Raw genomic sequence first — 42734 nt, 5'->3', positions numbered from 1 at the left:
GGGGCGTGAGCCGCATGGATGCGGCGACCGAGCTTACATGGACGTACTTGCAGCGGCCCCTGCGCAGTCCACCTGCCCGGCCACGGACAGGTTCCGTGCGCATCCATCCACGGAAGAGAAAAGAACATCAAAAGCAAAGGCAGCCTGGCAGGCCGCCTTTTGTAGAGCCGAGCCCACGCTCGGCTGCTTTGCGGTCAGTCCGCGATGCCGAGCATGGGCTCGGCTCTACACGAGCAAGCGCAGCGCGCGACCGGCTTTTGTTCTTCTTTTTCTTCTCCGTGGGTGGCAGGCCACCGAAATCTGTCAGAGGCCGGTCGGGTTGGGTTCGCGGGGGTGTCAGCCGCATGGATGCGGCTGCCAAGCCTCCAGGGATGGATTCACGGCGTCCCCCGTGCACCCAACCCGACCGGCCCACCACGGCTTTTGCTTTCCACGACCAACCAGACACCACCCACGAGGGGCCGCGCCGTTGGCTGGAAACTACCCGCGATGCCGGATCAACAACTGACTCATCAGCGCCCGCAGCGCCGGCGGCTTCACCGGCTTGGCCATCATTCCCCAGCCACGCTCGGCAGCCATCTCACGCAATCCCGCATCGCGCTCGGCAGTGACCAGCACCACCGGCGGGCGGGCCTGCCACAGCTCTGCCAATGTCTCGTACAGCACCGGGCCGTGGTGGTCACCCATGCGCACATCCAGCAGCACCAGCTCCGGCACGGTTGCCGTCGTGGCCAACTGCAGCGCTGCCTGCGGGCCATCGGCCAGCAGCACCTCGCAGCCCCACCGCTCCAGCAGCGCGCGGCTGGCCGCGCACACGTGCGGATCGTCATCGATTACCCACACACGGCGCCCTCGCAGCGGGTTGTCCGCCGCCGGTTCCTGCGCCAGCACCGGCGCGGGCGCGGTGGCGGGAATCGCGCTGGCGTCGCCGAACGGCACGCCCACAGCGAACACGCTGCCCTGGCCCAGCTGCGAGCGCAGTCGGATCGGGTGTCCGAGCAGGCGGCCGATGCGGTCGACGATGGCCAGGCCAAGCCCGGCACCGCGCTGCTGGCCGTCGTGCAGGCGGCGGAATTCCTCGAAGATCTCGCCCTGCAACGCATCGGGGATGCCGGGGCCCTGGTCGTGCACTTCGATCCACAGCAGGCCCTCGCGGCGGCGGCAGCCGAGCAGCACGCGGCCACGTTCGCTGTAGCGCAGTGCGTTGGACAGGAAATTCTGCAGGATGCGGCGCAGCAGCGCTTCATCGCTGACCACCACCGCATCGGTATCGACCCAGTCCACCACCAGGCCACGTGACTGCGCGGCGATGCCGAATTCGCGCGCCAGTGTCTGCAGCAGCGGCCCGAGCCGGAACGCCTGCACACGGGTCGGCAGGCTGCCCGATTCCAACCGCGCGATATCCAGCAGGCTGTTGAGGATCGCATCCTGCGCGGCCAATGCAGCGTCGATGTGATCGCTGGTCTGCTGCTGCGCCGGGTCGCTCAGCTTGCCGCGCAGCACCGAGACGAACATGCGTGCTGCGTTGAGCGGTTGCAGCAAGTCGTGCACGGCCGAGGCGACGAAGCGGGTCTTGTAGCGGTTGGCCTGTTCGGCCTCGCGGCGTGCTTCGTCCAGGTCGTGGGTACGTTCGGCGATGCGGTGTTCCAGTGCATCGGCCAGCGAGCGCAGTTCGCGTGCAGCATTCTTGTAGCTGGTGATGTCGGCGTAGCTGGTGACGAAACCGCCGTCGGGCAGCGGGTTGCCGCGGATTTCCAGCACCGTACCGTCGTCCTTCTCACTTTCGCGCATGTGCGGACGGCCGCTGCGCAGGTGGTTGAGGCGACGCTCGATGGCCTCGTCGACCGGGCCGGGACCGAGCAGGCCACGGCGTGCGTTGAAGCGGAACAGTTCCTCGATGGGCCGCCCCACGCGCACCAGGTCCAGCGGGAAACGGAACAGTTCCAGGTAGCGCGAATTCCATGCGACCAGACGCAGGTCCCGGTCGATCACCACCACGCCCTGCGGCAGGTGTTCAAGGCTGCGGCTTAGGCCGCTGTCGGCATCGGTGGCGGCCTGCAGCAGGCCATCCTGTGCGGTGCGCAGTTCCTGTGCATGCTGCTTGAGCAGGGTTTCCAGCTCGCGGCGGCTGCGCAGGCGATGCTTGGCCAGGCGCCGGCGCTGCTGCACGAACAGCACCAGGAAGCCCAGCGCCAGCCACGCAGCACCTCCGGTAAGCGCGGCCGCACGGCCGGCGGCTGTGGCGGCACTGGCGTCGTGCAGCAGGTGCAGGTTCCAGTCTTCGGCCGGCAGCGCAAGGCTCTGCCACAGCATCGGCTGCGGCAATGCCGGATCCAGCAGGCGCACCATGCGGCCGCCATCGGCCAGTACATCCTCGGTACGTGCGCGCAGTGGCTGCAGGGTGCGATCGGCGTACTGGCGGGCGTCCAGCATCTCGCGGCGCTCATCGGCGCCCAGTGGGCGCAGCAGGCGGTAGCGCCAGCTGTCACGGTTGGCCAGGAACACCACGTCGTGGTCGTCGCTGGCCAGCACCACGTCAGGGCTGCTCAGCCACTCCTGCTCCAGTGCCGACAGCTCGACCTTGATCACCACCACGCCGAGCCGCCTGCCGTCTTCCTCGATGGCCTGCGACAGGTAGTAGCCGGGCACGCCGGTGGTCATGCCGATGCCGTAGAAGCGGCCGCGGCCCTGGGCCAGCGCCTGGCGGTAATAGGGACGATAGCTGTAGTTCTCACCGACGTTGGTGGTCGGCTGGTCCCAGTTGCTCGCCGCCACCGCCACGCCATCGTGACCGACCAGGGTCAGGGTCGAGGCACGGGTGACTTCATTGGCGCGTTGCAGCTTGAGGTTCAGCCGCTGCCGTTCGGTGGGCGAGGGCGGTACGCGCAGCGCGTGCAGCAGATCCGGATCCAGTGCCAGTACCTGCGGCAAGGTGCCGAAGCGGTCGATGCGCTGCTGCAGGCCCTGGCCATACAACTGCAGCTGGCGTTGTACCTGGCTGCTTTCCTCACCGAGGGCGCGCCGCCAGGCGTAGTGGCCGGCGGCGACCGCACACAGCACGGTGCCGCCGACCATCACCGCGATGGTCAGCAACAGCATCCGGTGGCGGCTGAGCCAGTACATGGCGGCAGTCTACGCAGGGCCGGCGGGCGTGGCGTACACGCCCGCCGGGATCTGACGTGGAAGGGGTCAGAAGTGCATCTGCGCGCGCAGTTCGAAGATCTCCGGCGTGCTGTGCACGCCGCGACGGCTGGCGTCGACCTTGACGTAGTTGGCCTGGAACTTGAAGTGGCTGGTCAGGTACCAGTTCGCACCCAGAGTGAGGTCGTGCTGGCGGCCGCCGAGGATGCTGCCATCGTCGAGGTCCATGCGGCTGTAACGGGCCACCAGTTCCACCGCGCCGTAGTCGTGCGCCGGCTTGATGTTGGCCACCGCACCGGCGTTGTACGGGCGCGATTCGCCGGTCAATACCCAGCTGGCCATCGCGTACTGGCCGCTGCCGGTGTAGTCGGGCTTGCCGTCATGGCGGGTGACCGTGGCGCGCAGGGCTTCGGCCTGCACCGAGAACGGGCCGCGGATCCAGATGCCTTCCAGGCCGGTGCGGCGGATCTGGTCGGCGGTGACCAGCGCGCCGGAATCGACATAGCGGATGTCGGTCAGGCCGGCTTCCGGACGTGCGCGCAGGCGCGCGCTGGCCTCGTGGTGCACGTCGCGGCCATCGCTGTAACCGCGCGGATTTTCCTGCGAGTAGGCCAGGCCCAGGTGGATCACGTCACCCGGCGCCTTCACCGGGGTCCACACCGCACGCACGGCCTGGGTGGTGCCCGGGTTGTCACCCTGCAGGTCCTTGCCGCCATAGGCGCCGGCCTGCAGCAGGTACTGCGGGCGCTCAAGCACCCATTCCACACCCGTGCGGCGGCCAGCGTAGAAGGCCTGCACCGGCAGTGCGGTTTCCAGGAAGCTGCCGGCGCGCGAGGACGTGTTCGCGTCCAGGCCGACCGGGGTCTTCATGTAGCCGAAGCGGAAGCGGCCGATGTCGCGGCCGAAGAAGGCCTTGCTTTCGAAGCGCACGAACACGTCCAGCCAGGTATCGGACTGGAAGTCGTAATAGACCATCGCGTCGTAGACGCCCTTCTTCTTCAGCGTCGCACCGAACTCCTTGCGGCGCACGGCGTCGTCGTCCTCAAGGCCGCTGCCCGAGGAGAAATCGTTGTAGTCGTAGGCGATGTTGGCGGTAGCGGCCAGCTCGGTGCCGTCGCCGAAGGCGTACTTGGTCGGCCAGTTGTCGAAATCGGCAGCCGAAGCGAAGGCGGGAAGCGCGGCCAGCGACAGGGCCAGCAAGGTGGGAATCGGGCGCATGTTGGGTGCGGCTCTCTCAGATTGCGTGTGGACAGGACAACAACGGCCGCAAGGGCCGGAACTTTCGCAATGACGCGCCCGGCCGTTCAGCTCGGGCCACCGGCCTCCCCGTGATCGGGCGGTGCGGCGCCAGTGTAGGCATCGCGGCCGCCTGAACCGGGGGGCTAGTACCAATAGGTTATCTGCGCCAGCGTGCCCGGCGCGTACAAAGGCGTCCATTGGTCGCACCCCCTGCGCGTGCTGCACAGGGCCTGCGGTCAGTTTCCACGGTAACGGTTCCCGTGCAGTCCCGGGGCCGTACGTGCCTGAAAACGCCCCTTCCGGAGTCCGCCATGCACATCCCGACCGCAGCACCGGTGCCTGCAAAGCCGTTGCCGATCTATCGCCAGCTGTACTTCCAGGTGATCGTGGCGATCGTCCTGGGCGCCATCCTCGGCCACTACGAACCGTTGATCGGCGAGAAGATGAAGCCGCTCGGCGATGCCTTCATCAACCTGGTGAAGATGATCATCGCACCGGTGATCTTCCTGACCATCGTCACCGGCATCGCCGGCATGACCCACCTGCGCACGGTGGGCCGCGTATTCGCCAAGGCGATGGCGTACTTCCTGTTCTTCTCCACGCTGGCGCTGATCGTCGGCATGATCGTGGCGCACGTGGTGCAGCCAGGCGCCGGCATGAACATCAATCCGGCCGAGCTGGACCAGACCGCGGTGCACAGCTACGTCGAGAAGTCGCATGACCTGACCCTGGTCGGCTTCCTGATGGACATCATCCCGAAGACGCTGCTCAGCGCGTTCGTCGATGGCAACATCCTGCAGGTGCTGTTCGTGGCCGTGCTGTTCGGCATCGCGCTGGCATCGGTGGGCGAGAAGGGCAAGCCGATCGTGAACTTCCTGGAGGCGCTGGTCGCCCCGGTGTTCAAGCTGGTCCACATCCTGATGAAGGCCGCGCCGATCGGTGCCTTCGGCGCAATCGCCTTCACCATCGGCAAGTACGGTGTTGGCTCGCTGATCAACCTGGCCTGGCTGGTGGGTTCGTTCTACCTCACCGCCTTCCTGTTCGTGGCGGTCATCCTGGGCCTGGTCTGCCGCCTGTGCGGCTTCTCGGTGTTCAAGCTGGCGCGCTACCTGAAGGCCGAACTGCTGCTGGTGCTGGGCACCTCCTCGTCGGAGTCGGCGCTGCCGTCGCTGATGGAGAAGATGGAACGCGCCGGCTGCAGCAAGTCGGTGGTGGGCCTGGTGGTCCCGACCGGCTACTCGTTCAACCTGGACGGCACCAACATCTACATGACCCTGGCCGCGCTGTTCATCGCCCAGGCCACCAACACCGAACTGACCCTGGGCCATCAGATTGCCCTGCTGCTGGTCGCCATGCTCAGCTCCAAGGGCGCGGCCGGCGTCACCGGCGCCGGCTTCATCACCCTGGCCGCCACCCTGGCCGTGGTGCCGGAGGTGCCGGTGGCCGGCATGGCGCTGATCCTGGGCGTGGACCGCTTCATGAGCGAATGCCGCTCGCTGACCAACTTCATCGGCAATGCCGTGGCCACCGTGGTGGTCTCGCGCTGGGAGGGGGCGCTGGACCGCAACCGCCTGAAGCTGGCGCTGGATGGCCGCGAAAGCGAACTGCCGCCGCTGATCGATGCCGTGCCCGAGGCGCTGCCGGCCAGGGGCTGATCCAGGTGTGTGGTACCGCGGGGCCGATCACGACAGTGGTACGGCCCCGCGGCGTTTCAAGGCGTCCCATGGCTGTCATGGGACGCACCGAAGCTGGTGTCGCGGTACCGTCGCATACGGCACGGAATTGTGCGGTCGCAGCATGCCTGCGACAGGATAGCGACAGGTCCAGACGCTCCAACGGGGGTATCATCCCCTGTCCCTTCTGCCCATTCATGTAACCCACATCGATGTCCAACGAAGATTTCAAACAGGCCGCCCTCGATTACCACCGGATGTCCCCGCCGGGAAAGATCAAGGTTTCCGCTACCAAGCCCATGCTGACCCAGCGCGACCTGTCGCTGGCGTATTCGCCGGGCGTGGCGTACGCCTGTGAAGCGATCAAGGCCGACCCGCAGCAGGCCAGCGAGCTGACCGCCCGCGGCAACCTGGTGGCGGTGATCTCCAATGGCACCGCGGTGCTGGGCCTGGGCAACATCGGCGCGCTGGCCGGCAAGCCGGTGATGGAAGGCAAGGGTGTGCTGTTCCAGAAGTTCGCCGGCATCGATGTGTTCGACATCGAAGTGGATGAAACCGACCCGGACAAGCTGGTCGACATCATCGCCTCGCTGGAGCCGACCTTCGGCGGCATCAACCTGGAAGACATCAAGGCGCCGGAATGCTTCGTGGTCGAGCGCAAGCTGCGCGAGCGCATGAAGATCCCGGTGTTCCATGACGACCAGCACGGCACGGCGATCATCGTCGGCGCAGCGGTGCTCAACGCCATGGCGATCACCGGCAAGAAGATCGAGGAAGTGAAGCTGGCGACCACGGGCATGGGCGCGGCCGGCATTTCCTGCGTGAACATGCTGGTGCAGCTGGGCCTGAAGCCGGAGAACATCCTGGCCTTCGACCGCGAGGGCGTGATCCACACCGGTCGTACCGACCTGGACCCGGAAAAGCAGCGCTATGCGCGCGACACCGACAAGCGCACCCTGGCCGAGATCGTCGACGGCGCGGACATCTTCCTGGGCCTGTCGGCGCCGGGCATCCTGACTGCCGACATGGTCAAGACCATGGCGCCGGATCCGGTGATCTTCGCGCTGGCCAACCCGACCCCGGAAATCATGCCGGAACTGGCGCGCGCCGCCCGTCCGGACGCGATCATCGGCACCGGCCGTTCGGATTACCCGAACCAGGTCAACAACGTGCTGTGCTTCCCGTACCTGTTCCGTGGTGCGCTGGACGTGGGCGCGACCGCGATCAACGAGGAAATGAAGATCGCCTGCGTGCGCGCCATCGCGGCGCTGGCGCGTCGTGCGGCCACCGACATGGGTTCGGCCTATGGTGGCGAGACCCCGAGCTTCGGTCGTGAATACCTGATCCCGCGCCCGTTCGACCGCCGCCTGCTGGTGGAGCTGTCGGCCGCCGTGGCCCAGGCCGCGATGGACTCGGGCGTGGCCTCGCGCCCGATCGACGACATGGGCGCCTACCGCGACAAGCTGGCCCAGTTCGTCTACCGCACCAGCCTGATGATGAAGCCGGTCTACGACCGCGCGCGCAGCGACAAGCAGCGCGTTGTGTATGCCGAGGGCGAAGAGGAAGTGGTGCTGCAGGCGGTGCAGAACGTGGTCGATGACGGCCTGGCGCACCCGATCCTGATCGGCCGCCCGGAAGTGATCGAGTCGCGCATCGAGCGCCTCGGCCTGCGCCTGAAGATCGGCGAGAACGTTGAAGTCACCAACATCAACGACGACCCGCGCTTCAACGAGTACTGGCAGTACTACCACGGCCTGACCGGCCGTCGTGGCGTGACCGTGGCCGCGGCGAAGAACCTGATGCGTTCGCGCCCGACCCTGATCGCGGCGGTGATGGTGGCCCGTGGCGAAGCCGATGCGATGCTGACCGGCATCGTCGGCCGCTTCCACAAGAAGCTGGGTTACGTGCGCAGCGTGCTGCCGCTGGAGCCGAAGGTCACCTCGACCTCGGCGATGACCGGCGTGATCAACCAGCAGGGCGTGTTCTTCTTCGTCGATACCCACGTGCAGGAAGACCCGACCGCCGAGCAGCTGTGCGAAGCGACCCTGCAGGCGGCCTACCGCATGAAGCTGTTCGGCATCGAGCCGAAGGTGGCGCTGCTGTCGCACTCCAACTTCGGCAGCCACGATTCGAAGGACGCGCTGAAGATGCGCCAGGTGCGCGAGCTGCTGCTCAAGCGCAACCCGCGTCTGAACGTGGACGGCGAAATGCAGGGTGACACCGCATGGGACGAAGCGCTGCGCCAGAAGCTGCTGCCGGGCTCGACCCTGCAGGGCCGTGCCAACCTGTTCGTGCTGCCGAACCTGGAAGCGGCCAACATCGCCTACAACCTGGTGCGTGTGTTCACCGACGGCGTGGCGATCGGCCCGATCCTGATGGGCGTGAACAAGCCGGTGCACATCCTGACCACCAGCGCGACCTCGCGCAGGATCCTGAACATGACCGCCATTGCAGCGGTGGATGCGCAGATCCGCAAGCAGCTGGAAGCGGAAAAGAAGGCGTAAGCCTTCTTTCCAGCGTCAGCTGCAGAAGCGCGCCCCCCGGGGCGCGTTTCTGTTTCCGCAAAGCGGAAACGGGTAGTGCCGGCCGCTGGCCAGCAACCGCAATCATGTCCACCACCACCGCAGCCGGCCAGCGGCCGGCTCTACCGCCCGCCGGCCTGTGCCACACGCGCTACGCCGCCCGGTCATGTCCCTGCAACGCCGTTGCGGCCCAATACGCCCACGCGGCCCGGCCGTGGGAAGGGACCGGACCGGCCTTCCCACCCTGGGCCCGACCAACTTTTCATGGGCGAGGGTGTCATGCGCAATCGAGTGACGCGTCGTTATTTCCGGCAGCTGTTCGCGCTGTACGCCGGCTTCGTGCAGTCGCGCTGAGGCAGCGATGTGGTAGCGCCGGGCCATGCCCGGCGAGCGCGCAGCGCGGCGCTCTGCATTCCGCCGGGCATGGCCCGGCGCTACCCGTCAGCGCTTGCCGCGGCGTGCTGGCGCCGGCGGCGCATCCGAACGCGGCTTGGCGTACTGCGCCCAAAGTGCCGGCAACGCCTTGCCGGTCTGCTTCTGCCACAGCGCAGGCGTGTAGCGACCATCGCGCAGGGCCTTGTCCAGCGCCAGTACCAGGCCCGGATGCTCGGTCTCGGCCCAGTTCAGGAAGGCGCCGGTGACCCGGTAGCCGCTGTCGACGTTCTGCCCCTTCTCGACCTTGACCGGCAATGCCCAGCCGGCGGCGGCGTTATCCATGCCATAGCGGTCGCGGGCGTAGTCGGCGATGCCTTCCACCAGCCAGCCCGGTACCCGTGCATCGCCGTAGCCGGGATACCCCTGCACGATGTGCATCGCCTCATGGGTAACCAGGTCGATGTCGTTCGGGTGTTGCGCCAGCCAACCCGGATTGATGGTGATCGTCGCCGCCTGTTCCTTGTCGCCAACGAAGGCGATGCCGGTGTAGGCCGGATCGATCACGATGCGCACCATCGACGGCGCCGCCGGATGGAAGTCCGCGCGTTCGCGCAGATAGGCGAAGAAGAACGTATCGATCACCCGCTTGCGCTGCGGCGCGGCCAGGGCGCCACGGGCGTCCTGGTAGTTCAGCGTCACGCCATCGCGGGTCAGCTGCGTATCGAACGCCTGGGTCTGGCCGAAGCTGGAGAAGGACAGGGCAACAAGGGCCAGAGGCAGCAGACGGTAGCGCATTGGACTCATTGTACGGTGCTGGCTGCCAACAGTTCGATCTCCGCCAACGGCAGCCGACCCGGTGCCAGCAGGCGCAGCCGATACTCGCTGTAGCGGCCAGGTTTGGCGATGCGGAACGGACGGGTCTGGCGGGCGGACGCGAAGTCCTCACCACTACGCTGGTCGAGCACGGTCCAGCCGCCATTGCCGTTGCGTGCCTCCAGTGCCCATTCGCCGCCACGGATGCTGCCGTCGCCACTGGTCAACGTGTACATCGTCGGGGTGCCGTCGGTCAGGCCGCTCAGCGCGATGGTTGCGCCACCGCCCAGGCCCACCGTGGTGGTGGCATCGTCATCGACCAGTGCGGGCAGGGCGCGGCCATCGGCCAGCGTTGCTTTCGTACCGCTGCCGAGCAGGTCGTGCAGCAGCTGCGGGCGCTGGCCACGCGCGGTCAACGAGCGCGGCACATCGTCCACGCCACTGCCCCAGCGCGACGGCTGCGGGCCCATCACGAAGTCCAGGGTCGCGCCCTTGGCGATCAGGTCGTGCGGCACCCAGGTCTTCGTCCACGGCGTACCGTTGATCTTCAGCGACTGCACGTAGACGTTCTCACGCGAGTTGTTGGCCGCGTTCACGGTCAGCACCGCGCCACCCTGCAGCTCCACCCGTGCATGCTCGAATGCCGGCGAGCCGATCACGTACTCCGGGGCGCCCATGCGCAGCGGGTACAGGCCCAGCGAGGCCAGTACGTACCATGCCGAGGTTTCACCGTTGTCCTCATCGCCCGGGTAGCCCTGGCCGATCTCGCTGCCGACGTACAACCGCGACAGGATCTCGCGCACGTGCTGCTGGGTCTTCCACGGCTGCCCGGCGTACAGGTACATCCACGGGATGTGGTGCGCCGGCTGGTTGCTGTGCGCATACATGCCCATGCGCACGTCGCGCGCTTCGGTCATCTCGTGGATGGTGCCGCCGTACGAGCCGGCCAGTGCCGGGTCCGCGGTTTCAGGTGTGGCGAAGAAGGTATCCAGCTTCGCCGCCAGCTTTTCGCGGCCGCCATACAACGCGGCCAGGCCTTCGCCATCGTGGGCGGCGGTGAAGGCGAAGGTCCAGCCATTGGATTCGGTGTAGTCGTGGCCCCACACGCGCGGATCGTAGGCCTTTGCGTCCACGCGCCAGCGACCATCGGTCTTGCGGCCCTGGAAGAAGCCTGCCGCCGGATCGAACATCGTCGCGTAACTGGCGGCGCGATGGCGGAAGTAGTCGGCCTCGGTGCTGTAGCGCTCGCGTGCGGCGGGCGCGGTCGCGCGCTTGGCCAGGGCATCGGCCATGTTGGCGATGCCAAAGTCATTGAGTGCGCCTTCCATCGTCCACGACATGCCTTCGTGCACGTCGGCACTGGCATAGCCGCGGAAGGTCGAACGGTTCATGCCCTTGCGGCCGACATGGCGGTCCGGCGGCACCACGGTCGCGTTCTTCAGCGCGGCGGCATAGGCCTCGGCCGGATCGAAACCGCCGACGCCCTTCAGCCATGCATCGGCGAAGGCCACATCGGAGCTGGTGCCGACCATCAGATCGGCGTAGCCCGGCGACGACCAGCGTGCGATCCAGCCGCCGGCGCGGTACTGCTCGATGAAGCCCTGCACCAGCTGCCCGGCATCGTCGGGCGTGAACAGCGCATAGGCCGGCCAGGTGGTGCGGAAGGTGTCCCAGAAGCCGTTGTTGACGAATACCTTGCCGTCGCGCACGGCGGCATAGCTGCGGGTCGCGCTGCCCTCGGTGTTGTCATCGCTGGCACTGGCCTGGTTGGCGTAGCGCCACTCCGGTTCGGCGGCGCTGCCCACGTTCTCATGGCCGGAATTGGGGTACAGGAACAGCCGGTACAGGCTGGAATACAGCGTGGTCTTCTGGTCGTCGCTGGCATCGCCGATGTCGAAACGGGCCAGGCGCGCATCCCATGCATCCTGCGCACGGCCGGCCACGCTTTCCAGCGTATCGGCTGCGGAGATTTCCAGGGCCAGGTTGTGCCGTGCCTGCTCCACCGAGATCAGCGAGGTGGCGATGCGCATGGTCACCCGCCGGTCGCTGCCGGCATCGAGTTTGATGTAACCGGTCGGTCGGCCGGTGTTGAGGCGCCCACTGCTGCGCCACGGCCTGTCGAAGCTGGCCACCACGTACATGCGACTGGCGCCGTTGGACAGGCCGCTGCGCGTATCGGTGTAGCCGGACAGTGTCTGCGTGGCAGCGTCCAGGGTCAGGCCACCGCGTGCATCGACATTGTCGAACAGCAGGTTGGCGTCGCCGCCCTCGGGGAACTCGAAGCGGAACAGCGCGGAATGATCGGTCGGCGCGATGGCGGCCGCGATGCCGTTGTCGAAGCGCACGTCGTAGCGATACGGGCGCGCGCTTTCATGGCTGCGCTCGAATGACAGCGCGCGCTTGCGACGGTCGGCCTCCGGCACGCCACGGCTGGCCGAGGGCATCACCTGGAAGGTCTGGCGGTCGCCCATCCACGGGCTGGGCTGATGGCTCAGCGCAAGCGCCTGCAGCTGCGGACGGTTCTGTGCGTCGTTCTGTTCGTTCCAGCGGTACAGCCAGTTCAGTGCGCCAGCATCGGTCACCGGGGTCCAGAAGTTGAATCCGTGCGGTACCGCGGTGGCCGGGAAATTGTTGCCGCGCGAGAAGGTGCCGCTGGCCTGGGTGCCACGGGTGGTCAGCACCCAGTCGGAGACGCGCGCTGGCTGCTGACGTGGCACTGTGTCCAGGCGCACGTCATCGATCCAGCCCGAGACAGGTGCACCGTCGGCACTGGCCACGTCCAGTTCGATCGCCACCACGCGGCGGCCCTTCAGCGCGGGCACGTCGCCCAGCCGCACCGCCTTGCGCGCCCACTGCTGCGGATACAGCGTCTTCGAATCGCCCTGCGCGCGCGCACCGATGGCCACGCCATGCTGGTCGCGTGCAGCGCTGGCCGAAACGCGGCTGTCATCGTCCAGCAGCAGGTCCAGTGACACATAGGTCGAGGCCACGGTGTCCTTGCCGACGATCTCCGGCAGCACCAGCCACGACAGGGTGGTATCGGCCTCGATGGTCATGTCCGCCTTGAACAGCTCGCGTCGCGCGCTGCCGCCTTCGCTGCTGTAGCGCAGTGCATGCAGGCCGCTGTAGCCCGCATTGCGCTTGGCGGCGTAAGGCGCAGCAGGGCCGTTGCCGATCGTGACCTGCAGTGCGCCTGCGGCCGGTGCCGGCGTCGGCTGGCCCGGTTCGAACGAGGTCTGCAGTCCCTGTGCCAGCACCGGCATCGCGGTAGTCGCACAGGCCAGGGCCAGGGCGAGCGGAAGCAGGGCGCGGCGTGGATCGGACAGGGTCATGCAGGGGTCTCCCGGAAGGGCAGGCGGCGGGCAGAACCCGCATCGGCGGACACCACGGACAGCATCGCTCCGCCCGCCGGGATGGCAGTGGAAGAAGCGATGCCGGTCCGGTGGGGGCGGGCCATGCGATCGGGTCGGATTGGAGTGGGCCGGTTTACGACCTGGCCCGATCCTGCAACAGCCGTGGCAACCTGACAAGTGCCATTTAGTTCGATCCAAATGCGGGAAATATCGTTTTCGGCGGATTTTCGGCGTGAACCTGCAGGATCGATCGGGAATTTCCGCCGGCACCCCGTCCCGAGGTGGCATGCAAGGCCGCAGGGAATCGGCCCGGTACGCGCAAAGACCCGTTGCGGCGCAATGTCGGGGCGGCCCAGATGCTAGAATCACAGGCCTCGCAACCCGTTCATCGACATCCGCCATGAGCCATACCGCCACTGCGCCCGCCAACGCCGAGAAGCGCTACACCGTGCACCGCAGCGATCTGCCGCTGAGCTGCCCGACCCCGGAAATGGCGCTGTGGAACTCGCATCCGCGCGTGTACCTGCCGATCGAAGACGAGCCCAACGGCGAAGCGCAGTGCCCGTACTGCGGTTCCGTGTTCGTGCTGGCCGACTAAGCGGCCGCCCCTTCGATGCGCCGATTGACCGTGGTGCAGTTGCTGCCGGCGCTGCACTCCGGCGGTGTCGAGCGCTCGACCCTGGAAATTGCTGCGGCCCTGGTCGCTGCCGGCCATCGTGCGCTGGTGGTCTCCGCCGGTGGCCGCCTGGTGCAGCCGCTGCTCGATAGCGGTGCCGAGCACCTCACCCTTGATATCGGCCGCAAATCGCTGCTGACCCTGCGCCACCTGCCGACCCTGCGCCGCCTGTTCGCTGAAGTTGGCGCCGACATCGTGCATGCCCGTTCGCGGCTGCCGGCCTGGCTGGGCCTGTACGCGATCCGCGCGATGCCTGCCGCACAGCGCCCGCATTGGGTGACCACCGTGCACGGGTTGAACTCGCCCAGCCGCTACAGCGCGGTGATGACCAGCGGTGAACGCGTGATCTGCGTGTCCAATACCGTGCGCGACTATGTGCAGCGGCACTACCCCACGGTTCCCGGAGCGAGGCTGCAGGTGATTCCGCGCGGCGTCGATGTCGCACAGTTTCCCCGCGTGGCCCGCGCCGACCGTCGGCCACGACTGGCGCTCGCAGCCGATTACCCGTGGCTGGCGCAGGTTGAGGGCCCGCTGCTGCTGCTGCCGGGGCGGGGCACCCGGCTGAAGGGGCATGCTCATGCGCTGCAGTTGCTGGCGGATGTGCGCGCGGCCGGTGTGCCGGCACAGCTGTGGATGCTGGGCACCGATGAACCCGGCCGTGAAGCCTACGTGGCCGACCTGCGCCGGCAGGCGGCTGCTTTGGGCGTGACCGACGCCGTGCAGATCAGCACGCCGACCGCGCGCATCGCCCAGGCCTATGCGGCCAGCGATCTGGTGCTGCAGCTGTCGGACAAGCCCGAAGCGTTCGGCCGCACCGTGGTCGAAGCGTTGTCGGTCGGTCGCCCGGTACTGGGCTGGGACCATGGCGGCGTCGGCGAACTGCTGCAGCAGCTGCAGCCGGCCGGCGCCGTGCCGCTGGGCGATGCACGGGCGCTGGGTGAACGTGCGCTGGCCCTGCTGGCGCAGCCGCCGTCCTTGCCGACCCGCATCCCGTTTACCCTGCAGGCCATGCAGCGCGACACCCTCCGCCTCTATGCCGACCTCGCCGGCTGACCCCGCAACCCTCGTGCGCGAGGACCGCGCCGGGCGCTGGGCGCCCTGGTGGGTGCTGGCGTACGTGGCGCTGTGGCCGTTGCCGGGCATCGCTGAAACCGTGCTGGGTCTTGGTGCGCTCTATGCCGCGGTGCGCATGATCATGCGCCGCCTGCAGCGCCGCCCGCACCTGCTGACACCCGCCGCGTGGGCGCTGACCTCGATCCTGTTCCTCGGTTACTGGCTGCCGCAGGCGTTCTCCGCCTTCGATGCGATCGATCCGGCGGCGTCGTGGACCAAGGCGGCCGCCGGCCTGCGCTACCTGCCCTTCATGTGGCTGGTGGCGATCGCCGTGGCCACGCCGCAGCGGCGCCGCCTGATCTTCGGTGGCCTGGCGCTGATCACCGCGCTGTGGACGTTGGATGCGCTGGTGCAGTCGGTGGCGGGCACCAGCCCGTGGTTCTGGTCGCTGCAGCAACTGAAGCTCGCCGTCAGCGGCCATGCGCTGTGCCCGGCCGAGGAAGCCGCGCTGGCCGACCGCCTCAGTGGCGCGCTCGGGCCGTGCAACCTGAAATTCGGCCAGGTGCTGGCCAGCCTCTCGCCGTTCCTGCTGCTCCCCGCCGCACGCCGCTTCGGCACGCCGGGCTGGCTGCTCGCCGGTGCGGCGCTGGCCATCGTGCTGCTGCTGGCCGGTTCGCGCGCGTCCTGGATCACCTTCGCGGTGATCGTGGCCTACAGCGGCGTGCGCCAGCTCGGTTGGAAGCGCCTGGGCCTGCTGGCGGTGGTCGGCCTGCTGGCCGCGGCGGCACTGACCGCCAGCGTGCCGCAGCTGCGCGAGCGTGTGGCGCGCACCGCGATGGCCTGGGACGGCGGCACCGAGGGCGTCGACCAGGCGCTGTCCGGACGTGGGCGCATCTGGAGTGCGGCCGGTTGCATGATTGCCGGGCACCCGATCAACGGCGTGGGCGCACGCGGCTTCCGCGATGCGTACCCGCAGTGCGTCGGTGACGATGGGCCCGCGGTGTGGGGCGCCGAACCGGCGCTGCACGCACACCAGATCGTGCTGGAAATCCTTGCCGAAACCGGCGTGCTGGGCCTGCTGTTGTGGCTGGCCGCCGTCGCCCAGGCGTGGCGCGCCTGGCGTTTCGCACCGCCCGCGGCCCGTGACCGCGCGCGCCCTGCGATGCTGGCGCTGGCCGCCACCGTGTTCCCGCTCAACACCCACCTTGCGTTCTATTCCGCATTCTGGGGGGGGCTGACCGTGCTGCTGGCCGCGTTGTTCGCCGGCAGCCTGTTGGCCCGCGAAACGGACGACACGCCGACGGTGGTGTGATCGTCCATCCACGCATGGCGTGGCTCTACTCCACGTACCGAACAAACGTCCCCATGGTGGATCCACGCCATGGCGTGCATGGGGCGGTCACCGAACGAACGTCGCCGTAGTAGATCCACGCCATGCGTGGATGGGGCTTTACCGACGCAAACACGCGCCAACCTCCACTAGCCGTGCCTCCGTTTGTATCGCACGCTTAGGCCATGGCCAGCCCAAGACTCCGCTACGGTCGTTACTCCTGCACCGGTAACGTCTATTCACTGACTACGGTAACCCTCGATCGTGAACCCTTCTTTGCCGATGCTTCCAACGTAGCGATTCTGGTTGAAGCACTGCGCTTAGTAGAGCGCAAGGGCGTGAGCCACAGCTTCACCTGGGTGGTGATGCCCGACCACCTGCACTGGTTGATGGAATTGCGCGGGGGAACCCTGGCCGAGTGCATGGCCCTGCTCAAATCACGCAGCAGCCGGCTGCTGAATCGGCGATTGGAGCGGCGAGGGTCGCTGTGGCAGCACGGTTACCACGATCACGCCGTACGCAGCGATGAATCCCTTCACGAGAAGGCGATGTACATCCTGGCCAATCCGGTCCGTGCGGGCTTGGCGTGCGTGATGGGGGAGTACCCGTACGCCTGGTGCCGCTGGCCGTTGTGAATCCCGGCACGGAATCGAAGAGCATCCACGCATGGCGTGGATCTACTTCAGAATGCCCCACGTCATTGAATCCACGCCATACGCGGATGAAGCCGCACAAGGCAGTAGATCCACGCCATGCGTGGATGAAGCCATCCCTCCCACCGCTACTTGTAGAAATCGCTCCGGCCGCCGGGCTGGCGCTTGAACCGCCGATGGATCCACAGGTACTGGTCCGGGGCTTCGCGCACCATTTCTTCGATGGCCTGGTTGACCCGCGTGGTATCGGCTTCCACATCCTCGCTGGGGAAATTCTCCAGCGGTGCGCCGATCTTCAGGAAGTACTTCCCGCCCTCGCGGCGGTGGAAGTACGGAATCACCGCGCAGCCGGTCATCCGCGCCAGCTGGTGGGTGGCGGTAATGGTGGATGCGGTATGGCCGAAGAACGGCACGAACACGGTGTCCTTGCCACGCATGTCCTGATCCGGCGCATACCAGAGGAAGCCGCCCTTCTTCAGGTGGCGCACGGTCGCGCGGATGTCCTCGTTGGCGAACATCGCCTTGGCATAACGCAGGCGGCCAAGCTTCACCGCCCATTCGTACACCGGGTTCTTGTGCTTGCGGTACATGCCTGAAAGATCGACGTAGTCGCACAGCAGGCGGCCGCACATCTCCAGGGTCATGAAGTGGCCGGAGACCAGCAGCACGCCGCGGCCTTCGGCCTGCATCTGCCGCAGATGCTCGAGGCCTTCGATCTTCACCTGCGGGCGGATGCGGTCGATGCTGCCCCACCAGGCGCGGATGCACTCGAGCACGCCCACGCCCAGCGCGTCGAAGCTGTCGCGCACCAGGCGCTGGCGCCAGGCTTCGTCCTTCTCCGGGAAGCACAGCTGCAGGTTGACCTCGGCGGCGCGGCGGCGGCTGCCGAGCAGGCGCCAGCTGATCCAGCCGACGCCCCGGCCGAGCGCACGCTGCAGCATCCACGGCAGGCGGGCGATGGCGAAGGCGCCGAGCATGGCGGCGAACATCGGCCAGTTGCGGGGATCGCGCAGCGACGGGCGGACGGCGGTGGTGGCATCTGACATGGCGCCATTCTACCAACCCGGCTGCGTGTCTTTCCCGGGGGGCTCCCGTATCCTTGCCGCATGCGTAAAGACCCTGTCGAATGGATCCTGCGCGGCCTGTACTCGGCCGTGCTCTACATCCTGCTGCCGATCACCGTGTACCACCTGGTCTGGCGCGGTTTCCGGGTCCGTGAATACTTCCGGCGCTGGGACGAGCGTTATGCCTCGTATCCGCAGCCGACCGGCCAGCCGCGGGTCTGGCTGCACGCGGTCTCGGTGGGCGAGGTCAATGCCGCCGCGCCGCTGGTGAATGCCCTGCGCCAGCAGCGTCCGGACATCCGCTGGGTCATCACCACCATCACCCCGACCGGTTCGGAGCGCGTGCGCGCGCTGTGGGGAGACGCGCTGGATCACGTCTATCTGCCGTACGACGTACCGGGCAGTGTCAACCGCTTCCTCGGCCATTTCCAGCCCAGCCTGGCACTGATCCTGGAAACCGAGCTGTGGCCGAACATGCTGTTCGGCTGCCGCGACCGTCGCATCCCGGTCTACATCCTCAACGCCCGCCTGTCCGCGCGTTCGCTGCGCGGTTACCGGGTGCTGGCGGCGCTGATCCGCCGTGCGCTGCGCACGGTCACCTGCGTGGCCGCGCAGTCGCAGGACGACGCCGAGCGCTTCGTGCAGCTGGGTGCTGCGCGTGAACAGGTGCAGGCGCTGGGCAACCTCAAGTTCGATATCGCCACGCCGGATGTGCAGGGCTTCGTCGAGCAGTTCCACGCCTGCGTGCCCGCCGGGCGCCCGGTGTGGATCGCGGCCAGTACCCACGATGGTGAGGAGCAGGCGGTGATCGACCTGCATCGGCGCCTGCGCCAGCAGCACCCCGACCTGTTGTTGCTGTGGGCGCCGCGGCACCCCGAGCGCTTCCCGAAGGTGGAGGCGCTGGCGCGCGAGCAGGGCTGGAACGTGACGACCCGTCGCGCGAAGCAATGGCCGGAGGCCGGCACGGATGTATTCGTCATCGACACCCTGGGCGAGCTGATGCCGTTCTATGCCTGCGCGCAGGTCGCCTTCGTCGGCGGCAGCCTGCAGCCGATCGGTGGCCACAATCTGCTGGAACCGGCGGCGATGGGCACTGCCGCTGTGACCGGCCCGCACCTGCACAACTTCGCAGAGATCTCACGGCGCATGCGTGAGGCCGGTGCCTTGCTGATCGGCGAGGACGTGCAGGCGGTAGGTGACCTGCTGCAGCACCTGCTGGGCGACGCTGCGGCGCGCGAGGACATGGCCCGTGCTGGATGCACGCTGGTCAGCAATGGCCGCGGTGCCCTGCAGCGCACGTTGGCGCTGGTCGCGCCACATCTGCCGCCGCCGCGCAGCTGAGCCGGGCAGCAACACCGCCAGGGCGGACACTACGTGGACCGACTGACGTGATCGACTGCATCAATTCTGCTTAGCAACCGGATTCCTGTCGCAGCAGGACCGGATGCGTGGCTGCGAACGTGTTTGTGGTCACATCGCGATGCGCACGGTACGGATTCTGATACCGCCCTTTGGCGCAGGCTGCCAGCCTGCTGTCGACCGCGCATGGGCGGAATCAAGAGGGCTTGCGATGGACAGCGACAACCGCCGTGGCCGGCACGCGCTGCTGGGAATGGATCACTTCGCGTTGGTGGCGTTGACCTTGTTGCTGGGGGGCAGCGTGATCGCCCTGGTCGGCCAGTACACCGCCGCCCAGGCCGGCCCGGCCATCGTACTGAGTCTGCTGCTGGCCGCACTGGGCACAGCGCCGATGCTGTATTGCCTGCACGTGCTGAACCAGCAGCAGCCGGAAGCCGATGGCCTGCACGGCCCGCTGCGGGCCGCTTGGGGCACGGCAGTCGCGCGCCTGCTGGGTGCTGTGCTGCTGCTGGAGCTGGTGGTGACCAGCGCCGGCGTGGCGCAGTCCATGGCGGGCCACGCGCGTGCGGTGTTTGCCAGTCGCGGTATTGAAACCGGTAGCGCATTGCCGGATCCGGTGATGGCCGTCACCAGCCTGCTGGTGCTGGGTGCGTTCGTGTTGCTGCCTCCGCGTCGCATCGCGCTGATGGTCTGCGTGCTGTTGACGGCGAAGATCGGTGTAGGGCTGTTGCTGCTGGCGCTGGCGGTCCGCCATGTGCACTACGCGAACTGGATTCCGTGGCTGCCGGACGCCACCGCGCCCTATCGGTTCGGACCTGGCGGTGTGCTGGCGGCAAGCGTGCCCTTGCTGGCGGTGTTTGCCAGTGTGGGTCTGGCATTGGGGTTTCCTGGGCGTGGCCCGCAGGTGCGTGCGCAGTCACCAGGGCTGCTGGCGGCCGCGCTGCTGCTGGCAATGCTGCTGCTGATCGTGCTGGCGGCGTTGCAGGCCGGCCTGGTCGAGTTCCCGGCATTGGCCAGTACGCGGCCGTTGTCGGTGGCATTGCAGGGCCATCCGCAGTTGCAGTGGCTGCTGCCGTTGCTGCCGCTGGCGGGCATGGCCGGGTTGGCAGCACTGCTGCTGGTGCTGTTGTCGTTGGCCACACATCTGGCAGCGCAGCTCTGGCCTGTGGCCGCGGATGAAGCGCCCGGGTTCCGGACGCGGCTGATACCGGTCACCGTGGTGCTGGCGGCGCTGCTGGCGTTGGGAACACCCGTCGATGCATTGCCGGTGCTGCCGGGCCCGGCCACCCTGCTGGTGATGGCGGCTTTGTGCCTGGCAGCACTGCGTGTGCGCGCGCCTATGCCGGGGGCTGCGATGGTGCTTGCGCCCCTGGCCGCGGCGCTGTGCGTGCTGGCCGCAGTGGAGCGGGCAGGCGCGTGGCCGGGCTGACGGCCGGCGGATCTGCGCCATGCCTGGGTGGGGCCGTACGCGCTGCCCACAAAAAAGCCACCCTCCCGGGTGGCTTCTTCGTTGCCGGCAGGGCGACGACTCAGTGCGTGGTCGTCGACGGGTTGCCCGCGTCCTGGGTCAGCAGGCGGTTCACGTCCTGCAGCTCGGCCACGTCCAGCGCACCCAGCGACTGGCTCAGCAGCAAGCGGTTCTGCAGGAAGGTGTAGCGGGCCTGTGCATAATCCAGCTGCGCCGAGAACAGGATGCGCTGGTTCTGGATCACGTCCAGCACGGTACGGGTACCGACTTCCAGGCCGACCTGCGACGCGTCGTACGCGCTCTGCGCCGAGACCACCGCCAGGCGGCGGGCTTCCACTTCGCTGATGCCCTGCACCAGGGTCTGGTAGGCATTGCGGGTGTTGCGGTCCAGGGCACGCTTCTGCTGCTCGTAGCCGTCCTGGGCGATGTCGCGCTGGGCCAGTGCCTGGCGCACGCCGGACTGGGTGGCACCACCGGCGAAGATCGGCACGCTCAGGGTCAGCCCGATGCTGTTGGTGCGTGCATCCGGCGACAACGAGCCGGCACCGGTGCTGTCGCCCCAGGTGGCGGTCTTGCCCCAGCTGCCGCCCAGCGACAGGGTCGGGTAATGGCCGCCACGAGCGGCCTGCACGCCAGCCTCGGCGGCGCTGACCTTCAGTTCCTGGGCCTTCAGCGCCGGATTCTGGTTGGTGGCCTGGTGCACCAGCTCATCGATGTTGCCACGGTTGGCCGGCACTTCCGGGCGGAAGTCCGCCGGCAGGCCGCGCAGGTTGACCACCGGCTGGCCGGTCAGTTCGGTCAGGGCCTGGTAGTTATCGGCCAGGGTGTTCTGCGCAACGATGGTGTTGGCACGTGCCTGGTCGTACTGGGCGCGTGCTTCGTGCACGTCGGTGATCGGCGCCAGGCCCACTTCCAGGCGCTTGTCGGCGAAGTCGAACTGCTTCTTCGCGGCCGCTTCATTGGTCTGTGCGGCGTTCAGCGATTCGATCGCCACCAGCACGTTGAAGTAGGCCGCCGAGGTGCGCACGATCAGGCTGTCGTTGGCCGAATCGAGGGTGAAGTCCGCCGCCTTGCTCAGCTCGCGCTGCGAACGCAGGTTGTTGATCTGGGTCCAGTTGAACAGCGTCTGGCTCCCTTCGATCGTGTAGTTGCGGCGCTTGCTGGTCACGGTGCCGGAGTTGGCGTCATGGTCCGCCTCGCTGCGCGAGCGGTTCAGCGTGGCCTGGCCGTTGATCTGCGGCAGCAGGGCAGCGCGGGCCTGCACGGCGCCTTCCTTGTCGTACAGCCGGGTGGATTCGGCGGCGGACAGCTGCGGATCGCCATTGCGCGCCATTTCGTAGACCTGCAGCAGGTCGGCGGCATGGGCGGACAACGGCAGCAGGGCAGTGGCCAGCGCAACAGCGAGGGATCGGCGGATCATTGCGGCTTCCTTGGACTCAGAGGTGGAACTGGGGGGCCGGGGCGGCACCACGCAGGTAATCAATATCGGTCTCGAACAGGGACTCGGTGCTGCCGTCGGCCTTGACCAGCAGGGCCTCCATCGCCGGCGAACGGCCATGGATCACGAACAGGCGACCACCCGGACGCAGCCACGAGGCGAACTGTGACGGCACCACGTCGACCGCACCAGTGACACAGATCACGTCAAAGCGGCGTTCGGTCTGCCAGGACAGGGCGTCAGCCACTTCCACGCGGACGTTGGTGCCCAGGCCGGAAGCGTCCAGGCGGGCACGCGCGGCGGCGGCCAGTTCCGGGTCGATCTCCAGGCTCAGCACGTCGCGCGCCAGCGCGCCGATGCAGGCTGCCAGGAAGCCGCTGCCGGTGCCGATTTCCAGCACTTCGTCACCCGGCTGCAGATCCAGTGCCTGCAGGGTACGGCCCTCGATGACCGGCTTCATCATCTTCTGGCCATGGCCGATCGGGAGTTCAACATCGGCGTAGGCCAGCGCCCGGTGCGCGTCGGCGACGAAGGCCTCGCGCGGCAGGCGGGCCAGGACGTCGAGCACCTTGATGTCCAGCACGTCCCAGGGACGGATCTGCTGTTCCACCATCAGTTCGCGGGCGTGGGCGTAATCAATCGTCATGAGGTTCAAATCCAGCGCAGTGGGCCGGCCATTTTACCGGTGCCGGAGGCCGGCGGCGCGCCCAGAGCATCAGCTGCCGGGTGGCCGGGGTCGCAGTGCCGGAAGTCATCGCGACCTCCGGTTCGTTCAGTTTTGGTTATCCGGCCGTCCTGGCCCCTCGTGGCGCATAGGCGCGCAGGAAGAAGTCGATGCTGGCGGTCACGTGGGTGAGAGGGTCGCATTCCACTGGTGACAGTGGCATGCCGCACATCATATGCATGTGCACTTCGCCCTTGACCAGGGTCAGGAACTGCTGGCCGGCCAGGTAATAGTCGGGGATGTCCAGCTCGCCGCGTTCGCCGCGCGCGCGCAGGAAATCGGCCAGGGCCTCGCAGGTACGTTCCGGGCCGGCCTGCCAGAACAGCTCGCGCAGGCGTTCGTCGGTCTCCGGCGCCATCATCATGCGCTGGATCGAGATCGCTGCGTCGGAGGTGATCAGTTCGAAGAAGGCCAGGCCGATGCCGATCAGCTGGTCGCGCAGGGGGCCGTCCGCGTCCGCCACGAACAGCGCGTCAGGCAGCATTTCAATGCATTTTGACTGCACGGCCTCGGAGAACAGGGTTTCCTTGTCGCCGAAGTGGCTGTACACAGTCAGCTTCGAGACGCCGGCCTGAGCGGCGATGGTGTCCATGCTCACGCCGGTATAGCCCTGTTCGATGAACAGTGCCTTGGCTGCTTCAAGGATCGCCGCGCGCTTGCCGAGGTCCTTGGGACGCCCGGGTCCGGCGGCCTTGGCAGCGGGCTTGGCCGACGGCTTGCGGGAAGTGGGAGAACTCATCGCGACAATACTAGACCAAGCGGTTCGATATTTATACTATACCGGCCGGTTTATTAAATTGGGCCGGCAGTCGCGGCTCTCCCTTAGTTGCAACCCTGCGTTTTCAGGACGTTGACCGATGAAGATCGTGCGCTGGATGGGCGGTATGGTGTGGGTGGCTGCGCTGGCAGCCTGTTCGGGACAGGAACAGGCGCCACAGGCGGCCGTACCGGTGCTGGTGGTTCACCCCGGCGAACAGGCCGGGCAGGCCCCGGCGGCGTTCCCGGGCACGGTGCGTGCCCGGCAGGAAAGCCCGCTGTCGTTCCGCGTCGGTGGCAACCTGGTCAAGCGCCATGTCGATGCCGGGCAGCGGGTCAAGAAGGGCGATGTGCTGGCCGAGCTGGACGTGGCCGACTTCGCGCTGCAGGCCCGCGCCTCGCAGGCGCAGCTGGCTGCGGCCGAAGCCGATCTGGTACGTGCCCGCGATGACCTCAAGCGTTACCAGGTGCTGGCCGACCAGCAACTGGTCAGCCGCTCGCAGCTGGACCAGCAGTCCGCCGCCTTCAAGGCCGCACAGGGCCAGGCCAACGCCGCCCGCGCCAACCTCGATGTGCTGCGCAACCAGGCCGATTACGCCCAACTGCGCGCACCGGCCGACGGCGTGATCGCCAGCCGCGAGGCCGAGGCCGGGCAGGTGGTGTCGGCCGGCCAGACCATCTTCAACCTGGCCGCCGATGGCGGGCGCGAAGTGCTGATCGACCTGCCCGAGGCCACCATCCGCGACTATGCGGTGGGCCAGCCGGTCGAGGTGGAACTGTGGAACCGTCCTGGCCAGCGCCTGCCGGGCACGATCCGCGAGATCGCCGCCGCCGCCGATCCGCAGGCACGTACCTACGCGACCCGGGTCAGCCTGGCCGCCGATGCGCTGGCCGATGTCGAACTGGGCCAGAGCGCACGCGTCTACAGCAGCGCCGGCCGCCACGGCACCCTGCAGCTGCCGCTGGGCGCGCTGCAGCGCGGTGCCAACGGTACCGCCAGCGTGTGGCTGGTCGACCCGGCCAACAGCACGCTGAAGGCTGCAGCGGTCACCACCGGTGCGTTTGGCAGCGAGACCGTGCCGGTGCTGTCCGGCGTGAGCGCAGGTGACTGGGTGGTTGCTGCTGGTGGCCATCTGCTGCGTGCCGGTCAGCCGGTGATCGCCGTGGACCGGCAGAACCGTCCGGTGCTGAAGCCGGCCGCGCCGGCCGCTGCCGCCAAGGCCAAGGAGTAAGCCGGTGCGCCGCTTCAATCTCTCCGAGTGGGCGCTGGCCAACCGACCCCTGGTGCTGTTCGCGATGCTGGCGTTCGCGCTGATCGGTGCGTGGTCGTACAAGCATCTGGGCCAGTCCGAAGATCCGCCGTTCACCTTCAAGGCGATGGTGGTGCGCACGCTGTGGCCGGGCGCTACCGCCGAACAGGTCTCGCGGCAGGTGACCGAGCCGCTCGAGAAGGCGCTGATGAATACCGGCGAGTACGAGTTCATCCGCTCGTATTCGCGGCCGGGCGAGTCGCAGATCATCTTCATGGCGCGCGACAGCCTGCGGTCCAAGCAGATCCCCGACCTCTGGTACCAGGTGCGCAAGCGTGTGGGGGACATCCGCCCGACACTGCCGCGTGAAATCGTCGGTCCGTTCTTCAACGACGAGTTCGGCGATACCTACGGCAACATCTATGCGTTGACCGGCAAGGGCTTCGACTACGCGGTGATGCGTGATTACGCCGACCGCATCCAGCTGGAGCTGCAGCGCGTGCCCGACGTCGGCAAGATCGACTTGGTCGGACTGCAGGACGAGAAGGTGTGGATCGAGCTGTCCAACACCCGCCTGGCCACGCTGGGCGTGTCGATGCAGCAGGTGCAGCAGGCACTGGCCGACCAGAACGCGGTCACCGGCACCAGCTTCTTCGAGACCGCCACCGACCGCGTGCAGCTGCGCGTGACCGGCCAGTTCAACGACATCGACGCCATCCGCCAGTTCCCGATCCGTGCTGGCGACCGCACCGTGCACCTGGGCGACATCGCCGAGGTCAAGCGCGGCTTCGCCGACCCGGCGTCGCCGAAGATGCGCTTCATGGGCGAAGAGGCCATCGGCCTGGCGGTGGCGATGAAGGATGGCGGTGACATCCTCAAGCTCGGCGCCAACCTCGATGCAGAGTTCGAACGCCTGCAGAAGACCCTGCCGGCCGGCATGCAGCTGCGCAAGGTGTCCGATCAGCCGCAGTCGGTGGAGGAGTCGGTCGGCGAGTTCGTGCAGGTGCTGACCGAAGCCGTAGTGATCGTCTTGCTGGTCAGCTTCTTCTCGCTGGGCCTGCGCACCGGCCTGGTGGTAGGTGTGACCATCCCGCTGGTGCTGGCGATGACCTTCTTCGTCATGCACTACTTCGACATCGGCCTGCACAAGATCTCGCTGGGCGCGCTGGTGCTGGCGCTGGGCCTGCTGGTGGACGATGCGATCATCGCGGTGGAGATGATGGCCACCAAGATGGAGCAGGGCTACGACCGCCTGCGTGCGGCCAGTTTCGCCTGGGAGTCGACCGCGTTCCCGATGCTGACCGGTACGCTGATCACGGCGGCCGGCTTCCTGCCGATCGCCACGGCGGCATCGAGCACGGGTGAGTACACCCGCTCGCTGTTCCAGGTGGTGACCATTGCGCTGGTGGTGTCGTGGATCGCGGCGGTGCTGTTCATCCCGTACCTGGGCGACAAGATGCTGCCGGACCTGTTCAATCCGCAGCCGCCGAAGCCGGGCAGCCTGTCCGCGCGCTGGCTGGCCAAGCGCCAGCAGTGGGCCGACCGCTATCCGGCGCTGGCCAACCTGATCGCGCCGCCGCAGCACGGGCACGACCATGATCCGTACCAGCGCCCGTTCTATCGCAGCTTCCGTCGCTTCCTCGATGGCTGCCTGCGCCACCGCTGGTGGGTGATCGCCGCGACCATCGCCCTGTTCGTGTTCTCGCTGATGATGTTCCGCTTCGTGCCGCAGCAGTTCTTCCCGGATTCGACCCGGCCGGAACTGATGGTGGACATCGAGCTGGCCGAGGGCGCGTCGCTGCGCTCGACCCAGGCCCAGGCAGAGAAGCTGGAGAAGCTGCTGTCCAACCGCGATGGCATCGCCAACTACGTGTCCTACGTGGGCACCGGTTCGCCACGCTTCTACCTGCCGCTGGACCAGCAGCTTCCGGCCACCAACTTCGCCCAGTTCGTGGTGCTGGCCAAGGACATCAAGTCGCGCGAAAGCACCCGCGACTGGCTGCTGCATGAGGTGATCCCGAAGTTCCCGGACGTACAGATGCGCGTCACCCGCCTGGAGAATGGTCCGCCGGTCGGTTACCCAGTGCAGATGCGCATCTCCGGCGAGCACATCGAGAAGGTGCAGGCGATCGCACGGCAGGTCGAGGCCAAGGTGCGTGAAAACCCGCACGTGATGAACGTCAACCTGGACTGGAGCGAGCCGAGCAAGGTGGTGCGGTTGGTGATCGACCAGGAGCGTGCGCGCGCGCTGGGTGTGAGCAGTGCCCAGGTCAGCCAGTTCCTGTCCAGCTCGCTGGCCGGGCAGTCGGTGAGCGTGTATCGCGAAGGCAACCGCCAGATCGAGATGCTGCTGCGCGGGCCGGCCGATGAACGCAACCAGCTGGAGCTGCTGTCCAGCCTGTCGATGCCGACCGCCAACGGCGGCAGCATCACGCTGTCGCAGGTGGCGACGATGGAGTACGGCTTCGAGGATGGCATCATCTGGCACCGTAACCGTCTGCCGACGGTGACCGTGCGCGCCGACATCAGTGATGGCATGCAGCCACTGGACGTGGTGCATCAGATCCTGCCGACGCTGGATGGCATCCGTGCCGAACTGCCGAATGGCTACCTGCTGGAAACCGGCGGTACCGTGGAGGATTCGGCACGTGGCCAGAACTCGATCAAGGCCGGCATGCCGCTGTTCCTGGTGGTGGTGGCCACGCTGCTGATGCTGCAGCTGCGCAGCTTCTCGCGTGCGGCGATGGTGCTGGTGACCGCGCCGCTGGGCATCATCGGTGCGACCCTGTTCCTGCTGCTGTTCCGCGCCCCGTTCGGCTTCGTGGCGCTGCTGGGCACGATCGCGCTGGCCGGCATGATCATGCGCAACTCGGTGATCCTGATCGACCAGATCCAGCAGGACATCGATGCCGGGCATGACCGCTGGCATTCGATCATCGATGCCACGGTGCGCCGCTTCCGCCCGATCGTGCTGACCGCGCTGGCGGCGGTGCTGGCGATGATTCCGCTCTCGCGCAGTGCGTTCTATGGCTCGATGGCGATCTCGATCATGGGCGGCCTGATCGTGGGCACCGTGCTGACCCTGGTGTTCCTGCCGGCGCTGTACGCCGCGTGGTTCCGGGTCAAGCCGGACGAATCCGGGGCGTAACGCCCCGGGTTGGCGGCCACTGCCCTGGTAGGTGCCAACCTTGGTTGGCACTGATGCACGCATCCGCGCATGGCGCGGATTTACCGCAGCGGGTCTTGGCCCTGGTAGGTGCCAACCTTGGTTGGCACTGATGCGTGCATCCACGCATGGCGTGGATCTACTGCAGCTGCAGGCCGTTCCGCAGCACCGGCAGCAGCCATTCGATGAACACCCGCACGCGTTGCGCGCGGTGCTGCCGATGCGGCTGCAACAGGGTCACCGGCAGCGGTTGCGCCACGTGCTGTGGCATCACTTCCACCAAGGTTGGTAGTTTCTGCAGTAGAGCCACCCCATGGGTGGCTGCGGAGGACCAGGCTCAGTCATCCACGCATGGCGTGGATCTACTGATCTGCGTGGCGTGCATCTACGCATGGCGTGGATCTACTGCAGCTGCAGGCCGCTCCGCAGCACCGGCAGCAGCCATTCGATGAACACCCGCACGCGTTGCGCGCGGTGCTGCCGATGCGGTTGCAACAGGGTCACCGGCAGCGGTTGCGCCACGTGCTGTGGCATCACTTCCACCAGCGCACCGGATTGCAGTTCGACCTGCACGTCGTAGCGCGGAATCTGCAGCAGGCCGAGCCCCGCCACGCAGCACGCGATCGAGGCCTCGGCGCTGTTTACCCGTACCCAGCCGGGCATCGGCAGCGTGCGCAGCTGGCCACCGTCCTGCCATTCCCACGGTTCCACCCGCGCCGTGGTCGGCGATGCGTAGTTCACCGCGCGGTGCTGCTGCAGGTCGGCAGGATGCTGCGGTACGCCGTGTTCGCGCAGGTAGGCCGGCGCGGCGACGTTGACGAAGTCGAGCTGTCCCAGCATGCGGGCCACCAGGCTGGAGTCACCCAACTGACCGACCCGCAGGACCGCATCGCAACCGTCTTCGATCAGGTTCACCGCGCGATCGGTCATGCCCAGGTCCAGTTCCACCTGCGGGTAGCGCGCAAAGAAATCCGGCAGGGCAGGGGCGATGATGCGTCGGCCGATGCGGCTGGGCACGTCGATCTTCAGCAGGCCAATCGGTTGCGCGTCATCCTGGCGGAACAGCGATTCGGCGTCTTCAACCTCGGCGATCAGGCGCAGGCAGCGGGCATGGAACACGTCCCCATCATGGGTGGTGGACACCCGACGGGTCGAGCGCTGCAGCAGGCGGGTGCCGAGCCGCTGCTCCAGTTCGGCGATGGCCGCCGATACCGTGGAGCGGGGCAGGCCGAGCTGGTCGGCGGCGCGGGTGAAGCTGGCGCTCTCCACCACCCGGGTGAAGATACGGAAGCGGTCGATCCGGTCCATTGTTCGCTGACTCTGGAAAGTTAAGTCAATGTAGCGGGCTTTATCCGGATTTTCTGCACGATATCGTCATCAGGGCAGGTTGCCATCCCGGGCAGCCCCTCCCCGAGACCAAGCCATGACTGACCATTCCCTCAAGGGCAAGACCGTGCTGATCGCTGGCGGTGCCAAGAACCTGGGCGGCCTGCTGGCCCGCGACTTCGCCAGCCAGGGCGCCAAGGCCATCGTCATCCACTACAACAGCGCCGCCACCCAGGCCGATGCAGAAGCAACCGTTGCCGCCGTGCAGGCGGCCGGCAGCAAGGCGGTGGCCCTGCAGGGCGACCTGACGTCGGCGGTAGCGATGGAGCGCTTGTTCGCCGATGCCGTGGCCGCGGTCGGCCGTCCCGACATCGCCATCAATACCGTCGGCAAGGTGCTGAAGAAGCCGCTGCTGGAGATCAGCGAAGCGGAGTATGACGAGATGAGCGCGGTCAACGCCAAGGCTGCATTCTTCTTCCTCAAGGAGGCCGGCCGCCACGTCAACGACGGTGGCCGCATCTGCACCCTGGTCACCTCGTTGCTGGGCGCATTCACGCCGTTCTATTCCAGCTATGCCGGTACCAAGGCGCCGGTCGAGCACTTCACCCGTGCGGCGTCGAAGGAGTTCGGCGAACGCGGCATCTCGGTGACTGCGATCGGGCCTGGCCCGATGGACACGCCGTTCTTCTATCCGGCCGAGAGTGCCGATGCGCAGGCGTATCACAAGACCGCGGCGGCACTGTCGGCATTCACCCGCACTGGCCTGACCGACATCGCCGACATCGTGCCGTGGATCCGCTTCCTGGTCACCGATGGCTGGTGGATGACTGGGCAGACGATCCTGGTCAATGGTGGGTACACCACCAAGTAAAGCAGCCACGCATGGCGTGGCCCTACTGCGGTGGTGGGTGCCGACCTTGGCTGGTACGGATGGCTGCATCCACGCATGGCGTGGATCTACTGCGGTGGTGGGTGCCGACCTTGGTTGGCACGGATGGCTGCATCCACGCATGGCGTGGATCTACTGCACGGGGTTCGAACCATCCACGCATGGCGTGGATCTACAGTAGAGCCACCCCATGGGTGGCTGCGCACAATGTCCAAAGGGAGGGGCGCCACGCATGGCGTGGCGCTATCGGATCAGTTGAGCTTCGCCAGCACCGCATCTGTCGCAGCGACGGTACTCACCGCCTGGCCCTTGGCGGCGAGGTCGGCAGTGAACACACCATCATCCAGCACGGCGTGCACCGCCACTTCCACCGCAGCGGCTTCCGCTTCCAGCCCCAGCGAATGGCGCAGCAGCATCGCGGCGCTGAAGATCGTTGCGTAGGGATTGGCGATGCCCTTGCCGGCAATGTCCGGGGCCGAACCGTGGATCGGTTCGTAGATGCCGACCGCACCCGGCTCGCCCAGCGAGGCCGACGGCAGCAGGCCGAGCGAGCCGGCCAGCATCGAGGCCTCGTCGGTGAGGATGTCGCCGAACATGTTCTCGGTGACGATCACGTCGTACTCGCGCGGCTTGGCCAGCAGGTGCATCGCCATCGAATCAACCAGCTGGTGTTCCAGCGCCACGTCCGGGAACTCCTCGCGGCCGATGCGCGCGGCCACGTCACGCCACAGGCGCGAGGTTTCCAGCACGTTGGCCTTGTCCACCGAGGTGACCTTGCCGCGACGCTGTTGCGCCAGGCGGAAAGCGCTGCGCAGCACGCGCTCGATCTCGGCTACGGTGTAGCGGCACAGATCGCTGGCGCTGTCGGCGTCGCGGGCCTTGTCGCCGAAGTAGATGCCGCCGGTCAGCTCGCGCACGACCACGAAGTCCACGCCCTGCAGCAGCTCGGCCTTGATCGGCGAGGCGTGCAGCGCGGCTTCATGGGTGCGCACCGGGCGCAGGTTGGCATACAGGCCCAGCGCCTTGCGGATCGCCAGCAGGCCCTGCTCCGGGCGCACCTTGGCATTCGGGTCGGACCACTTCGGGCCGCCGACCGCACCCAGCAGTACGGCGTTGGCGGCCTGGCAGGCGGTCAACGTAGAGGCGGGCAATGGCTCGCCATGGCGATCGATGGCGACGCCACCGATGTCGTGCTCGCTGAAGGTGAAGGTGTGGTTGAAGCGTTCGGCGACGGCCTTCAGGACGGCGACTGCCGCGGCGGCCACTTCCGGGCCAATGCCATCACCGGGCAGGACAACAATTTCAGCGTGCATGCTCACTCTCGTAGCGTTCGATTTCAGGGACACGGCCCAACAGATACCCCAACTGGTCGACACCTTCCAGCAGGCAGGTCTGCGAGAAGCCATCCAGCGGGAAGGAATAGACGCGACCATCGGGCGTGCGCAGTTCGCGCGCGGCCACGTCGATGGTCAGCTCGTCGTCCGGGCGCTGCATCAGCGCCTGCACATCGGCCTCGTCCAGCACGATCGGCAGCAGGCCGTTCTTCAGCGAGTTGCCGCGGAAGATGTCGGCGATCTCGCTGCTGACGATGGCACGCAGGCCGAGGTCGGTCAGCGCCCATGGTGCATGCTCGCGCGAGGAACCGCAGCCGAAGTTGCGGCCCGCCAGCAGGATGCTGCGGCCGGCGTTGTGTGGCTGGTTGAAGGCGAAGTCGGCCACCGGGGAACCGTCGGCCTGCCAGCGCCAGTCATTGAACGCGTTGCGGCCGAGGCCGGCACGTTCGGTGGTGGACAGGAACCGCGCCGGAATGATCTGGTCGGTGTCGATGTTGGTCTGCGCCAGCACCACGCTGGACGAGGTCAGGGTACGGAAACCGGCCATCACGCCACCTCCTGTGCGAACAGTTCGCGGGTATCGGCGACGTGCCCGTTCACCGCGGCCCAGGCGGCGCTCATCGGCGAAGCCAGCAGCGTGCGCGAACCGGGCCCTTGGCGGCCTTCGAAGTTGCGGTTGCTGGTGCTCACGGCCAGCTGGCCGGGCGCGACCAGATCGCCGTTCATGGCGATGCACATCGAACAGCCCGGCTCGCGCCATTCGGCACCGGCCGCGCGCACGATCTCATGGATGCCTTCGGCCTCGGCCTCGCGCTTGACGATTTCCGAGCCCGGTACCACCAGCATGCGCACCCGGTCGGCGACGCGCCGACCGCGCAGGACCTGTGCGACCTCGCGCATGTCGCTCAGGCGGCCGTTTGTGCACGAGCCGACGAACACCACGTCCACCGGTGTTCCGGCCAGCGCCTTGCCGGCCTGGAAATGCATGTAGTCCAGGCCTTTCTGTGCGGCAGCATCGTTGGCCGCCGGAATCGGCGCATCCACCGCGATGGCGGTGCCCGGATGGGTGCCCCAGGTCAGGGTCGGGCGGATGTCAGCAGCGTCGATGTGCACTTCGCTGTCGAAATGCGCGCCGTCATCGCTGCGCAGCTGCTGCCAGCGCGCCACGGCAGCATCGAAATCGGCGCCCTTGGGCCCGCGCGGTGTAGCGGCGACGAAGTCGAAGGTGACCTGGTCCGGGGCCACCATACCGGCGCGTGCGCCGGCCTCGATCGACATGTTGCACAGGGTCATGCGCTGTTCCATGTCCATCGCTTCGATGGTGCTGCCACGGAACTCGATCACGTGGCCGGTGCCACCATTGACGCCGATCACGCCGATGATGTGCAGGACCACGTCCTTGGCGCCAACGCCGGGTGCCAGCGGCCCATCAACGGTGATCGCGAAGGTCTTCGCCTTGCGCTGCAGCAGGCATTGCGTGGCCAGCACGTGGCCGACCTCGCTGGTACCGATGCCGAACGCCAGCGAACCGAACGCACCATGGGTGGAGGTGTGGCTGTCGCCGCAGACGATGGTCATGCCGGGCTGGGTGAAGCCCTGCTCGGGCGCGATCACGTGGACGATGCCGCGGTTGTCCGAAGCCATGTCGAACAGTTCGATGCCGTGCTCTGCGCAGTTGCGTGCCAGCGTGGCGACCTGTGCCTCGGACGCCGCGCTGGCATAGGGCAGCGTGCCATCGGCGGCAGCCGGCAGGGTCGGCGTGGAGTGGTCCATCGTCGCCTTGGTGCGATCCGGGCGGCGCGGCGACAGGCCGCGCTCGCGCAGTTCGGTGAACGCCTGCGGCGAGGTCACCTCGTGGATCAGGTGCAGGTCGATGTACAGCACGGCGGGCGCGCTGTCGGATTCGGGAACCACCACGTGGGCGTCCCACAGTTTGTCGTACAGGGTGCGGGGTGCGGAAGTCATGCGTGTGCCTGGCAGAAGTACGAAGGTGCGGACATCAGGAAAGATAGCGAAAAGGTCGAGTCAGCGGCGACGGGCAAGCACCCGCAGCCGCACGTAGTCGGCCAGCGGCTGACCGCCGGCGTTGCGCGGCAGCTCGGCCAGCAGAACGGTGGCGGCCTCGCGCACGGTGGCGCGTGCCTCGGCTGGCAGGTCATCCAGCAGCGGTGTGGCGAATACCCGCAGCCAGCCGGCCACGCCGGTCGGCAGTGCGGTCGGTCGCGGCGTGCACTCGATCAGCTGCACCTGGAAGCCATGCTGGCGCAGGCGGTCGGCGTAGGCATCGGCAGTGGGGAAGTACCACTGGAATGCGCTGGCGCCGTGGCCATGGGCCACGCGTGCGGCCTGCACCGCGGCAATGATCGTGGCCACGTTGCCATGGCCGCCGAACTCGGCAACGAAGCGGCCACCGGGGCGCAGGGCGCGGCGCACACCTTCCATCACCCGGTCGGGGTTGCTCATCCAATGCAGCGCTGCGTTGCTGAATACCGCATCGAACTCACTGTCGAACGACAGCGCGTGGCCATCCATCACCTGCGCATCGACGCCGCGCGCACGCGCGGCGATCACCAGCTCCGGCGAGGCATCCACGCCGTGGATGTGTGCGCCGCTGAGCGCCAGCTCAGTGCTGAGCACGCCATCGCCACAGCCCAGGTCGAGGATGCGTTCACCGGCGCGCGGGTCGAGCAGGCGCGATACCGCGCCGCCGAGCAGCGGCACGAAGCCGGCGTCGATCGCATAATCCTGGGCGTTCCACTGCTGGCCAGCGGCGCTGGTGGGGGTGGGGGTGTCGAAGGCGCTCATGGCGGGGTCCTCAGGCGGTGGCGGGGGTGGCAACGTCGGTGTTGCTGTGGGCGGCAGCCTGGCGCTGGCGCAGCAGGCGGTTGGCCACATCCAGCCAGGCCAGCGCAGAGGCTTCGATGATGTCCTTGCTGGTGCCGGTGCCGTCGTACTCCACGCCCTCGTGGCGCACGCTCAGATTGGCTTCGCCGCGCGCATCGGCGCCGATGCCGACGCTGTGCACGTGGTAGCTGTCCAGCATCAGCTGCACGCCGGTAGCGGCCGACAGCGCGCCGAACAGCGCATCGACCGGGCCATCGCCCTGCGCGGTCTCGGCCACGCGGTTGCCGTCCGGGTCGGACAGTTCCACCAGCGCATTGGCGCGGCTGCCGACGTCGCTGATGGTCATCGACGCCAGGCGATAGCCCTGCGCGTTGGAGCCGCCCTGCATCAGCGTCTGCAGGTCGGCATCGGTGACTACGCGCTGCTGTTCGCACAGGCCCTTGAACTGCTCGAATACCAGCTTCAGTTCGTCTTCGTCCAGCCAGAAGCCCAGCGCACGCAGGCGTGCTTCGACGGCGGCGCGGCCACTGTGGCGGCCCAGCACCATCTGCGAATCCTCCCAGCCCACGTCTTCCGGACGCATGATTTCGTAGGTGCCGCGATGACGCAGCATGCCGTGCTGGTGGATGCCCGATTCGTGGGCGAAGGCATTGGCACCGACGATGGCCTTGTTGCGCTGTACCGGCATGCCGACCAGGCGCTGCAGCAGCTGTGAGGTGCCGACGATGCGCGGGGTGTTGATCGAGCTGTCCTGTTCGTAGAAGGCCTGGCGCACCTTCAGCACCATCGCGATCTCTTCCAGCGAGCAGTTGCCGGCGCGCTCGCCGATGCCGTTGATGGTGCACTCGACCTGGCGTGCACCGCCTTCGATGGCGGCCAGCGAGTTGGCCACGGCCAGGCCCAGGTCGTTGTGGCAGTGCGCGCTGAAGATCACATTGGCGGCATTCGGCACGTCGGCGACGCCGGCGATGACCTGCTGGAACATCGCGCGGATCTCTTCCGGCGTGGTGAAGCCGACGGTGTCGGGCAGGTTGATGGTGGTGGCGCCGGCAGCGATGGCCACGCGCGCGACTTCGATCAGGTAGTCCAGCTCGGTGCGGGTGGCATCCTCGGCCGAGAATTCGACATCGTCGATATAGGACCGGGCCAGCGATACGTGCTTGCGTACCGACTCCAGTACCTGCTCGCGGGTCATCCGCAGCTTGTGCTCGCGGTGCAGCGGGCTGGTCGACAGGAACACGTGCAGGCGCGGGTTGGCAGCGGCCTCCAGCGCACGTGCGGAGGTTTCGATGTCGGCCTGCAGGCAGCGCGACAGCACCGCCAGGGTCAGGCTCGGGCGGCGCAGTTCGCGGCCGATCAGTGCCATCGCCTCACGGTCGGACTGCGAGCTGGCCGGGAAGCCGGTCTCGATGATGTCCACGCCCAGTTCGTCCAGCGCACGCGCCATCACCAGCTTCTGCGGCGGGCTCATGCTGCAGCCGGGGGACTGCTCGCCGTCACGCAGGGTGGTGTCGAAGATGCGGATGCGCGGGGTGGTAATTCGTTCGATGGTGGTCACAGGGAAATCTCCTCGACAGCGGGTGCGACGGCTTGCAGGGGGGAAGGGGAAGAGGTGGGGGAAGCGATGGCGCTGGCCTTGGCGGGCGAGCGCGGTGTTTCGCTGCGCCGTCGCCGTGGTTTGCGTGGTGGGCGCGGGCGGATGTCGGTGAGCAGGCCGGCGAGGACGCCGGCATCGATGTTGCCGCCGGAGACCACCGCGCACTTGCGGCGGCCGGCGACGCGGCGGCCGGCGGCCAGCGCCAGCGCACCGGCACCCTCGGCGATGATGTGTTCTTCCAGTGCCAGGCGGACCAGGGTTTCGCGCAGTTCGGCTTCGCGCACGATCACCACGTCGTCCAGCAGCGAGGTGCACAGGCGGCGGGTCAGGAAGCCGGGAATCTTCACCCGCACGCCGTCGGCCAGCGAAGCAACGGGGGCGATCTCGCGCACGTCACCGCGGATCGCGCGGGCCATCGAATCGACGCCTTCCACCTGCGCGCCAACGACGCGGACGCCCTGCGATTTCAGTGCCAACGCAACGCCGGAGGCCAGCCCGCCGCCGCCGATCGGCACGATCACCACGTCCGGCGCGTGTGCGGCCAGCTCGATGCCGACCGTGCCCTGGCCGGCGATCACATCGGCATCGTCGAACGCGGACAGGAAGCGGTAGCCGTGGCGTTGTGCCAGTTCGACCGCGAAGGCGTAGGCCTCGTCATAGCTGGTGCCGTGCTGGCGCACGGTCGCGCCCCAGTGGGCGACGCCGGCGATCTTGGTGGCCGGTGCGCCGTGCGGCATCACGGTGATGGCCGGCACGTCCAGGCGGTAGGCCGCCCACGCCACGCCCTGGGCATGGTTGCCGGCCGAGGCGCAGATCACCGGCCGGGTGTCGCCGCGCTCGCGGCCGGCCAGCAGCGCGTTCAATGCACCGCGTACCTTGTAGGAGCCGGTGCGCTGCAGGTTTTCCAGTTTCAGCCAGGTGCCGAAGCGCTCGGCATGGTGCAGCGGGGTGGGCGGCAGGAAGCGGCGCAGACGAGCCTGCGCCGCCAGTACGTCGGCGACGCTTACGTCGCCGACATCGCTTTCCTGGCTGATGTCAGCGGCCGGCATGGGCCACCAGCGCAGTGCAGAAGACCGCCGCATGCGGGCGCGGGCGGCGAAGAAGACGCCTCCGTACCGGCACCGTGGTCGCTACGGTACGGGTGTTCATACGGATGCTCCTTCCACGGCGGTGACCTGCACGGACACGCAGTCGTAGATCTTCTCGATCTGCCGGCACAGCGTTTCCGCCGGACGCTGGCCATCCACCACCAGCTGCAGGTGCCAGCGGCCATCGTCGGCGGCCACCGGCGCACCACTGATCGCACGCGGCGCGAAGCCACGGCGTTCGGCCATGCCGATCACGCGCAGCAGCGCGCCTTCGGCCGGGTGCAGCACCAGGTCAAGCCGGTATTGCATTGGGGGTCTCCTGGCGGGCGTGGGCGGGATTGCTTTCCAGCATCGTGCTGTTGGCAGTGTTCGGCGGCACCAGCGGCCACACGTTGGCGCGTGCATCGATGGCCACGTGCAGCAGCGCCGGGCCTGGTTCGGCCAGCAGTGCGGCCAGGCCGCCCTCCACGTCGTCGCGGTTGTCGATGCGGGTGGCGGCGATGCCGAACACCTGCGCCAGTGCCACGAAGTCCGGGTTGTCGGACAGGTCGATCTCGCTGTAACGCTCGGCGAAGAACAGCTCCTGCCACTGCCGCACCATGCCCAGCGAACTGTTGTCCAGCAGCACGATCTTCACCGGCAGGCGGCAACGCGCGATGGTGGCCAGCTCCTGCACGTTCATCATGAAGCTGCCGTCGCCGGAGACCAGCACCACGGTGCGATCGGGGCAGGCGAACTGCGCACCCATCGCGGCCGGCAGGCCGAAGCCCATGGTGCCCAGCGCGCCACTGGTCAGATGATTGCGCGGGTGGTTGAAGCGGCAGTGCTGTGCCACCCACATCTGGTGCTGGCCGACATCGCAGGCGATCACCGCATCGGCCGGTGCCAGCTCGCTCAGGCGCTTCAGCATGGCCGGGGCGTAGATGTGCTGGCCCGGTGCGTCGTAGCGCGCTGCGAAACGATCGCGATGCTGTGCGCAGCGCTTGCGCCATGCGTCCTGGTGGGCCTTGGGGGAGGGGAAGGCCGCACGCAGGGCACGGATGGCATGGCTGACGTTGCCGGGCACGGCGACGTCGGCGCTGCGCAGCTTGGAGATCTCGTAGGCGTCGGCGTCGATGTGAACGACGCGGGCGAACGGTGCGAACTCGGCCAGCTTGCCGGTGGCACGGTCATCGAAGCGCGCACCCAGCACCAGCAGCAGGTCGCTTTCCTGCACCGCCATGTTGGCCGCGCGGGTACCGTGCATGCCCAGCATGCCCAGCGACTGCGGGTGGTTGGCCGGCAACGCGCCCAGCCCACGCAGGGTCATCACCGTGGGGATGGCACTGGCCTCGACGAAGTCGCGCAGGTCCTGCACCGCGTCGCCCAGCGCGATGCCACCACCGGCGTAGACCACCGGCTTTTCGGCGGCTGCCAGTGCGGCGATGGCCTCGGCGATGGCCGCTTCGGCCGGCGCAGGCGGCGGCTCGATGCTGCTCGGCACGTGCGCTGGCAGATGACTGGCATCGGCCAGCTGCACGTCCTTGGGCAGGTCGATCAGCACCGGGCCGGGCCGGCCTTCGCGGGCAATGCGGAATGCATCGGCGACCACGCGCGGCAGGTCATCGACGCTGCGCACCAGCCAGCTGTGCTTGACGATCGGCATCGTCAGGCCGAACACATCCAGTTCCTGGAAGGCGTCGGTGCCCAGCAGCGGCGTGCCGACCTGACCGGTGATGCAGACCATCGGTACCGAATCCAGCATCGCATCGGCAATGCCGGTCACCAGGTTGGAGGCGCCCGGGCCGGAGGTGGCCACGCAGACACCCACCTGGTTGCTGGCGCGGGCAAAACCGTTGGCGGCCAGCGCCGCGCCCTGCTCATGGCGTACCAGGATGTGCTTCAGCGACGAATCCACCAGCGCGTCGTAGAACGGCATGATGGTGCCACCGGGATAGCCGAACAGCGTGCGGACGCCTTCGGCCTCCAGCGCCTGGGTCAGCCAGCGCGCGCCGTTGGGCGGCGCGCTGCGATGTGTCGAAGAGTTCATGGGGGAACCTTGCAAAGCGGGTGGGGGAGGGCCGCGCGGTTACGCGGCCTGTCCTTGCAACCAGACCATCTTGGCGCGCAGTTCCTTGCCTACCTTCTCGATCGGGTGCTCCAGGTCGGCCTGCTTGAACCTGTTGTAGTTCGGCAGGCCCGCTTCGTACTCGGCCACCCAGTTCTTGGTGAAGGTGCCGTCCTGGATGTCCTTCAGCACTTCCTTCATGCGCGCCTTGGTGCCGGCGTCGATCACCCGCGGGCCGCTGACGTAGTCGCCGTACTGCGCGGTCTCGGAGATGAACTCCAGCATGCGCGAGATGCCGCCTTCGTAGAACAGGTCCACGATCAGCTTCAGTTCGTGCAGCACTTCGTAATAGGCGATCTCCGGCTGGTAACCGGCTTCGACCAGGGTTTCGAAACCGGCCTGCACCAGTGCCGAGGCACCGCCGCACAGCACCGCCTGCTCGCCGAACAGATCGGTCTCGGTCTCTTCCTTGAAGGTGGTCTGGATCAGGTTGGCGCGAGCGCCGCCGAGGCCGGCCGCATAGGCCTGCGCGTGCTGCGCAGCCTTGCCGCTGACATCCTGGTAGACCGCCCAGATGCACGGTACGCCGCGCCCGATCTCATACTCACGACGCACCAGCGCACCCGGGCCCTTCGGCGCAACCAGCACCACGTCCAGGTCGGCGCGCGGCTCGATCATGCCGTAGTGCACGTTCAGGCCATGCGCGAACAGCAGGCAGGCGCCCTGCTTCATGTTCGGCGCCAGCACGTCGTTGTAGAGCTTCTTCTGCACCATGTCCGGGGTCAGCACGGCGACCAGGTCGGCGTCTTTCACCGCTTCAGCGGGCGCGATCACGGTGAAGCCATCGGCCTGCGCCTTGGCTTCGGTCGGGCCGCCCGGACGCAGGCCTACCACCACATCGAAGCCGGATTCACGCAGGTTCAGCGCGTGGGCGCGGCCCTGGCTGCCGTAGCCGATGACGGCGATCTTGGTCTGGGGCAGGTCGTTGGTGCTCATGGGGGAGGTTCCTTGCGGTGGGAAGAAAAAAGAACGGCCGGTCGTCGAGGTGACGTGCCGGCCGGTCAGGGGAAAGCGGTGGAGGAGGCGCCGCGCGTTGCACAGGCACAGCCACCACGAGGCGTCGCGGTGGTGCAGGTCCGGGTTGTGCGATCGGCGTTGTGCATGGTGGTTGCGTCTGAAACCAGGTCCTGAAATGAAAAAACCCGCACCGGGGCGGGTGCGGGTTTTTGAAGAGTTCCGGTGTGTTTGTTGCTTACACGCTGGCTCGTCCCGCACCTGTTGGTTGGGTAATAAGTACGAGCACAAGAATCGAACGCAGCGAAGCGGCGCCGATATCGGCGGCTTCGATGTGGGTTCGCGGTGGCGTGTTGTGATGCAACATGTGATCGAGAGAAACACAGCCGTTTCGGCGCTGTCAACCCTCGCAACGGATTTTCCATCGGTTTCCGGTGCATCCAGCGCAATCGCTTGCGGCACAAGGATGGTTGCCGCTGAAAGTGTTTCAGTGAACCCCAATTCACTCCTTTCAGGCCGGCTTTTGCGCGGAATCCGGCGGATTTTCGCCTTGGCGGGTGCGGAGCTTCCGCACCCCATCCCAGGATCAACGTCCATGACCTCTGCCCGATACCGCGTGAAGGCCGCAGCGGCGAAGATCGGGAACCACCCTTCCATCGGAACCCGACCGTGTCCCGACGCCTTGCCCGTTCCCTGCTCGCTGCCGCCGTGCTGGCTGCCGTGCCCGCGCTGTCCTTTGCCGCAGACCGCATCACCGGCCAAACCTTCGCCACCCGCTCGGAGGTGATCGCCCCGCATGCCATGGCCGCCACTTCGCAGCCGCTGGCCACCCAGATCGCGCTGGACGTGATGAAGGGCGGTGGCTCGGCGGTGGACGCGGCGATCGCCGCCAACGCCGCACTCGGCCTGATGGAGCCGACCGGCAACGGCATCGGCGGCGATCTGTTTGCCATCGTCTGGGACCCGAAGACGCAGAAGCTCTACGGCTACAACGGCTCGGGCCGCTCGCCGAAGTCGCTGACTCTGGCCGAGTTCCAGCGCCGTGGCCTGAAGGAGATTCCCGCCACGGGCCCGCTGCCGGTGTCGGTGCCTGGTGCGGTCGACGGCTGGTTCGCCCTGCACGACCGTTTCGGCCGCAAGCCGATGGCCGACAACCTGGCCCCGGCCATCCGCTATGCCCGCGACGGTCACCCGGTGGCTGAAGTGATCGCCTACTACTGGGACCGCTCGGTGCCCAAGCTGTCGCAGTATCCGGGCTTCAAGGAGCAGTTCACGATCAATGGCCACGCCCCGCGCAAGGGTGAGATGTGGAAGAACCCGAATCTGGCCAGTACGCTGCAGAAGATCGCCGACGGCGGCCGTGATGCCTTCTACAAGGGCGATATCGCCCGCACCATCGGCGACTATTTCAAGGCCAACGGTGGCTACCTGAGCTACCAGGACATGGCTGACCACCACGGTGAGTGGGTCGAACCGGTCAGCAGCAACTACCGTGGCTACGACGTGTGGGAGCTGCCGCCGAACAGCCAGGGCATCGCCGCGCTGCAGATCCTCAACGTGCTGGAAGGCTACGACTTCTCGAAGATCCCGTTCGGTTCACCGGAGCATGTGCACCTGTTCGTTGAAGCGAAGAAGCTGGCCTTCGCCGACCGTGCGCGCTTCTATGCCGACATGGCGTTCCAGCCGGCGCCGGTGCAGAAGCTGATCTCCAAGGAGTACGCCGCACAGCGCCGCGCACTGATCTCGATGGACAAGGCGCTGAAGGAAGTGCAACCGGGCACGCCGAAGCAGCTGGAGGAGGGCGACACCATCTACATGACCGTGGCTGACGCCGACGGCATGATGGTGTCGCTGATCCAGTCCAACTACCGTGGCATGGGCAGCGGCATGGCACCGCCCGGTCTGGGTTTCATCCTGCAGGACCGTGGCGAGATGTTCGTGCTGCAGAAGAACCATCCCAACGGCTACGCGCCGGGCAAGCGTCCATTCCAGACCATCATCCCGGGGTTCATCACCAAGGGCGGCAAGCCGTATGCCAGCTTCGGCGTGATGGGCGGCGCGATGCAGCCGCAGGGCCACGCGCAGATCGTGATGAACCTGGTGGATTTCGGCATGAACCTGCAGGAAGCCGGTGATGCACCGCGCATCCAGCACGAGGGCTCGACTGAACCGACAGGTCAGGCCACGGCGATGACCGACGGTGGTGAAGTGAATCTGGAAACCGGCTTCCCGTATGAAACGGTGCGTGCGTTGATGCGCAAGGGGCATCGCATCGTGTTCGCCGATGGTCCGTATGGCGGGTATCAGGCGATCATGCGTGATCCGGAATCCGGCGTTTACTACGGTGCGTCTGAGAGTCGAAAGGATGGGCAGGCGGCGGGGTATTGAGGTTTCCCGGCCACCGGGCGCAGCCCCCTCCGCGGTGATGGTTCGTGGAAGCGGGATCTTGTGAGTGGGCCGGGCGTGTGGGCTAGTCGGGGGACGCCGTGAATCCGTCCCTGGAGGCTTGGCCGCGGCATCCATGCCGCGGACACCCCCGCCA

30 protein-coding genes and 1 pseudogene are annotated in these 42734 nt (G+C 67.3%); 12 read left to right on the top strand and 19 right to left on the bottom strand.

Translation table 11 applies throughout. From position 1 onward, the window contains the following. Positions 1-480: 480 nt before the first annotated feature. Together ABE423_RS14040 and ABE423_RS14035 are read right to left on the bottom strand one after the other, a co-directional pair. Positions 481-3123, bottom strand: a complete 2643-nt coding sequence (locus ABE423_RS14040; RefSeq protein ID WP_346486474.1) for a PAS-domain containing protein — start codon at positions 3121-3123, stop codon at positions 481-483. A 66-nt stretch (positions 3124-3189) separates the two neighbouring features. Further along, on the bottom strand, positions 3190-4359 hold the full coding sequence (locus tag ABE423_RS14035; protein WP_071228137.1) for a porin: 1170 nt from the start codon (positions 4357-4359) through the stop codon (positions 3190-3192). A 332-nt stretch (positions 4360-4691) separates the two neighbouring features. On the opposite strand from ABE423_RS14035, the gene ABE423_RS14030 reads away from it, so the two are divergent. Further along, positions 4692-6035: a dicarboxylate/amino acid:cation symporter gene (locus ABE423_RS14030; protein WP_049398388.1), complete on the top strand. Its 1344-nt coding sequence runs from the start codon at positions 4692-4694 to the stop codon at positions 6033-6035. Between the two features lie 230 nt (positions 6036-6265). Next, complete coding sequence (locus ABE423_RS14025; RefSeq protein WP_032129106.1) at positions 6266-8557, top strand: NADP-dependent malic enzyme; 2292 nt, start codon at positions 6266-6268, stop codon at positions 8555-8557. Positions 8558-9016: 459 nt separating this feature from the next. Here ABE423_RS14025 and ABE423_RS14020 read toward each other — a convergent pair whose 3' ends face one another. Next, complete coding sequence (locus ABE423_RS14020; protein ID WP_346486471.1) at positions 9017-9754, bottom strand: basic secretory protein-like protein; 738 nt, start codon at positions 9752-9754, stop codon at positions 9017-9019. Continuing rightward, positions 9751-13095, bottom strand: coding sequence for a GH92 family glycosyl hydrolase (locus ABE423_RS14015; protein ID WP_346486469.1), 3345 nt, complete (start codon positions 13093-13095; stop codon positions 9751-9753). The genes ABE423_RS14020 and ABE423_RS14015 overlap by 4 nt, the downstream gene beginning before the upstream one ends. Before the next feature lie 421 nt (positions 13096-13516). On the opposite strand from ABE423_RS14015, the gene ABE423_RS14010 reads away from it, so the two are divergent. The 4 genes from ABE423_RS14010 (at position 13517) to ABE423_RS13995 (ending at position 16810) form a co-directional block, all read left to right on the top strand. After that, entirely contained in the window at positions 13517-13714 is a 198-nt protein-coding gene (locus ABE423_RS14010; RefSeq protein WP_005410967.1) for a zinc-finger domain-containing protein, read from the top strand. A gap of 15 nt (positions 13715-13729) precedes the next feature. Continuing rightward, positions 13730-14845 (top strand): glycosyltransferase, encoded by a 1116-nt coding sequence (locus tag ABE423_RS14005; RefSeq protein ID WP_180838230.1) that lies wholly within the window; start codon positions 13730-13732, stop codon positions 14843-14845. After that, positions 14826-16157 carry an O-antigen ligase family protein gene (locus ABE423_RS14000; RefSeq protein ID WP_180838229.1) on the top strand — a complete coding sequence of 444 codons (1332 nt, stop codon included), beginning with the start codon at positions 14826-14828 and terminating at the stop codon, positions 16155-16157. Before ABE423_RS14005 ends, ABE423_RS14000 begins: the two co-directional genes overlap by 20 nt. A 203-nt stretch (positions 16158-16360) precedes the next feature. Beyond that, positions 16361-16810, top strand: coding sequence for a transposase (locus tag ABE423_RS13995; protein WP_346486466.1), 450 nt, complete (start codon positions 16361-16363; stop codon positions 16808-16810). 146 nt (positions 16811-16956) lie between these two features. Here ABE423_RS13995 and ABE423_RS13990 read toward each other — a convergent pair whose 3' ends face one another. Continuing rightward, on the bottom strand, positions 16957-17874 hold the full coding sequence (locus ABE423_RS13990; RefSeq protein ID WP_346486464.1) for an LpxL/LpxP family Kdo(2)-lipid IV(A) lauroyl/palmitoleoyl acyltransferase: 918 nt from the start codon (positions 17872-17874) through the stop codon (positions 16957-16959). Between the two features lie 60 nt (positions 17875-17934). Between ABE423_RS13990 and waaA the strand changes: the two genes are divergently transcribed. Together waaA and ABE423_RS13980 are read left to right on the top strand one after the other, a co-directional pair. After that, the gene (waaA, locus tag ABE423_RS13985; RefSeq protein ID WP_049398381.1) at positions 17935-19233 is read left to right on the top strand and encodes a lipid IV(A) 3-deoxy-D-manno-octulosonic acid transferase; all 1299 of its coding nucleotides are present in this window, start codon (positions 17935-17937) and stop codon (positions 19231-19233) included. Positions 19234-19462: 229 nt separating this feature from the next. Beyond that, a complete protein-coding gene (locus ABE423_RS13980; protein WP_346486462.1) occupies positions 19463-20680 on the top strand; it encodes an amino acid transporter in 1218 nt (405 codons plus the stop codon). A gap of 100 nt (positions 20681-20780) precedes the next feature. On the opposite strand, the gene ABE423_RS13975 is transcribed toward ABE423_RS13980, so the two are convergent. The 3 genes from ABE423_RS13975 to ABE423_RS13965 all read right to left on the bottom strand — a co-directional run bounded on the left by ABE423_RS13975 (position 20781) and on the right by ABE423_RS13965 (position 23620). Next, positions 20781-22139: a TolC family outer membrane protein gene (locus tag ABE423_RS13975; RefSeq protein ID WP_032129097.1), complete on the bottom strand. Its 1359-nt coding sequence runs from the start codon at positions 22137-22139 to the stop codon at positions 20781-20783. A 16-nt stretch (positions 22140-22155) separates the two neighbouring features. Then, positions 22156-22803 (bottom strand): protein-L-isoaspartate O-methyltransferase, encoded by a 648-nt coding sequence (locus tag ABE423_RS13970; protein ID WP_049398378.1) that lies wholly within the window; start codon positions 22801-22803, stop codon positions 22156-22158. Positions 22804-22939: 136 nt separating this feature from the next. Then, positions 22940-23620 carry a TetR/AcrR family transcriptional regulator gene (locus ABE423_RS13965; RefSeq protein ID WP_125895088.1) on the bottom strand — a complete coding sequence of 227 codons (681 nt, stop codon included), beginning with the start codon at positions 23618-23620 and terminating at the stop codon, positions 22940-22942. Between the two features lie 118 nt (positions 23621-23738). Here ABE423_RS13965 and ABE423_RS13960 point away from each other — a divergent pair, with 118 nt between their 5' ends. Together ABE423_RS13960 and ABE423_RS13955 are read left to right on the top strand one after the other, a co-directional pair. Beyond that, a complete protein-coding gene (locus ABE423_RS13960) occupies positions 23739-24869 on the top strand; it encodes an efflux RND transporter periplasmic adaptor subunit (RefSeq protein ID WP_032129094.1) in 1131 nt (376 codons plus the stop codon). A gap of 4 nt (positions 24870-24873) precedes the next feature. Continuing rightward, positions 24874-28035, top strand: a complete 3162-nt coding sequence (locus ABE423_RS13955) for an efflux RND transporter permease subunit (RefSeq protein WP_100437662.1) — start codon at positions 24874-24876, stop codon at positions 28033-28035. 157 nt (positions 28036-28192) lie between these two features. Here ABE423_RS13955 and ABE423_RS13950 read toward each other — a convergent pair. Further along, positions 28193-28336 (bottom strand): annotated as a pseudogene (locus ABE423_RS13950) (LysR family transcriptional regulator); the annotation flags it as partial. A 119-nt stretch (positions 28337-28455) separates the two neighbouring features. Continuing rightward, a complete protein-coding gene (locus ABE423_RS13945; protein ID WP_346486459.1) occupies positions 28456-29361 on the bottom strand; it encodes a LysR family transcriptional regulator in 906 nt (301 codons plus the stop codon). A 115-nt stretch (positions 29362-29476) separates the two neighbouring features. Here ABE423_RS13945 and ABE423_RS13940 point away from each other — a divergent pair, with 115 nt between their 5' ends. Continuing rightward, positions 29477-30250, top strand: coding sequence for an SDR family oxidoreductase (locus ABE423_RS13940; RefSeq protein WP_346486457.1), 774 nt, complete (start codon positions 29477-29479; stop codon positions 30248-30250). Between the two features lie 269 nt (positions 30251-30519). Here ABE423_RS13940 and leuB read toward each other — a convergent pair whose 3' ends face one another. The 9 genes from leuB to ilvC form a co-directional block, all read right to left on the bottom strand. Continuing rightward, positions 30520-31581 carry a 3-isopropylmalate dehydrogenase gene (gene leuB / locus ABE423_RS13935; RefSeq protein WP_346486455.1) on the bottom strand — a complete coding sequence of 354 codons (1062 nt, stop codon included), beginning with the start codon at positions 31579-31581 and terminating at the stop codon, positions 30520-30522. Then, positions 31571-32149: a 3-isopropylmalate dehydratase small subunit gene (leuD, locus tag ABE423_RS13930; RefSeq protein WP_006390726.1), complete on the bottom strand. Its 579-nt coding sequence runs from the start codon at positions 32147-32149 to the stop codon at positions 31571-31573. Before leuD ends, leuB begins: the two co-directional genes overlap by 11 nt. Then, the gene (leuC, locus tag ABE423_RS13925) at positions 32149-33567 is read right to left on the bottom strand and encodes a 3-isopropylmalate dehydratase large subunit (RefSeq protein WP_346486453.1); all 1419 of its coding nucleotides are present in this window, start codon (positions 33565-33567) and stop codon (positions 32149-32151) included. Before leuC ends, leuD begins: the two co-directional genes overlap by 1 nt. Positions 33568-33627: 60 nt before the next feature. After that, positions 33628-34407 (bottom strand): class I SAM-dependent methyltransferase, encoded by a 780-nt coding sequence (locus ABE423_RS13920; RefSeq protein ID WP_180838219.1) that lies wholly within the window; start codon positions 34405-34407, stop codon positions 33628-33630. 10 nt (positions 34408-34417) lie between these two features. Continuing rightward, positions 34418-36004: a 2-isopropylmalate synthase gene (locus ABE423_RS13915; RefSeq protein ID WP_032130450.1), complete on the bottom strand. Its 1587-nt coding sequence runs from the start codon at positions 36002-36004 to the stop codon at positions 34418-34420. After that, entirely contained in the window at positions 36001-37092 is a 1092-nt protein-coding gene (locus ABE423_RS13910; protein ID WP_346486450.1) for a threonine dehydratase, read from the bottom strand. The genes ABE423_RS13915 and ABE423_RS13910 overlap by 4 nt, the downstream gene beginning before the upstream one ends. A gap of 96 nt (positions 37093-37188) precedes the next feature. After that, complete coding sequence (locus ABE423_RS13905) at positions 37189-37440, bottom strand: ACT domain-containing protein (protein ID WP_014038403.1); 252 nt, start codon at positions 37438-37440, stop codon at positions 37189-37191. After that, the gene (gene ilvG / locus ABE423_RS13900) at positions 37424-39160 is read right to left on the bottom strand and encodes an acetolactate synthase 2 catalytic subunit (protein WP_346486449.1); all 1737 of its coding nucleotides are present in this window, start codon (positions 39158-39160) and stop codon (positions 37424-37426) included. The genes ABE423_RS13905 and ilvG overlap by 17 nt, the downstream gene beginning before the upstream one ends. Before the next feature lie 39 nt (positions 39161-39199). Further along, positions 39200-40174, bottom strand: a complete 975-nt coding sequence (ilvC, locus tag ABE423_RS13895; RefSeq protein ID WP_032130453.1) for a ketol-acid reductoisomerase — start codon at positions 40172-40174, stop codon at positions 39200-39202. A 687-nt stretch (positions 40175-40861) separates the two neighbouring features. On the opposite strand from ilvC, the gene ggt reads away from it, so the two are divergent. Further along, positions 40862-42580 (top strand): gamma-glutamyltransferase, encoded by a 1719-nt coding sequence (gene ggt, locus ABE423_RS13890; protein ID WP_346486447.1) that lies wholly within the window; start codon positions 40862-40864, stop codon positions 42578-42580. The last annotated feature ends 154 nt before the right edge of the window (positions 42581-42734 follow it).

The organism is Stenotrophomonas sp. TWI1409 (assembly GCF_039673015.1).
In the GTDB taxonomy this organism is placed as follows: Bacteria; Pseudomonadota; Gammaproteobacteria; order Xanthomonadales; family Xanthomonadaceae; genus Stenotrophomonas; species Stenotrophomonas maltophilia_A.
Note: the sequence above shows the minus strand (reverse complement) of the source record. Positions and strands in the feature narration are given on the sequence as shown.

Coding starts and splice junctions, on each gene's coding strand:
- ABE423_RS14005 (WP_180838230.1), top strand. CDS start 13,730: ATGCGCCGATTGACCGTGGTGCAGTTGCTGCCGGCGCTGCACTCCGGC.
- leuD (WP_006390726.1), bottom strand. CDS start 32,149: ATGGCCGGTTTCCGTACCCTGACCTCGTCCAGCGTGGTGCTGGCGCAG.
- ABE423_RS13905 (WP_014038403.1), bottom strand. CDS start 37,440: ATGCAATACCGGCTTGACCTGGTGCTGCACCCGGCCGAAGGCGCGCTG.
- ABE423_RS13990 (WP_346486464.1), bottom strand. CDS start 17,874: ATGTCAGATGCCACCACCGCCGTCCGCCCGTCGCTGCGCGATCCCCGC.
- ABE423_RS13960 (WP_032129094.1), top strand. CDS start 23,739: ATGAAGATCGTGCGCTGGATGGGCGGTATGGTGTGGGTGGCTGCGCTG.
- ABE423_RS14030 (WP_049398388.1), top strand. CDS start 4,692: ATGCACATCCCGACCGCAGCACCGGTGCCTGCAAAGCCGTTGCCGATC.
- ABE423_RS14010 (WP_005410967.1), top strand. CDS start 13,517: ATGAGCCATACCGCCACTGCGCCCGCCAACGCCGAGAAGCGCTACACC.
- ABE423_RS13975 (WP_032129097.1), bottom strand. CDS start 22,139: ATGATCCGCCGATCCCTCGCTGTTGCGCTGGCCACTGCCCTGCTGCCG.
- ABE423_RS13965 (WP_125895088.1), bottom strand. CDS start 23,620: ATGAGTTCTCCCACTTCCCGCAAGCCGTCGGCCAAGCCCGCTGCCAAG.
- leuC (WP_346486453.1), bottom strand. CDS start 33,567: ATGACTTCCGCACCCCGCACCCTGTACGACAAACTGTGGGACGCCCAC.
- ABE423_RS14000 (WP_180838229.1), top strand. CDS start 14,826: ATGCCGACCTCGCCGGCTGACCCCGCAACCCTCGTGCGCGAGGACCGC.
- ABE423_RS14025 (WP_032129106.1), top strand. CDS start 6,266: ATGTCCAACGAAGATTTCAAACAGGCCGCCCTCGATTACCACCGGATG.
- ilvC (WP_032130453.1), bottom strand. CDS start 40,174: ATGAGCACCAACGACCTGCCCCAGACCAAGATCGCCGTCATCGGCTAC.
- ABE423_RS13980 (WP_346486462.1), top strand. CDS start 19,463: ATGGACAGCGACAACCGCCGTGGCCGGCACGCGCTGCTGGGAATGGAT.
- ABE423_RS13995 (WP_346486466.1), top strand. CDS start 16,361: ATGGCCAGCCCAAGACTCCGCTACGGTCGTTACTCCTGCACCGGTAAC.
- ABE423_RS14020 (WP_346486471.1), bottom strand. CDS start 9,754: ATGAGTCCAATGCGCTACCGTCTGCTGCCTCTGGCCCTTGTTGCCCTG.
- ABE423_RS13940 (WP_346486457.1), top strand. CDS start 29,477: ATGACTGACCATTCCCTCAAGGGCAAGACCGTGCTGATCGCTGGCGGT.
- ilvG (WP_346486449.1), bottom strand. CDS start 39,160: ATGAACTCTTCGACACATCGCAGCGCGCCGCCCAACGGCGCGCGCTGG.
- ABE423_RS13970 (WP_049398378.1), bottom strand. CDS start 22,803: ATGACGATTGATTACGCCCACGCCCGCGAACTGATGGTGGAACAGCAG.
- ABE423_RS13945 (WP_346486459.1), bottom strand. CDS start 29,361: ATGGACCGGATCGACCGCTTCCGTATCTTCACCCGGGTGGTGGAGAGC.
- ABE423_RS14040 (WP_346486474.1), bottom strand. CDS start 3,123: ATGTACTGGCTCAGCCGCCACCGGATGCTGTTGCTGACCATCGCGGTG.
- ABE423_RS13920 (WP_180838219.1), bottom strand. CDS start 34,407: ATGAGCGCCTTCGACACCCCCACCCCCACCAGCGCCGCTGGCCAGCAG.
- leuB (WP_346486455.1), bottom strand. CDS start 31,581: ATGCACGCTGAAATTGTTGTCCTGCCCGGTGATGGCATTGGCCCGGAA.
- ABE423_RS14035 (WP_071228137.1), bottom strand. CDS start 4,359: ATGCGCCCGATTCCCACCTTGCTGGCCCTGTCGCTGGCCGCGCTTCCC.
- waaA (WP_049398381.1), top strand. CDS start 17,935: ATGCGTAAAGACCCTGTCGAATGGATCCTGCGCGGCCTGTACTCGGCC.
- ABE423_RS14015 (WP_346486469.1), bottom strand. CDS start 13,095: ATGACCCTGTCCGATCCACGCCGCGCCCTGCTTCCGCTCGCCCTGGCC.
- ABE423_RS13910 (WP_346486450.1), bottom strand. CDS start 37,092: ATGCCGGCCGCTGACATCAGCCAGGAAAGCGATGTCGGCGACGTAAGC.